The 57,671-nt window shown below is 47.5% G+C and carries 48 protein-coding genes and 2 pseudogenes (2 of these 50 only partly in view); 8 read left to right on the top strand and 42 right to left on the bottom strand.

The genetic code is table 11. From position 1 onward, the window contains the following. From HP435_RS06175 to HP435_RS06070, 22 genes are all read right to left on the bottom strand, one after another. Positions 1 to 760 carry the 5' portion of an ADP-ribosylglycohydrolase family protein gene (locus HP435_RS06175; RefSeq protein ID WP_173598473.1) on the bottom strand. 167 nt of this gene lie to the left of the window's left edge, so only the first 760 of its 927 coding nucleotides appear in the window; it begins with the start codon at positions 758 to 760; its stop codon lies off the left edge, out of view. A 78-nt stretch (positions 761 to 838) separates the two neighbouring features. Continuing rightward, positions 839 to 1,036 (bottom strand): hypothetical protein, encoded by a 198-nt coding sequence (locus HP435_RS06170; RefSeq protein WP_122962783.1) that lies wholly within the window; start codon positions 1,034 to 1,036, stop codon positions 839 to 841. Positions 1,037 to 1,150: 114 nt separating this feature from the next. Further along, positions 1,151 to 1,441 (bottom strand): DUF3817 domain-containing protein, encoded by a 291-nt coding sequence (locus HP435_RS06165; protein ID WP_122962782.1) that lies wholly within the window; start codon positions 1,439 to 1,441, stop codon positions 1,151 to 1,153. Between the two features lie 94 nt (positions 1,442 to 1,535). After that, positions 1,536 to 2,057 (bottom strand): PadR family transcriptional regulator, encoded by a 522-nt coding sequence (locus HP435_RS06160; RefSeq protein ID WP_063228400.1) that lies wholly within the window; start codon positions 2,055 to 2,057, stop codon positions 1,536 to 1,538. A 13-nt stretch (positions 2,058 to 2,070) separates the two neighbouring features. Continuing rightward, on the bottom strand, positions 2,071 to 3,594 hold the full coding sequence (locus tag HP435_RS06155; protein WP_122962781.1) for an MDR family MFS transporter: 1,524 nt from the start codon (positions 3,592 to 3,594) through the stop codon (positions 2,071 to 2,073). 167 nt (positions 3,595 to 3,761) lie between these two features. Further along, entirely contained in the window at positions 3,762 to 4,331 is a 570-nt protein-coding gene (locus HP435_RS06150; RefSeq protein WP_173598474.1) for an FAD-dependent oxidoreductase, read from the bottom strand. 160 nt (positions 4,332 to 4,491) lie between these two features. Then, the gene (locus HP435_RS06145; RefSeq protein ID WP_122962779.1) at positions 4,492 to 5,016 is read right to left on the bottom strand and encodes a GNAT family N-acetyltransferase; all 525 of its coding nucleotides are present in this window, start codon (positions 5,014 to 5,016) and stop codon (positions 4,492 to 4,494) included. Positions 5,017 to 5,153: 137 nt separating this feature from the next. Beyond that, positions 5,154 to 5,471, bottom strand: coding sequence for a cytochrome o ubiquinol oxidase subunit IV (cyoD, locus tag HP435_RS06140; protein WP_063228404.1), 318 nt, complete (start codon positions 5,469 to 5,471; stop codon positions 5,154 to 5,156). A gap of 1 nt (position 5,472) precedes the next feature. Further along, positions 5,473 to 6,075 carry a cytochrome o ubiquinol oxidase subunit III gene (cyoC, locus tag HP435_RS06135; protein ID WP_173596270.1) on the bottom strand — a complete coding sequence of 201 codons (603 nt, stop codon included), beginning with the start codon at positions 6,073 to 6,075 and terminating at the stop codon, positions 5,473 to 5,475. Between the two features lie 2 nt (positions 6,076 to 6,077). Then, a complete protein-coding gene (locus tag HP435_RS06130) occupies positions 6,078 to 8,048 on the bottom strand; it encodes a cbb3-type cytochrome c oxidase subunit I (protein ID WP_063228406.1) in 1,971 nt (656 codons plus the stop codon). Between the two features lie 21 nt (positions 8,049 to 8,069). Further along, positions 8,070 to 9,047 (bottom strand): cytochrome aa3 quinol oxidase subunit II, encoded by a 978-nt coding sequence (qoxA, locus tag HP435_RS06125; protein ID WP_122962776.1) that lies wholly within the window; start codon positions 9,045 to 9,047, stop codon positions 8,070 to 8,072. 540 nt (positions 9,048 to 9,587) lie between these two features. Next, positions 9,588 to 9,800 carry a hypothetical protein gene (locus HP435_RS06120; RefSeq protein WP_122962775.1) on the bottom strand — a complete coding sequence of 71 codons (213 nt, stop codon included), beginning with the start codon at positions 9,798 to 9,800 and terminating at the stop codon, positions 9,588 to 9,590. Positions 9,801 to 10,079: 279 nt separating this feature from the next. Next, on the bottom strand, positions 10,080 to 11,159 hold the full coding sequence (locus HP435_RS06115) for an AbrB family transcriptional regulator (RefSeq protein WP_122962774.1): 1,080 nt from the start codon (positions 11,157 to 11,159) through the stop codon (positions 10,080 to 10,082). 179 nt (positions 11,160 to 11,338) lie between these two features. After that, positions 11,339 to 12,211 carry a LysR family transcriptional regulator gene (locus HP435_RS06110; RefSeq protein WP_122962773.1) on the bottom strand — a complete coding sequence of 291 codons (873 nt, stop codon included), beginning with the start codon at positions 12,209 to 12,211 and terminating at the stop codon, positions 11,339 to 11,341. 2 nt (positions 12,212 to 12,213) lie between these two features. Continuing rightward, the gene (locus tag HP435_RS06105) at positions 12,214 to 12,915 is read right to left on the bottom strand and encodes a TerC family protein (protein WP_122962772.1); all 702 of its coding nucleotides are present in this window, start codon (positions 12,913 to 12,915) and stop codon (positions 12,214 to 12,216) included. Positions 12,916 to 13,111: 196 nt separating this feature from the next. Next, positions 13,112 to 13,444 (bottom strand): hypothetical protein, encoded by a 333-nt coding sequence (locus HP435_RS06100; protein WP_122962771.1) that lies wholly within the window; start codon positions 13,442 to 13,444, stop codon positions 13,112 to 13,114. A gap of 106 nt (positions 13,445 to 13,550) precedes the next feature. Continuing rightward, positions 13,551 to 14,225: an AroM family protein gene (locus HP435_RS06095; protein WP_122962770.1), complete on the bottom strand. Its 675-nt coding sequence runs from the start codon at positions 14,223 to 14,225 to the stop codon at positions 13,551 to 13,553. A 76-nt stretch (positions 14,226 to 14,301) separates the two neighbouring features. Beyond that, the gene (locus HP435_RS06090) at positions 14,302 to 15,246 is read right to left on the bottom strand and encodes a DUF1177 domain-containing protein (protein ID WP_122962769.1); all 945 of its coding nucleotides are present in this window, start codon (positions 15,244 to 15,246) and stop codon (positions 14,302 to 14,304) included. A 63-nt stretch (positions 15,247 to 15,309) separates the two neighbouring features. Continuing rightward, on the bottom strand, positions 15,310 to 16,371 hold the full coding sequence (locus HP435_RS06085; RefSeq protein ID WP_173598475.1) for an S-methyl thiohydantoin desulfurase family protein: 1,062 nt from the start codon (positions 16,369 to 16,371) through the stop codon (positions 15,310 to 15,312). Between the two features lie 21 nt (positions 16,372 to 16,392). Next, positions 16,393 to 18,003: an OPT/YSL family transporter gene (locus tag HP435_RS06080; protein ID WP_173598476.1), complete on the bottom strand. Its 1,611-nt coding sequence runs from the start codon at positions 18,001 to 18,003 to the stop codon at positions 16,393 to 16,395. Between the two features lie 288 nt (positions 18,004 to 18,291). Continuing rightward, complete coding sequence (locus tag HP435_RS06075) at positions 18,292 to 19,857, bottom strand: PucR family transcriptional regulator (RefSeq protein WP_173598477.1); 1,566 nt, start codon at positions 19,855 to 19,857, stop codon at positions 18,292 to 18,294. 36 nt (positions 19,858 to 19,893) lie between these two features. Then, on the bottom strand, positions 19,894 to 20,118 hold the full coding sequence (locus HP435_RS06070; RefSeq protein ID WP_122962765.1) for a hypothetical protein: 225 nt from the start codon (positions 20,116 to 20,118) through the stop codon (positions 19,894 to 19,896). 181 nt (positions 20,119 to 20,299) lie between these two features. On the opposite strand from HP435_RS06070, the gene HP435_RS06065 reads away from it, so the two are divergent. After that, positions 20,300 to 20,560 (top strand): hypothetical protein, encoded by a 261-nt coding sequence (locus HP435_RS06065; protein WP_122962764.1) that lies wholly within the window; start codon positions 20,300 to 20,302, stop codon positions 20,558 to 20,560. 267 nt (positions 20,561 to 20,827) lie between these two features. Further along, positions 20,828 to 21,262, top strand: a complete 435-nt coding sequence (locus HP435_RS06060) for a hypothetical protein (RefSeq protein ID WP_173598478.1) — start codon at positions 20,828 to 20,830, stop codon at positions 21,260 to 21,262. Between the two features lie 114 nt (positions 21,263 to 21,376). Here HP435_RS06060 and HP435_RS06055 read toward each other — a convergent pair whose 3' ends face one another. The 3 genes from HP435_RS06055 to HP435_RS06045 all read right to left on the bottom strand — a co-directional run bounded on the left by HP435_RS06055 (position 21,377) and on the right by HP435_RS06045 (position 26,096). Further along, positions 21,377 to 23,359, bottom strand: coding sequence for a methyl-accepting chemotaxis protein (locus tag HP435_RS06055; RefSeq protein WP_173598479.1), 1,983 nt, complete (start codon positions 23,357 to 23,359; stop codon positions 21,377 to 21,379). Positions 23,360 to 23,599: 240 nt separating this feature from the next. Next, on the bottom strand, positions 23,600 to 24,535 hold the full coding sequence (locus HP435_RS06050) for a 3-hydroxyacyl-CoA dehydrogenase family protein (RefSeq protein WP_173598480.1): 936 nt from the start codon (positions 24,533 to 24,535) through the stop codon (positions 23,600 to 23,602). Positions 24,536 to 24,674: 139 nt separating this feature from the next. Further along, positions 24,675 to 26,096: a SpoVR family protein gene (locus HP435_RS06045; RefSeq protein WP_063228418.1), complete on the bottom strand. Its 1,422-nt coding sequence runs from the start codon at positions 26,094 to 26,096 to the stop codon at positions 24,675 to 24,677. 287 nt (positions 26,097 to 26,383) lie between these two features. Here HP435_RS06045 and HP435_RS06040 point away from each other — a divergent pair. The 3 genes and pseudogenes from HP435_RS06040 to istB all read left to right on the top strand — a co-directional run. Then, positions 26,384 to 27,261: pseudogene (locus HP435_RS06040) on the top strand (IS3 family transposase); the annotation flags it as partial. A gap of 123 nt (positions 27,262 to 27,384) precedes the next feature. Next, the gene (gene istA, locus HP435_RS06035; RefSeq protein WP_217365616.1) at positions 27,385 to 28,893 is read left to right on the top strand and encodes an IS21 family transposase; all 1,509 of its coding nucleotides are present in this window, start codon (positions 27,385 to 27,387) and stop codon (positions 28,891 to 28,893) included. Beyond that, positions 28,890 to 29,843, top strand: coding sequence for an IS21-like element helper ATPase IstB (gene istB / locus HP435_RS06030; RefSeq protein ID WP_173598482.1), 954 nt, complete (start codon positions 28,890 to 28,892; stop codon positions 29,841 to 29,843). Before istA ends, istB begins: the two co-directional genes overlap by 4 nt. Here istB and tnpB read toward each other — a convergent pair. From tnpB to HP435_RS05980, 11 genes and pseudogenes are all read right to left on the bottom strand, one after another. Further along, on the bottom strand, positions 29,807 to 30,157 hold the full coding sequence (gene tnpB, locus HP435_RS29235) for an IS66 family insertion sequence element accessory protein TnpB (protein ID WP_173598483.1): 351 nt from the start codon (positions 30,155 to 30,157) through the stop codon (positions 29,807 to 29,809). The genes istB and tnpB overlap by 37 nt on opposite strands. Before the next feature lie 889 nt (positions 30,158 to 31,046). Beyond that, a complete protein-coding gene (locus HP435_RS06025) occupies positions 31,047 to 34,265 on the bottom strand; it encodes a DEAD/DEAH box helicase (RefSeq protein ID WP_173598484.1) in 3,219 nt (1,072 codons plus the stop codon). Positions 34,266 to 34,312: 47 nt separating this feature from the next. After that, on the bottom strand, positions 34,313 to 35,026 hold the full coding sequence (locus HP435_RS06020) for a hypothetical protein (protein WP_173598485.1): 714 nt from the start codon (positions 35,024 to 35,026) through the stop codon (positions 34,313 to 34,315). A gap of 9 nt (positions 35,027 to 35,035) precedes the next feature. Then, a complete protein-coding gene (pglZ, locus tag HP435_RS06015) occupies positions 35,036 to 36,979 on the bottom strand; it encodes a BREX-3 system phosphatase PglZ (protein ID WP_173598486.1) in 1,944 nt (647 codons plus the stop codon). 16 nt (positions 36,980 to 36,995) lie between these two features. After that, the gene (locus HP435_RS06010) at positions 36,996 to 39,773 is read right to left on the bottom strand and encodes a DNA methyltransferase (protein ID WP_217365617.1); all 2,778 of its coding nucleotides are present in this window, start codon (positions 39,771 to 39,773) and stop codon (positions 36,996 to 36,998) included. A gap of 11 nt (positions 39,774 to 39,784) precedes the next feature. Then, complete coding sequence (locus HP435_RS06005; RefSeq protein ID WP_173598487.1) at positions 39,785 to 43,471, bottom strand: DUF6079 family protein; 3,687 nt, start codon at positions 43,469 to 43,471, stop codon at positions 39,785 to 39,787. Positions 43,472 to 43,482: 11 nt separating this feature from the next. Then, positions 43,483 to 43,935, bottom strand: a complete 453-nt coding sequence (brxF, locus tag HP435_RS06000) for a BREX-3 system P-loop-containing protein BrxF (RefSeq protein ID WP_173598488.1) — start codon at positions 43,933 to 43,935, stop codon at positions 43,483 to 43,485. A 737-nt stretch (positions 43,936 to 44,672) separates the two neighbouring features. After that, a pseudogene (locus tag HP435_RS05995) lies at positions 44,673 to 45,476 on the bottom strand (SpoVR family protein); the annotation flags it as partial. A gap of 176 nt (positions 45,477 to 45,652) precedes the next feature. Further along, positions 45,653 to 46,779, bottom strand: a protein-coding gene (locus HP435_RS05990; RefSeq protein WP_370641091.1) for an IS3 family transposase whose coding sequence is annotated in 2 segments (ribosomal slippage) — positions 45,653 to 46,533 and positions 46,533 to 46,779 — 1,128 coding nt in all. Because the reading frame shifts where the segments join, the coding sequence is not laid out codon by codon here. A 292-nt stretch (positions 46,780 to 47,071) separates the two neighbouring features. Beyond that, the gene (locus tag HP435_RS05985; RefSeq protein WP_173596021.1) at positions 47,072 to 47,299 is read right to left on the bottom strand and encodes a hypothetical protein; all 228 of its coding nucleotides are present in this window, start codon (positions 47,297 to 47,299) and stop codon (positions 47,072 to 47,074) included. 279 nt (positions 47,300 to 47,578) lie between these two features. Then, a complete protein-coding gene (locus tag HP435_RS05980; RefSeq protein WP_173600004.1) occupies positions 47,579 to 47,728 on the bottom strand; it encodes a hypothetical protein in 150 nt (49 codons plus the stop codon). A gap of 74 nt (positions 47,729 to 47,802) precedes the next feature. Here HP435_RS05980 and HP435_RS05975 point away from each other — a divergent pair, with 74 nt between their 5' ends. The 3 genes from HP435_RS05975 (at position 47,803) to helD (ending at position 51,569) form a co-directional block, all read left to right on the top strand. Continuing rightward, entirely contained in the window at positions 47,803 to 48,177 is a 375-nt protein-coding gene (locus tag HP435_RS05975; RefSeq protein ID WP_122962755.1) for a DUF423 domain-containing protein, read from the top strand. 145 nt (positions 48,178 to 48,322) lie between these two features. Continuing rightward, on the top strand, positions 48,323 to 48,922 hold the full coding sequence (locus tag HP435_RS05970) for a DUF6143 family protein (RefSeq protein ID WP_173600005.1): 600 nt from the start codon (positions 48,323 to 48,325) through the stop codon (positions 48,920 to 48,922). A 280-nt stretch (positions 48,923 to 49,202) separates the two neighbouring features. Further along, positions 49,203 to 51,569, top strand: coding sequence for an RNA polymerase recycling motor HelD (gene helD / locus HP435_RS05965; protein ID WP_173600006.1), 2,367 nt, complete (start codon positions 49,203 to 49,205; stop codon positions 51,567 to 51,569). Between the two features lie 30 nt (positions 51,570 to 51,599). Here the strand turns inward: helD and HP435_RS05960 are convergent, their stop codons facing one another. From HP435_RS05960 to HP435_RS05935, 6 genes are all read right to left on the bottom strand, one after another. Continuing rightward, the gene (locus HP435_RS05960; RefSeq protein ID WP_122962752.1) at positions 51,600 to 51,956 is read right to left on the bottom strand and encodes a DoxX family protein; all 357 of its coding nucleotides are present in this window, start codon (positions 51,954 to 51,956) and stop codon (positions 51,600 to 51,602) included. Positions 51,957 to 52,074: 118 nt separating this feature from the next. Further along, positions 52,075 to 53,262 carry a bis-aminopropyl spermidine synthase family protein gene (locus tag HP435_RS05955; protein ID WP_173600015.1) on the bottom strand — a complete coding sequence of 396 codons (1,188 nt, stop codon included), beginning with the start codon at positions 53,260 to 53,262 and terminating at the stop codon, positions 52,075 to 52,077. A gap of 454 nt (positions 53,263 to 53,716) precedes the next feature. Beyond that, positions 53,717 to 54,958: an MDR family MFS transporter gene (locus tag HP435_RS05950; RefSeq protein WP_173596018.1), complete on the bottom strand. Its 1,242-nt coding sequence runs from the start codon at positions 54,956 to 54,958 to the stop codon at positions 53,717 to 53,719. Then, a complete protein-coding gene (locus tag HP435_RS05945) occupies positions 54,951 to 55,883 on the bottom strand; it encodes an ArsR/SmtB family transcription factor (protein WP_229049838.1) in 933 nt (310 codons plus the stop codon). The genes HP435_RS05950 and HP435_RS05945 overlap by 8 nt, the downstream gene beginning before the upstream one ends. A gap of 213 nt (positions 55,884 to 56,096) precedes the next feature. Then, the gene (locus tag HP435_RS05940) at positions 56,097 to 57,059 is read right to left on the bottom strand and encodes a metal-dependent hydrolase (RefSeq protein ID WP_173600008.1); all 963 of its coding nucleotides are present in this window, start codon (positions 57,057 to 57,059) and stop codon (positions 56,097 to 56,099) included. 221 nt (positions 57,060 to 57,280) lie between these two features. Beyond that, a protein-coding gene (locus HP435_RS05935) for a M3 family oligoendopeptidase (protein WP_122962748.1) crosses the window boundary here: on the bottom strand, positions 57,281 to 57,671 show its end. Its footprint extends 1,391 nt past the window's final position; the window shows 391 of its 1,782 coding nt (coding positions 1,392-1,782); the start codon falls outside the window, past its right edge; it ends in the stop codon at positions 57,281 to 57,283.

The raw sequence follows: 57,671 nt of genomic DNA, 5'->3' as shown, positions 1-57,671 counted from the left end.
CGCGCAACAAGCCCGCCTCAAATGTGTCTGTCGTGCAAAAAGCCCACAGCGCTGCTTCCAGCGACTCTACCACGTACCCTGATCCTTTGATTTCCGTCTCTGCTTTGCCTTTGTACGAACCAAGAGCGACGCGGGCAATGCCGGGATCAAGCGGTTCCTCTGCCCACAAATTCTCGACAGGCGAATAGGCTCCCGCCAGCAATTGATCTTTTGGCACGCCCTGCAAAGCTCCCAGCAACAGCGCACCCAAAAACCGGCAGCCATCTACCGCTTGGGCTGCCGCATGCGTCGTGCGCGAGCTTTGGGCGCACATGTCGATGGCTTGCCTCGGCTCGCCTGCGAAAAAGAGCGCTACAGGAGCCAGCCGCATGATCGAACCGTTTCCAGCCGTCCTCGGGTCTGTCGATCCGCTGTATGGCTGTCCTGTCTGTTCATACCGCCACAGCGCTTCCTTTGTCGCATTGCCGATGTCAAAACAGTGATCCTTGCAGCTCATGTACCCTTTGCGATACCAGGCCAAGTAACGGTTCATTTGATCCTCTGGATCGAACCTCCCCGTCTCGCTCAGGCTCTCCGCCAGGCACAGTGCCATGGAAGTATCATCCGTCCATTGACCCGGCTGCAAATCAAACGGCCCTCCGCCGATCATTTCCGTAAGCGGCTCAAACGTGCCTGGCTTGCGAAATTCCAGCGTCGCTCCAAGCGCATCCCCTATTGCCAAACCGAGCAAACTGCCTGCATAACGCTCACGCAGTTCCATAGCCAACACCACCTTTTAACAGAATTATCAATCTATTTATCAGCAGGTCAGAATAGGCTCTTGCCTACCCTACCTCCTTCAGACAAAACATCTGGCAATCACACTCTTGCCGACATGCTGCTCGTCCAGCTCGTCAGACGCCACCTTCTCGTCGCTTTGCGTGAAGGTAATAATCTGCGGCATTACCAGCTTGTACCGATTCTCCATCACGGTTTCCAGCACATACTGCCCTTCGTTATCCCACAAAAGAACACCTGCCAAAATCCTGGTCTCCACACAGATCCTCCCCCGTCGTGGTAAATATAGACAACCCACCTACGATTGAACTTATCTGCTGGTGCAGCAAAGACGGGTACGATGACCCGCCTTTCCTCTGCGCTCTTTGTTGTTTTATTGCTCTTTTTTCAATCGTGCATCCAGAACAAAATTGCCGAACGGCAACAGAGACGCGATAAACGCCACGATTACCTTCAAAATGGACCATCTGTCCTTAAATGTAACATGAGCCAAGGCCAAAATATAGAGGACAAAAAACAAGCCATGCAATGAGCCTGCGACTTTTACTGCGTCCGGAAAATCGAGGTAGTACTTGAGCGGCATCGCAATCAACAGCAACACCAGATACGAAATTCCTTCAATAATGCCGATAACGCGAAAACGTCCGAGTGCGGTATTCATCATGGGCGGATACCATCCTTGCTTGTAATTATCATCATTATAAACGAAAAACTATCTAAATGATGAGAATTGTCCATTGTTCATAATAAATTCAAAATCAGCGGCCCCATGATTGTTCGCGAATGCGTTCCATCCAGCGCACCTCGGCATGCAAATGCTCGATCGCCCCAATCAGGATCGTCTTCGCCCCCCAATTCAGCTGCTGCTGCTCCATGATCGATTCGAGCAAGGCAGCGAGCCGTTGCACCTCCTGGATGTTCACGGCCAAAGCTTCCCCCATTTTTGCGGGATCGCCATGAGAGGCGAAGGTCAGAGCTGTATAAATCGGATTGGTGAGTTGCATCGGCTTGCGCATTTCCTGCAAAAGCAGCTCCTGAAACTCCGCCTCCCCTGTTTTGGTGATGCGATACATTGTCTTATCCGGGCGGTTAGACTCGCGAATGACTTGCGTAATCTCGATCATCCCACCCTTTTCAAGCTGATTGATGGCGTAGTAGAGTGAGCCTTTGGCGTATTTGACGTAGCAATCGATTCCTCGCGTCTTCACCTGCTGCTGGATTTCATACGGGTGCTTTTCCCCTTCCATCAGCAGCCCTAAAATAAGCAATTTCAAACTCATGGCTACTCCCCTCTTACCCGCGTTCAGGCTTGGCTTGCGGAGCCTTTTTTCCCGACGTTACCACTCGCTCATTGCCCATCAGCAAAATACAGACGACCGCGAGTAGAGCGGGAACAAGCGCCCACAAAAACGTGTGAGCGATGGAAGAAGCAAGAATGTCCGTCATTTTTTCCAGCACGGGAGCCGGAATCGCAGCTCTTGCTTCCGGCGTCAAAATCGCGCGCGGATCGGTGATCGCACCAGCTGCACCTTGACCGGAGAAAGCAGAAGCCATGCCATTTTCAAACTGGTTGCGCTGCAAAATGCCAAACACCGTAATCCCCAGCGTCATGCCGAGCGAACGGGAAAAAGAGTTCGTCGAGCTGGCCGATCCACGTTGACGCATGTCGAAGCCATGAATCGCGGATATCCCGAGAACCGAGAAATTGAACCCGACGCCAAATCCGGTAATCGTCATGAAGATCGTCACCGTAGAGCGAGCCATGTCAGGCGACAAGGTGCTGAGCAGGAACAATCCCGGTACGAAAAAGACCGCTGACAGCAGCATGATGTTGCGGAAGCTCGTTTTCGTCGTGAGAAAACCGCCGACCTGGCTGCCGACAACCGAACCGAGCATCATCGGCGTCAGGAGCAAGCCGGAATTGGATGCAGACCCGCCATATACCCCTTGGATGAAGATCGGCAAATAGACCGTCGTGATGATAAAAGCGGCTCCGTACAGCAGAGCGACTGCATTCGTCGTAGCGAACAATCTGCGTTTAAACATCGCAAACGAAATAATCGGTTCCGAAGCTTTCTTTTCCACAAACAGAAAAATCACGAACAGCAGGAAAAACGCAGTGAACAGTCCGATGATTTGCACGGAGTTCCATGCGTACTGATTGCCGCCAAGCTCCAGGGCAAACATGAGACTGACGACAGCGCCGACAAGCGTGATCGCTCCCCACCAGTCGATGCTTTGCTTGCGGTGCTCAAGCGACTCTCTGTAGTACCTCGCGATAAACCAGAGAGACAGCGCCCCGATTGGCACGTTGATGAAAAAGATCCAGTGCCAGCTGACGTACTCCGTGATGTACGCTCCGAGCAACGGCCCGAACACGCTGGAAGTACCGAAAACCGCACCGAACAGCCCCGTCATTTTCCCGCGCTTTTCCGGCGGGAACACGTCAAAAATGATCGTGAAGGCAATCGGCATCAAAGCGCCTCCGCCGATCCCCTGAATGGCGCGGTAAATGCTCAATTCGATGATGCTGTTTGCCGTTCCGCACAAAATCGAACCCAATAAGAAAACGATCAGGCCAAATATGTAGAAACGCTTGCGCCCGTACATGTCGGAAAGCTTGCCGAAGATCGGCATACCCGCCATCGTCGCGACCATGTAAGCGGATGTTACCCAGACGAATTTGTCCATGCCGCCCATCTCGCCCACAATCGTCGCCATGGCAGTCGCCACGATCGTGTTGTCCATAGACGCGATCAAGAGCCCTAACAAGAGGCCCGCGACGACAAAATTCACTTTGCTTTCTTTGGCGATCATTGCCGTTGTCCTCCCTGATAGTCAAATCAAACTAATATTCCTTATTATATTCAAATTTGACCATTTGTCTGTAAAAAAATATTGAAGAACTCCAACTGGCTTCTCCTTCTCTTCGCGCGATACAAAAACACCTTCTCTCCCAAAAGAGAAGGTGCCTTACTTTTCGCTTAGTTCGTTTTCAACACGTCGTGATCGACATAACGCTCGCCATTCAGCTCGCTGATGACGTTGATCGCAACTTTGGCGCCATCGCCAGAAGTAATGATCGTATGTACGCTCACGCCTGCGCACGTGCCCGCTGCCCAAATGCCGTCGATGTTCGTTTTTCCTTGCGCGTCTACATCTACTATTGTTTTGATTCTTGGCTCCGTGCCATCTTTCGTATTCAAGCCGATTGTTTCCGCGAGAGCTGTGACTGCTCCCGTCGCCAAAATGACGTTCTTCGCTTCGAACGAGCCTTTTTCCGCCGTTTCGACTACCAGTCCTTGCTCGGTTTTCGTCACGTTGGTTACTTGGTCTTCCACCAGCTCTGCTCCGAATTTCGCAGCCTGTTTTTTCCCCGTTTCAATCAGGTCAGGGCCAGAGATTTCCATGATGCCATAGTGGTTTTCCATCCAAGCGCGTTTGGTCATGCTTTTGTCATTGTCAATCAACAGCGTCTTTTTGCCTGCTTTTGCAGCGAAAATCGCTGCGCTGCCTCCCGCTGGACCTGCTCCAATAATCACGATATCAAACAAAGAAATCTCCCCTTTCCAAAATGTGTTACAAGACATAATTATATACTTTGTTTGTGAAAAGAAAAGCCTTCCCTTCTCTGAAAATCTCGCGAAGACGTTCTGCACCCTTCAATAGTATGAAATCTTCGCAGAAAACGATGCACGGCTTTGGCGCAAAACCTTACAGACGAATCCAAAACCGCCGCACGACATTGCCATCCTCTTCGATCACCTCGGATTCAAACACCCCGCCGTTGCCGAGAATCGTTTTTTCCGAACCGATATTGTGACTGTCGCACACGACCAGCACCCGCTCCAGGCCAAGCTCCCTCGTCTTGTCCAGCGCTTGGGCAAGAATTGCCGTCGCGTAGCCTTTGCGTCTTTCGCTGGGCCGGATGCCGTAGCCAATATGTCCCCCGACGTTCAGCAACCGTTCGTTCAGGCGATGGCGAATGTTGACCGCCCCGACGATCTGCTCTTTTCCATCGACCAGCCAGTAAGTAGAGTGCGGCACCCAACCTGCTTGCAAGTTTTCTTCCTTTCCCTCTCGCTCCATGAATGCCAGATAAGTCTCAAAATCATGCGGATCGTGCCCGATCACCCATGGAACGAACGGTTCCCCGCTTTGCTTCCATTCCTCGTAAAAAGCCAAATACTCCTGTTTGCGCTCGACTGACGGCTTGACCAAATACGGCGTCTCCGACATGCTTGTTCTCTCCTTTTTGTCAATAAATTCCGTCTATCTTAGCATGGACATCGCCGCTGGACAAGAAAAAAAGCGTGACACGAGCAGCCAATCGCTCGCATCACGCCTTGTTTGTTTTTGAAAATTACCCTTGCTTCTTAGTACTTGTTGAACATCATGATCCAGATGGAACCTGCGATAATCGTGAACACGATCACAAGTCCGAGAATCAGTGTCTGTACATTGTAGCGCGGCTTTTCTCCCTCACGGATGTGCATGAAGAAGAACAGCTGAACAACGAATTGCAAGATGGCCATCACCAGAATCGTGATTACGAGAGCCGTTTTTTCGAGCATCTGATTCATGACCAGCACCAGCGGGATGATGGTGAGCACAATCGAGAGAACGAAACCGATCACGTAAGACTTCAGCGATCCGTGATCTTGATGACCGCCATGGTTTTGATGTTGTGTCATCTTACATCACCCCCATCAGATAGACGACTGTGAAGAGGAAGATCCACACAACGTCCAGGAAGTGCCAGTACAAGCTCAGGTTGGTAACTTTGCGGCGAGTTACCGCATTAATTCCACGGCGCTTCAGCTGCATCATCAGCGCTACCATCCAGAACAGACCAACGGAAACGTGCAAACCGTGCGTACCGACCAGTGTGAAGAACGCGGACCAGAAGCCGCTAGTAGCCATGGTCGCACCTTCGTGCATCAAATGCGTAAACTCGTTAACCTCCAGCACGACGAACGCAAGACCGAGAACAGCAGTTACAGCGAGCCAGGCGATCAGCTCTTTTACTTTCCCTTTGTTCATCGCCAGTACAGCAAGTCCGCTGGTAAAGCTACTGGTCAACAAGATAAAGGTTGAAGCGATGATCCCAGGCAGTTCAAACAATTCTTTTCCAGTCGGTCCGCCTGCAAAGCTATGCATCATTACCGCATAGGTAGCAAACAGCGTACCGAACAAAATGCAGTCCGTTACAACGAAAATCCAGAAGCCAAGAACCTTGAGTTGCTCATGCTCTTCATGATGGTCATGGCCATGACTATGGTCGTGATGATTAGCCATCATTACAACACCCTCCCCAGTGAAGCCTCCGTGCGACGCACTTCATCCACCGGTACGTAATAATCCGTATCGTATTGGAAGGAGCGTACCCACATGCACACGGCAACTCCAATGAATCCAACTACGGCCATCCATACCCATCCAAAGGTGAATCCAAATCCAATCAGGAACCAGAAGGTCGACATGATAATCGGAATACCCGAGTTTTTCGGCATATGAATTGGTTCCAGATGCACCGGCTCTTCTTTATACGTGCCGTTTGCTTTCGCTTGTTTTGTTGCCCACCAGTCATCCGATTCTTTTACATTCGGAACGACAGCAAAGTTGTAGAACGGTGCTGGAGATGGAATCGACCATTCCAGTGTACGCGCATCCCATGGGTCGCCTGTTGTATCCCGTTCCCCATGCTTGATGCTGTACGTAATTTGCCATACTTGGAAGATGAAACCGATCCCCATCATGAAGGCACCGACAGTCGATACGAGGTTGAGGTCTTCCCAACCGCGATCCCAGCCGTATGTGTAGTAACGGCGTGTCATACCCATGAAGCCAAGCGCGTATTGCGGCATAAAGCAAATATAGAAACCGATATTCCAGAACCAGAAGCCCCAACGTCCGAGCTTTTCATCGAGCTTGAAGCCGAACAGTTTTGGCCACCAGTAGTAAATACCTGCCAGGTAACCGAACACAACCCCACCGATCAACACTTGGTGGAAGTGGGCAATCAGGAAGTAGCTGTTGTGGTACTGGTAGTCTGCCGGAGCCACCGCCAGCATGACACCTGTCGCTCCCCCTACGAGGAAGCAAGGAATGAACGCAATGGTCCACAGCATTGGTTGTTTAAAGGATATCCGACCACGGAACATCGTAAACAGCCAGTTAAATACCTTAACCCCGGTCGGGATCGCAATGACCATCGTCGATATCGCAAAGAACGCGATAACGCTGGCGCTTGTACCCATTGTGAAAAAGTGGTGAGCCCATGTGAAGAAGGACGCGATCGCAATCGCCATCAAAGCCCACACCATGGATTTGTAACCGAAAATGCGTTTGCGCGAGAATGTCGCAACTACTTCAGAGAAAATACCGAATGCTGGTACAACTACGATGTATACCTCTGGGTGACCCCACATCCAGATGAGGTTCAGGTACATCATCGGGTTACCGCCGCCGTCCATCGTGAAGAAGTGAGCACCTGCGAAACGGTCAAGGAACAAAAGTGCGATTGTAATAGTCAAGATTGGGAAAGCAAAGATAATCATGATGCTGGAAGACAATACCGACCAGCTGAACAGCGGCATTTTGGAAAGAGTCATTCCTGGTGCACGCATTTTGAGAATCGTAACGATAAAGTTGATACCTGTTGCCAAACTACCGATACCGGAAATTTGAATACCCCAGATCCAGAAGTTTTGACCAGGTCCCGGACTGAAATCATTTTGTGACAATGGCGGATAAGACAACCAACCAGCGTCCGGGGAGCCCCCGATAACGAACGACAGGTTGAACAGCATCGCGCCAAGGAAGAACAGCCAGAAGCTGAGCGCGTTCAGGAACGGATACGCAACGTCGCGCGCACCGATTTGCAGCGGAACAACCATGTTGAACAAACCAAACATCATCGGCATCGCCATGAACAAAATCATGATCGTACCGTGAGTCGTAAAGATCGCGTTATAGTGATCGGCATGCAGGAATTCCAAATTCGGGAATGCCAGCTGCAAACGCATCAGCAGGGCGTCAACCCCACCGCGGAACAGCATGAGGAGCGATGCAATCAGGTACATGATCCCGATACGTTTATGGTCAACGGTAGTCAGCCATTCGCGCCAGAGCCAACCCCATTTTTTATATTTGGTCAAGACAAACACGATCGCGAGCATTGTCAAAACAATCGATACGTCCGCACCGTAAATCAGTGGGTCACCAGTTACAAAGAACGTGGATGCAAAATCCTTAATGTCCTCCCACACGTGGTATTCCTCCTCCCTCTCCTAATGTTTCATGCTGGAATGATCCATTCCAGGCATGTTGCTCATGTCAGTTGGTGGCAATTGCGAGGTTTCTTTTGACTTATCGCCTGTCGGAGCAGGCTGCTTTTGCATTACATGGTCCATATCATGGCCATGACCGTATTTTTGAACAATCTCTTCAAACAAGCCTTCCGGGAATGCAGAGTACAGTTTTTCCTCAGCCAATCCTGGTTTTTTCAGCTCGTTGTAATCTTCTTTTGTCATAGCAGGGGAAGTGCCTTTTACTTCACTGACCCATTTATTGAACTCTTCTTGCGGTTTCGCTACTACTTTAAACTGCATGTGCGCAAATTTTTCACCAGAGAAGTTGGAACTGAATCCAGCAAATTCGCCTGGTTCATCTGCTTGCAAATACAGCTCAGTCGCCATACCTGCCATCGCGTAAACCTGACCGCCCAACGATGGCACCCAGAAAGAGTTCATCGGAGCTTCTGCGGAAATTTGGAAATGAACAGGTACACCAACCGGAATTTCCAGGTAGTTGACCGTCGCAATGTTTTGTTCTGGATAAGTGAACATCCATTTCCAATCCAATGCGGTAACCTGAACGGTCATCGGTGCTACTTCTTTATTCGGAGATTCCTTCAGCACATACGTATCGCGAACGGTAAAGTAACCCAAGATCGCAATGATGACTACCGGAATGCCCCACCAGATTGCTTCAAGGACCGAGTTATGTGCCCACTCAGGTTTGTAAGGCGCCTTGTTATCCGGTTTATCCCGATATCGATACACGATAAAAGCGGTAAGCGCAAGAACCGGAACGATGATGACGGCGCACAATATCGTGGAAATAATAATGAGATTGTACTGCGTCTCTGCTACAGGCCCTTTCGGATTCAAGACAAGATACTCACTACCACAGCCTGAAAGCAGGACGGTGGTTAACGCTGCCAAGATCCAAAAGTGGATTTGCCTCAGCATTTTTCCTCCACTCATTCTCCTAATCCCTCCTCTTTCACAAAACAACAAGCCTCTAACTGATGATGTGTCCGCTATTCGCGTCCGCTTCCCCTCCGAGTCTTTCACGACAGAGGATGGAATCCATCTTCGAGCAGGACTCAGCAGAGAATTTTAACGTAAGTGAACATATCAACTAACCGCATATACATACTATCAGAGACGGAGAACTTTTGTACTTCTTTTTTCGGACGTTCAATAATTCGTAGCTTTTCTGTGACAAAGTGTTCACGAACCAGTCACGAGTTGATCAAATTCTTGTTAACAATCCCCTGCGATGCACATCTCCATCCAAAATTGGTCGCGATATCCAGCCGTTTTGCCGCCTTTGCGTTGTTTCATTTAAAATAAACAGCCCCTTCCTTCGGACATCGCCAGAAGAAGGGGCTGGATCAAGGCAAACAAAACGGTCACATCCCATTTCATGAAAAACGTCGAGACATTTTTCACAGAAAAAAACCTCTCATTTTAAAAAGGAAGCTTCATGAGAGGTTTTGTCTATGAATTTGTCATCGCTCTTTACACTTCTTGCTTACGCAGATTCAACAGGCGGAAAACGGTGCTCATAATGAAAATGTTCATTCCTGCAATCAAGAAACCAATCGATACCATCAACGGGAAGTTCTCTGCTCTGAAATCGCTTGCAGTAAACGCCATCAGCAGGCCACCAATTGCAATTGCGGTCCAGGCAATCCATCTCAGCACATCTGCGGCTCTTTTATCTGTATTCATGATTTAAAACCCCTGTCGTTTTGGATTTTCGTCTTTGCTCGTTTTCTTTGTTGAACTTATTGTAACATAAAATTCACTTTTTGTTCATGTTTTGTTCAAATTTTGATTGAAAATTTGTCAAAAGTTTTTTCACAAACCTCTTGTCGTCTATGTTGTTACATTTTTCCTTTGTGTCTTAATTGTGAAACAGGGAAAAAAACGGACAAAAAAAGCCTGCCGCCTCGCTTTTGCGAAAAACGGCAGACTCTTTTGTTCCCTTTTGCCTTGCCCATCAACCAATCAAGCTGTCTTTTCCAAAGTGGCAGCCGCCTCATTCCTGTGCCTTTTGCCCCAACTGCGCCCGCCAACAGAGAACAACGTCAGGACAAACAGGACGCGGAACAACTGGAAGGCGGTCACAAGCAACGGATCGGCTCCGATCGTCATCGCAGTCAGGCTCATTTCCGCGATTCCGCCGGGCGCAGTCGCCAGGATGCCTGTCGCAAGCTCCATGTCAGCCAAATAAGTCATGCCGGCAGCCATCGCTGTTACGATCGCGAACAGCAGCAGAGCGTGCATGACGGCGAAGAGAAAGAAGCGTTTTTGCTGCCGGACTTCCTCTTTGCGAAAGCCCAAGCCGATACTCACCCCGATCATCACTTGCGCCGCCTTGACCAACTCTCCCGCCAGCAGCGGATTTGCATTGCCCGACGGGTTGTTCAGCGACACAATCGCGGCAATCAGCAATGGTCCGAGAAGGTATGGCGCTGGCACGCGACAGCGCGCTGCGAGCAAGGCAGCAAGCGAGCTGGCGATGACCAGAAGCACAGTCGGGAGCCATGCCAGCTGCTGGACGCTCGCCAACACCCCCGTAGTCGAGCTGTGGTTCCCGGATATCCAGGAAATCAAAAAGGGGATGCACAGCACAATCATGACGGCGCGGATCGAATGAAAGATGGAGATAATCTGCTGATTGCCGCCGATGGACTGTCCAATCGACACCATTTCCGACAGCCCGCCCGGTATGTTGCTGAAGATAGCAGTAATTCGATCCACCTTGCCGATTTTGTAAAAAAGCCACGCGTTGAACAGGCTGAGCAACACGGTGAACAAGGTGGCGATCAGCATCAAACCGATATGATCTGTCATGGTCTGCCAAATACTCGGCGTCATGCGCAGGCCAAGCGATATGCCGATCACGATCAGTCCCGCCTGACGGAACCAACCGGGAATCCACAAGTTTTTGCTGCCCAACATCGTAGCAGCGACGGTGGCGACGAGCGAACCGATCATCCATGGAAGCGGGCTGTGAACGAGAGCAAACAGCCAGCCTCCAGCCGCTCCGAGCGACAGTGCAAGCCCTATTCGAAGCAAGTTCATGCTGATTCCTTCTCTCCCTGTCTGACGTTGCGATCTTTTGTACAGTTCCAGTGTACGCCAGAAGAAAACAGCTGAAAAATACCGAATCGTTATCGCGATCGATTCGTTTCGCGAATGGCACAAAAGAAAAAGCTGCCCGCGTGGAGCTTGCACTCCTTGCTCGGGCAGCGACGAACGCGTTAATAGGAATGAGGAAAATCCATCTGTTGCATAAAGCGGACGAACGCTTTTACATTTTGCAGCTCCATGGATTCCTCATGGTAAAACATCCATGTACTTCGCCTGATCGGCTGGTTTGCCGCATCCCGAAGCTCGATCAGATGCAGCCCTTCCTTGCCCTCTGCCACCAGACGGGGCAAAATGGCGTAGCCAAGCCCGCTCGCGACCATCTCGCCGCACGTGTCAGCCTTGTCTACTTCCATGTCGATTCGCGGCGGCGAGGAGTAATTTTGTGTCCACCAGCTATCCACCAATGTCTGCAAAAGCGGATCAGTCTCGTAATCAATTCGCGGCAAGTCAGGAAGGCTTTTTAAATCGAGCGGAGTTTGCGAGACAATGCACACGCTTTCCTCAAACAAAAGCTGTTTGCCCCCCGGCCAATTGTAATCACCGCGCACGAAGCCAAGGTGCACATCCTGGTTGTAAACGGCCTGGTACACGTCTTTGCTCCAGCCTGTCTCCACCTTAAATTCCACCAGCGGATACTTTTGCTTGAACAGCTTCAAAAGCCCTGGCAGCTTGTAACGGGCAAAGTAGTTGGAGACGCCGAGGCGCAAGGTGCCGCTAACCTCTTCTCCCATATTCGCCACATGTTCCTTGATCTTGCGCAGTCGGACGAGCATTTCGTCTGCACAGTTCGCCAAATACTCGCCCTCCGGTGTAAAGTGAACGCCCCTTCTGCCGCGCTGCACGATTTGCACGCCAAATTCTTTTTCGATTTGCCGCAGACGCTTGGTCAAAGCAGGTTGGGACAAGTACAGGCTTTTCGCCGTTTTGGTAATGTTTTGTTCCTGATACAGCGTTCGCAAAATTGACCAGTCGCGGTATTCCATGGCTACAATGTCTCCGCGTGATCTTGCGCGGCGCTGCCTTCCTCTGACTTTTCACCCTTGCGCTTCAGGTACGTGCCCACAGCAATGACCACGAGCGCCAAAGCCACCGGCAAAATGACATGCAAAGCAGGCAACAGTTGTTCCAGAAAAGCTCCGACTACCTTGTCGCCGACGATCATCTCGCCTGCTGTGTACCCAAGCAATGCCGCTCCCAGCAGGACGATGATCGGAAACCGATTCATCAGCTTCATCAAAAGCTGGCTGCCCCACACAATCAAAGGAATGCTGACCGCAAGCCCGATGACGACCAGCAGCATGTTCCCATTTGCCGCACCTGCAACGGCGATGACGTTGTCCAGGCTCATGATCAAATCGGCAAAAATAATCGTTTTCAAAGCCTCCATCATGTTCGAACCGCTACCAATGCGGGCATCCTCTTCCTCGCCTTTGAGCAGTTTGACCGCGATCACGATCAAAAGCAGTCCGCCCAAAACTTGGACAAACGGGATTTGCAGCAGCCAAATGGCAATGAAAGTCAGGATGATTCTCAGTCCGATTGCCCCGAATCCGCCCCAGAAAACAGCTTTCTTTTGCACTTCTGGACGCAAGTTACGACAAGCCAGCGCAATAACGACGGCATTGTCCCCACTCAAGACCAGATTGACGATGATGATTTGTAGTAAGCTAAGTAACAATTCTGTCATGATGGCTCCCTCCGTAGGCGATGATAGTGACAATAATAGACCTTTTCGTTTTCATCTGCAGTATTTTTTTCGCTTTTGCCTGCACTTTTTAGCTGGAAACAGTTCAGGTTCAGGCACAGAAAAAGTCTGCCCATCGCGACAGACTCTGTTTTCGTTCGATTGCGACTGGCTGAGGGATTCATCTAACACGATTGCATTAGTTGTTGCCCTCTCCCTTGTAGCCGTATACGGAGTAGTCGGCCTTTACTTTGCGGATCGCATGCCAGACAGGCAAGCCCCGCGCTACCCAACGCAAAGCCGACATGATATTTTGCTCATTCTCAAACTGCTCGACGATAATGACCGTCTTTTCATTTATATAGGACTGAAGCTCTTCCCAGCCCATTGCCGAATAACGGTCATTGCCGTAAGTGCGCAAGGCCAGAAAATCTTCTCGCTTCGGTTCTTTCATCTGGAGCAGTTGCCGAATTGCTCTCGCACAATCGGGATGAACATCGGAACTGGCCGCATTCGCCAAACGGTCATTCATAAACAAATGCCTCGTTTCTTCTATATATAGTTGCCCTTCTAGCATAAGCAATCCCCATGCTTTCAACAACCATAACATGCGCAAAAAGCATGACCGCACGGCGAGCCTAACTGCACCACTCCGCTATCAGCTTCGCCATAAAAGCGCTGGACAATACAACAGGCAATCCGGTCAGTTCGCTCACAAGCTCTCTCGCTTCCTCCGTATACCCCATGCAATCCATGAGCAGGACATCGACCTTGTCTTTGAGCGGTTCGATTGCCGCCTGGTATGCCGCCCGGTCCAGCGCGAACGGGGAGACGACGGCGAATATCGGCTCCAAGCCATGCGGCGCGTATTTTTCCCGCAGCGCTTCCACCTGCTCGGCCAAAGGCACAAGCACGCCGAGTCTGCGGCCTTTTGCCATAATTGCTGCCATGGGCGGAATGATCCGATCCGGCTCCAGCAAAAAAGCCTGCTCTGCGCGCAGTCCGGGAAAGACTCCCGTGCACAAAAGCAAAATGTTGCGGATTCCTGACCGCTCCATGTCCGCTATTTTTTGCTGCAAAATCGGCTGAATCCGTTCCCTGGACAAGACGACAGACTCGCCGCTTGTCAGGCGCGAAGTCAACACGTAATCGCCCGCAGTCGGAGCCAGCTTGTTTGCAATCTCCGCTTTCGTCATCTGATCCAGCACCCCGGCCTGGACCAGCTCCGCCCGGCCCGCCAAATGCTTTTCTACAATCGGCGCAATGTCTTGCCGCGGTGCTTGTCCAATCGTAATCATTCCTACTTTTCTCATCGGCTGCTTGCCTCCTTTTTCCACATCGCTTGTTTGTAAAAAAACGGGGAGAATCCAGCTCTCCCCGTTCGCTTGTTTAGTTGTGCGCTTCCACGCCCATCGTTTGAAAAATTTTCATGGAGCCGTAGCGGCGATTCATATGAGCAAATTCTTGTTCGTCGTAAAAGCTGGTTGTGCCGTTCGTGTATTCTTTTGCCACTTCAACCGCAAACTTGACCGCGAGCGCAATATCCGTCTCATGACTTGCGCCTGTGCCGCATCCGGGAACAGCCGTCTGGGCCGTAATCGCTACTCCGACTACCGGAGCATCGGTGGCGACAGCAGGCTGCAAAATGCTGTTGATATGAAAAAGATCGTTGCCGTACGGCGTGATGTCTTGCTGCGTAATCGGGAACGTCACAGGCAGCTGCCCTGTCGTCATTTCCATGATCCGCAACAAATCTTCGCTGATGCGCAAAATGTAGCCTTCCTTGACGGTTGGCGAGATGGCGATTCCTTTATGGTTCACGATGCGGTTGCCTTTTGTCGTGTCAATCGAGAGAATCGCTTCCATCTCGTCGCTGACTTCATAGCGATTCATCGTCAAAATATCGACAGGCGATCCCATGAAATCGACCGGCTCATGCGGCTGTGTCGGCGCATTCGGGCATATGTGCGTGCTGATGATCACATCGCCATCGAGAACGTCGCCATTTTTTTGCATCTCGGCAAGCTTCAAGGCGCAAGCGATTGCAGCTACAGCGCCGTCGGCATCAGATACCATCCCGATCCGGCTCGGACGCGCTCCGATTCCGCCAAGTCGGCCGATAATCCCGAATGTTCGCGCGCTGCCGCCAGTGGACTTGCCGTTTTTCCCCGGTACGACGATTTTTACGAAATCGGTGCTGCCTTCTGCTCCTGCGACCGTTTGCACGGCAACCGAAACGCCGGGGTAGGCGGTAAACAGCTCCTTGATCGTTTCGCCATTCACATAGGCGCTGTCCATCGTTTCAAAAACAGTCATCGTTTGCTTCAAAGACATGGTTGCTCCTCCTCGATCCGAACATAGATGTTGTCTCGTGATGTGATGTGGAATCAATCGTTTCTAGCCGAAAAGATAAGGCAGGATTTGTTTGCCCACGGCACCTTCCACAGCGGCAAGCAGTTGTTTGTTTCGCATCGTCGCGCTGAGAAGCAAGTTCTCTTTCGGGACGTGAATAACGGTAATTTGCTGTCCTTTTTCGATTTCCGCCGAAACAATCGGCTTCGCTGTATTGGCGTCGAGTGTCATGATCAGGTCCGGGAACGTGCCGAGCCGCTCTCCTTTGTGCTCCAATGTCATGTACTCGTTCCAGAAAGTCATCTCGTGCCCGCTAATCACTACGCGCCCGACGTCAAAACCGCCCGCTGTCGTCAATTCGCATTCATCTACGGAGCCTGCCGTCACAATGCGCCCGCCCAATTTTCGGCACACAGCTTCGATCGCAGCCTCGCCTTTTGCCCCGAGCAGTGCCTGCCCCACTTCAATCGCTTGGCTGATCGCTCCTGGCGCTCCATGCTCGCGGGCATAGCCTACGCTGATCGGATTGCGGGCCACGACTACCAGACCGCCCGTCTCGACCGACACTTTGCGCACCAGACCTGCCGCCTGCTGCAACTGTCCGCTCACACATACTTCATGGTAAAGCTCATCCTTGCCGCCGACTGCCGCCTGATGGGAAATGTAGCCCTCTACCTCATGCAGATTCATCGCTCCCATCGAACCAGTCGGATGGGCACGGCCGTTGCAAGGCAGGTCGATTACGGGCAATCCCGTCACTGCGGCCTGGAACCAGCCGTTTACGGTCGTTCCGGCGCCATTTTCATTGGTGATGATTCCTTTGATCGGTTGTCCGATCGTCTTTTCCAGCAGTTGCAGAGCGCGTACGTAGTGCATCGGCTTGACGTACTGATTTTCCGCAGCAGGCGCTCCGACCAGCGCAACGGTTGCCAACAAGTCATCGTCATTCATTTCATCTGCTGTCACCAGGACAGGAGAGCCGACTTCAAGGGCGAGACGTCCTGTCTCCATGCCATCCTCGATCCAGCCGCCCCCGCCGCCGCCAAGGACTGCTCCGCCGTAGACGGCCGCTTCCATCATTGCTTGATCCAGTATGATTTTCGCCATTTCGTTTCTCCTCCAGTTGCTTTATTTTTTCGCGAATTTGATCAGGGAGTTACAGAAACTGTAGAGCGCGTCACCTGCGATAAAACCTGCTGCGAGAATGCTCAGTGTGCTTTCCGCCTGTTTGCCCTTCACTTTCAGGACGACAAAGCGGATCAAAATTCCCGCCAGTACGGCCCAGCCCGCATTCGGGTTGAGAATCAGCAAACCTGTGGCAAACATGACGCCGAGCTGACGGTTGGAGCCGCCAATCAATTGCAGGAGCGCACCCGGAATCGCCCACAGGAACAACTGCTTGGCCACTTCCGGGGAAGTGCCTGCTGCGATTGTACTGGCGTAAACTTTGTCTACTGGCGGAATCAAGCCTTGCGAGAAAAAGCTTTGATAGGAAAAAGCAACGGTAATGAGCGCAACCCCGAAGGCAATCAATCCGGTAATGTACTGTTGCTTGCGACCGTCTACCTCCAGAGCCGCGTCTGCGCCCTGGCCGCGCAAAATGTAGCCGGTTTTCAAATCGTAGCCCATGTCGGCAAAAGCAGGCCCGGTCGCTGCGCTAAAGCCGACCAGAAGAGCGAGCGCGACAGGCGGGAAGCCAATCATCATCCCGATAATCAGCGTGATCAGTGCAATCGCAAACGCGGGGAACCAGCCGGAATGCATCGCCGCAATCCCCACAATCAGCTCGTGAACATAGGCAGCAAAAGCGGCGAACAACAGAAAGCCGATCAGCATGCCAAACGACATGTCCGTCATCAATCCGCCTGCAAGCGCAACAATCAGCGCTACGACGAGATATGCGACGAAGCCAAGCCCCAAGATGCGGGATGTCGTCTTTTCATTTTGGGTGTAGCTGTCCTCGGGATTGTTCGCGTTTCCTGCGGTGGCCGCAGCAGGCTTTTTCTTTTTCAAAATGATAAAAGCTACCTGGAACAGCGCGACGATCCCGGCCCCGATCATGAAGCCATGCGGAATGTACAGCGCGTTCAAGTCTTGATTGAACAACGGAACGGAATATTGCCGCAGCAAAAGACCGATTCCGAACATCGTGAGCGCCCAGATGTTCCCGATGAACGCCACCCCGAACGCCGACATCGAAATGCCGAGGTACGAGCCTAACAATCCAGCGCCTGTACCGACTCCCAGCAACACGCCGCGCTTGCCGCCTTTGTCTCCGGCGATAATCGCCTCGGCCGTTGCTACGCCAGGTGCCCATGTCCCGGAAGCGGGAAAAATTTTCGAATCAAACAGCTTGTACAACAGGGCCGTGTCCACAAACATCGCCAGTCCAGCCCCGATCAGCATCGGAATAATCAGCTCCGGCATGTTCATCGCAAACGGAATCCCGATCGGAATCAACAAACTGTTGGCAGCCCCGAACGTCGCAGAGGAGATCGACGTTTGCACCAGATTTTGCCGATGAGTCGAGCGGTATTTGGAGAAAATCTCCATCGGAATGCGCGCAATCAGCATCGCGGCAATCGCCCCGATAATCGATGTGCTCGGTGTGACCCCGAGTGAAGTAATCAGTTGCATCCCGATCATCGCCCCGAATACGGACAAGGCGATATTGAGAATAAGCGTCATTGGCTCAAATGCGGAGGGATGTTTTTCTCGTGGTGTCTTGTCTTTTTGCATAAGTAGCGCCTCCTTTGTTGAATGAATCATGATGAAAAGAAAAAATGGAAAATAGCCTTTTTGCAATCCAACTTATTTGTTGGCTAGTATTGCCAATCCGCTTCGCCTTTTGCCATGAAAGCGCCTCCACGTTCGCTGGCCAAAAGCTTTGTTGCTTTCCCCCCTTTTGCGCCACGTTTCTTTCTATTCTGTGTTTTTCCACTTTAACAAAAAAAAGACGCTTTCCCCTATGGGAAGCGTCCCAAAAGTTCGCACCCTTTTTTGGGCACGATCACAAACGGCCTGTCGTTATTCGAACGAATGAATGTCGACTCCCTGCGTTTTCCAGACTCGCATGGCGACATCCAAACGAAACCGCACCTCGGGATCATTCAAATCGGTTTGCAGAATCTCGCCAATTCGCTCCAGCCGATACAAGACCGAGTTGCGATGAATGAACATTTCCTCTGCGACCCGCTTTGTATTTCCCCCCGATTGAAGAAAAGCGCCCAATGTCGCCAGCAACTCTGTCCCGTACTCTTCGTCGTAGCGGACGAGCGGCTCGATCAGCATGGAGGTGAGCGCCGCCAGCACCGGATGACCTGTGTTGTCCAGCAGCAAGTCTTCGACGAGAATCTCGTGATAATGCACCATTTCCTGTTTCGGTCGCGTCTTGGCTCCGACAGCAATCGCTTTGTATGCTTCGCGGGAACTGGCCGGAACGTCTGCCAAATGCTCGCGCGCTCCCCCGATTCCTACAGCAAGCTGCCACTGTGCCGAAAACTCCTCTTGCAGAAGCGCCAGCTCCCTCATAAGTGCTTCCGCGTCCGCTTTTTGCTTGTCCGCTTCGGCAAAAGCCGATGAACAGAGCACGAGCAGCGAATCGTTGATGACGACTCCTTTGCGTGCATGCACCCCTGGCTTGTTCAGCTTTTGCAACAGCAGATGGTACACCTGCGCAAGCTGTTCATCCCGTTCCTTTTGCGCCATCTCAACCTTGCTTTGCACACGCATGACGATTACGTAATGATATTGCCTGAGCGAAATTCCCAGTTGCTTGGCCCGGTAGCGCAGCAAGTCTTCCTGGTGGGCAGAACCGGAAAACAGCTCGACCAAAAACGACTCCTGCTCTCGTTCCCGTTGCAGCTGCTGCGACTGGCGGATCGTAAAGTCAATCGCCAGCACGGTCACCGCATGATCCAGGCACATTCGCTCGAAGCGCTCCTGTTCTTTCAGTTCGCGCGAAATGGCAAGATAGCCCATCACCCTGCTGCCCACCTGGATCGGCCGCTTTTGTTGAATCTGCCTAACATCAAACTGCGACGTAGCACTCTCGATTTCCCCGTCCTCTTTCAGCACAGCCGCCTCGCAAGCGAGCATGTTCCCGATCAATACGACAAGCTCGGTCGTCCGCCGATTCAGGACGAGATTGGTAAACTGCTGGTTCACTTCCCGCACCTCGCGCAACAAAAACGCCTGGCGCTGAAGCACCTGGTCAATCACGGCATGCGTCATGTCGATAAACGAATTTTCCAGCGGGATATCAAACAGCGGGATACCGTACAAATTGCTTTTGTACAACGCCTCCGCAGGCACTTCCTGAATGACTCTCCTCGTCTTGATGCCGATAGCCGAACTGCCAATCCGATGCATTTCATCCAGCAAGCGGCAGAGCAGCATCGGCTCATGCCGAAACGCGTAACCTGTCGTAATAATCAGTTCGTTCGGCCGCAAAAAGCCTGTCAAATCAGGCATTTCCACGGAGCTTATGTAATAAATTTCTTTGGCGATTCCTGCGTGTCCGGCCATGATTTCCGATCCGCGAAACACAGGCAATTGCAACAGCCGCTCGACGGTAAAAGGAGAGTTTTCCATGACTTCACCTCTTCGCTTTTGACTCTTGGCTACATGCTACCACAAAATGCGGAGGGCAGAAAAACGGCAATAAAAAAGACCGTCATCACTTTGATAGGACAACGATCTCTTGTGCTTGTGCTGATTCAGTTTCTCCGCTTTTGTCTTCGTCGCTCGCTGTCTCATGTCAGCAAACACGAAAATGCTCCTGTTCAACTCCGGGTTGCGCTTGCCTTCCCGCGCCAATTTTTCCCGATGCTTGCGCGCGCTGCTTTTTGCCATTTTCACTCACTCCTTTGTGGCGGCCCGTTCGCTTTGGTACCGTCTGCGACTGCCATCCTTGTTGTTATCATAGTACGCCTGGTGCTGGTTTGCAACGAAAATAGGCGACGTCTACCAACACTTGTCCAAACCAATTGTTCGCTTGTGAATAAAGTAAAAGGGACAGGAGGTGTTCATCAAGATGAAAAAAACGGCAACACGCGTAGAAAACCAAGTGTACTCCACTCGCGTTCTGCGCTCGGAATTTGACAGAAACTGGCGCACATTCGTGTCCAGAAGCGGATACGTCGTTTATACGGCAACAGCTAACCAGGCCAAAATCATCGTCCTGTTGGCGGACGGTTCCAGAAAACTGCTGATTTTCGGCAAAGGCGGCAGAGTCCTCGTTGGCGGTGGGGGCACCAGTCATTATAGCAAACCCCACGTCGCACGCGATTTGTAAATGTCACCAAAACAGCCCCCCTGTGCGTTTAGGCGAGCAGGGGGGGTTGGCTTTATTCGTATGTAAACTTGTTGATTAACAATTTCAATTCCTCGGCATTTCTTCTCGCGATCTGCGCCAAATCAAATGCACTGCGGTTAAAAATCGTTTTTCCTACTCACGATACGCTAAAGGAGGGCTTTCCATTTAGGTAAAAAGGGGTATTCTCATAATAACTACAAGATGATACCATAATTTTACAGCTGGTAATATCAAGGAGGTACATTAATGTTAGCCTATTTTAGAGGTGCAGGCTGTTCATTATTCGTTGCAAGTATTCTACTTTATTTTTATGTAGTAAGTAGAGAAGGAGTAGTACCGGTAGATGATAGCGGTACATACTATATACTTCAAGGCTACATTATTGTATTAAATTTTGTCGGAGCACTTTTTGGATTGGCACTATATTTGAATTTATCAAGAAAAAAGTCACACAACGTATTGCTTAATATCGTTTTATTCGCACTACTTGGATTGGCGTATTCCATCGTTCTTTCGTTTTTATTGCCGTTCAAAATGATTACATTTGGAATTACGATTTGCGGTTCAATATTTTTTTATCTTGCTCAGCTTTCTACTAAACGCACTGCTTCTTACACAACTGCGATAGGTGGCCTGGTCGTATCCATTTCGATATTTTTGTTGTTGTATTTTGTTTATTAGTTTTGAGCTGTCATTTTTCGAACCATACACAAAAAGAAACAGGCAGCTTTTAAAAAGGGCCTGTTTCTTTTCGTATATTTTGAGCTTCTATCTCCCTACCTGGAAATTTTGCCTTTACTCATACGTAAACTTGTTAATCAACACTTTCAATTCCTCGGACAACACCGACAGCGCTTGCGCCGACGAGGAAATTTCCTCCATGGAGGCGAGCTGTTCTTCGGAGGAAGCCGCTACTTCCTCGGCAGTTTCGGCATTGCCTCTCGCGATCTGCGCCAGATCGTTCGCAGCTGTCGTCACTTCATGCACCGCGTTTGCGATTTGTCCCGCAATGGCTGATACTTCGTCGATGAGCGGATTCGTTTGGCGGGTACTCTGGACGATTTCCTCAAACTTGTGGATCGTTTCCGTAGAGAGAGCCAAGCCTTCAGCCACATCCTGTCTGACTTTCTCCATGTTATCGACCGAGGCTCTCGTCTCTTTTTGAATTTCTGCAATCAGTTCGACGATTTGCTTGGCTGACTCCTGGGATTGCTCTGCCAGCAAGCGCACTTCGGTCGCGACGACGGCGAAGCCTTTTCCGTGTTCGCCAGCGCGGGCTGCTTCGATCGCGGCATTGAGCGCCAGCAAATTGGTCTGCTGGGAGATGCCGCTGATGACTTCCGAGATCGAGCCGATTTCTTTGGAACGGTCGTACAGCGATTTTATCATTTGATCGGATTTCTCCACGGAAGCATGAATCGAGTTCATTTGCCCTACGACTTGCTGCACCGAGCTTCCGCCTTCATCCGCCTGCTCCGTCGTTTTCGTAGCGATATCCGCGAGAACCTGGACACTTTGCGTGATTTGGACGATTCCTTCCGACACCTCTTGGAGAGAGTGCACATTGCGCTCCGTGACTGCGGTCTGCTTTTCCGCCCCTCCTGCCACTTCCAGAACCGCATTCGTCACTTGCTCCGTAGCAATGCTTGTCTGCTGGGCACTTGCCGTCAACTGCTCGGACGAAGCGGCAACTTGCTCGGCTCGCGCTTCCACATCGGAAATGAGCGTGCGCAAATGCTCCTGCATCATGTTGAACGCGCGGCCAAGCTCGCCAAGCTCATCGCTCGTGCGCACTTCGATGGAATCGGTCAAAATGCCTTGGCTGACCCGGACCGCATGCTCTTTCACCTCGCGAATGCTTGCAATAATCGAACGCAAAATCACGAAAATGATCATCCCGCCCACGATCAAGCAAACCGCAATCGTCCAAAGCGTATGCGTATAGATCGGGCGGGCAGCCTCATCCACTTCCGAGCGGAGCATCGAACCAGCTACTTTCCAGCCCGTAGTCGGATTGGTCATAAAGTACATTTCTTTTGGCTGATCCTGAAACGAATACGAGAACTGGCCCGTCTCCGCCTGGTACAAGTTGTCATAGAAAGCTTCTTTTGCTTCCTCTCCCGCAGTCTCTTCCGGGTGCACAACGTACTTCTTGGTTCCATCCAACACCATCACGTAACCGTTCGTGCCGATATTCACGCTGCTGGCCACTTTTTTGATTTGCTCAATGCCGAGCGTAATGCCAATGACGCCCGATCCGTCATCCGTCGCTTTCGCAATCGTTACGATGACTTCACCCGTAACGGCAGAAATGTACGGCGCGGTAATAATCGCCTTGCCTTTTTTCGCCATCGCGTTTTTGTACCAGTCGCGGGTACGCGGGTCAAAGCCTGCCTTTACTTCCTGTCTGGGCGAGCGCATGTAACTCCCGTCTTCCGTTCCCAAACTGATACTCGCTACCTCCGGGTTCATCCCCATGTAAATATCGAGGAATTTCACAGCCTCCGAGTCGTTTGTTCCTGCATACATGCTCTTGTTGATCACTTTCGCCAAGTAGTCAGCGTCTTTCAGTTTCGGCTCAAACGTATTGGAGATGATCGAATTTACGAGAGAAACATTTTCATTCGCGCTTTTCATGATCTGCTTCTCAATTTCCTGCTTGGCCTCCTGGAAAGACAAGGCTCCAACGACGAGGGAAGGGATAATCAGGATCAACAGAAACGTCACAATCAACTTGGTTTTGAAGCTTTTGATCCATTCTAGCTGTCTTACGTTCAAGTCTGTTCATCTTCTTTCCGTGTTGAATTTGGAGAAAAAAGGACAATCGTTATAAGTCCTAATGACTAATATCGGTAACTAGCTAACGTTTGTTTAGCAAAAAGACGATAAAGTTAATCGGCTATGATACCCGGGATCGCCTGCAAAAGGGCAGTAGCATGCGTTTCCGGGCGAAAAAATGGATGTAAAAAAGGCCGGGATATCCCCCGACCTTTTTCCTAGTGGCTTTTGTCCTATTCGTCATCGCTCATTTTTCAGCTTGGTCAGTCGGATAAACTGCTCGTCTCTTGCGTGCAGCCTGTCCGCGACTGAGACGTGCTCGTACGAGTAGATGCCTGCTCCTGATTTGGTGCCCAGCTCGCCTTTGTTCACGTGCTCGCTAATAATCTGTGGAGCCGCAGTAGATTGATCCAGTTCCGGCGCCAAATTGTCCATGACGCGCTGCCACGTATCCAGCCCGCCAAAATCAGCCGTCTCGATCGGCCCGACGAACGCCCAGCGAAAGCCGATGCCTGCTTTCATTACCGTATCGATGTCTTCCGCACTCGCCACGCCTTCCTCCAGCAAATGAAACGCCTCTCTCATCAACGCCGTTTGCAGGCGGTTGGCGATAAAGCCAGGCACATCTTTTTTCAGCAGCACGGGAGCTTTGCCGATTCGTTCCATCAGCTTGACTGTCGCTGTGACAACTTCCTCTGCCGTTTGCTCGTGGCGCACAATCTCGACAAGCGGAACGAGCTGCGCCGGATTGAAAAAGTGAGTGATGATAAAACGGTGCGGCGACTGTGCCTTTTCGATCAGCCGCGCGATAGAGAAAGTAGACGTATTGGAAGCGATAATCGCCTCCGGCTTGGCAAACTGCTCCAACTGGGCGAACAGCTGCCATTTCAGCTCGATCACTTCCGGCACAGCTTCCGTAATCACATCAGCCTCAGCCACTGCTTGCTGCAAATCGGTAGTCAGCACAATCCGCTCCAGTGCAGAGGACTTGTCCTGCTCCGTAATGACTCCCTCTTTTTCCAGCAAGTCCAGACTTTGTTCCACGCTCGCTTTTGCTTTGTGCAATAGTTCCTCCTGCAAATCGTAGAGCGAAACAGAGAACCCCGCCAACGCATATAGCTGGGCGATGCCATGCCCCATTACACCTGATCCGATTACTGCTACGTGCTTTATCATGTGGAGAACCTCCCGGGAAGTAGGTAGATCGCTTTTGCTTTGCGAAAATTTCCACAACGGGCGGACCAAATCCTGCTGGCAGCAAGCAGAAAAGCCGCACCCCCGGCTGGATCATCCCCGGACGTACGGCTTGCCTTTTTTACAAAAACCTGCGATGCACCTTTTTGCCGTCATAGGTGAACATGACTTGCCGATCTTCCACGACTGTCTCCAGGTGGATATTTTTTCCCCACAAGGTGTAGACGTAAGGCAGCGTCTTCTCGACGTACTTCACGTCCAGCTCCAAGCCTTCGAAGTGGTGCTTGAGCAATAGCTCTCCTGAGCGCAAATAGTCGCCGTCATGCACCAGCACATATGGGAAGCCGCCGTTTACCCGCGTCCCGGCCAGACCGTCGCGCACCTGCTCCCACTGTTTTTCCGTTACGACCCAGTCGTTGCCCTGCTTGCCGAACATGTACAGGTCGAGGTCGCTCACCAAGTCTTTTGTCAGGAAGTTGCGGATAAAGCTGATGTCGGATTCCAGCTCGCGCACCTCAAACAGCTTGGCGCGTCCTTCGCCCGGCTTGCGGCCAAAGCGCTCCTGCTCTTCCTGCGTCGGATTGTCCCAGCGTCTTTCAATGTCCTCAAAAATTTTCAAGCCGAGATGGTACGGGTTAATGCTTGTCGTCGACGGCTGGATGACTGAGGAATGCAGCTTGGCAAATTCAATCGTCTCCGCCTCCGTCAGCTCCATCTCCCGCAGAATGCGCATATGCCAGTAGGTCGCCCAGCCTTCGTTCATGATCTTCGTCTCCATCTGCGGCCAGAAGTAGAGCATCTCGTCGCGGATGATCGTCAGCACATCGCGTTGCCAATCGTCCAGCACATTGCTGTACTCCATGATGAACAGCAGCAAGTCTTTTTCCGGAGCCGGCGGGAATTTGCGCACTTGCTTGGCGGGATCAGCCTCCACTTTTTCTTTGCGATCCAGTCCCCACAGGTCATCGTAGGGCGATGTGCGCTCATACTTCGCTTTTTTCTGCGGCTCTTCCCCTTCCCGCTTCCATCTCAGCTTGGGACGCAGCAAGCTCGGATCAATATGCTCCTGTATCGCCAGGCTCGCATCCAGCAAGTTCTCGACCGCTTCCTTGCCGTACTCGATCTCGTACTGGCGAATCCGCTCGCCGCTCGCCGCCATGCTCTCGACCATATCGCGGTTCGTATTGGAGAAGCGCATGTTGTTTTTGAAAAAGTCGCAGTGAGCCAGCACGTGGGCAACGATCAGCTTGTTTTGGATCAGCGAGTTGCCGTCCAGAAGAAATGCATAGCACGGGTTGGAGTTGATGACCAGCTCGTAAATTTTGCTCAGGTTCAGGTCGTATTGCAGTTTCATCCTGTAAAAGCTCTTTCCAAAACTCCAGTGCGAGAACCTGGTCGGCATGCCGTACGCGCCAAACGTGTAAATGATGTCTGCCGGGCATATTTCGTATCGCATCGGATAAAAATCAAGGTTGAACCCCTTGGCTATCTCCGTGATCTCGTCAATGGATCGCTCCAGTTCTTTGCGCTCGTCGCCTGTCATTGCCTTTCCCCCTCCATTCGCCAAAGCCTACTTTATGTATATGGGGCAACTGGAGAAAAGACGCCACGGTTCTTCGAAAAAACGGTTGGAGTGGCAGGGAAGTGTTTTGACAACAAAAAAGCGTCTCCTTATGAGGAAACGCCTTCATCGAGTTTGGTTATTCTGGATCGTCTACACTTAGTTGGACAATAAAAATGAGGGCTTGTAGAATAAACCTATCATCCTAAGGAGCGGATCTCTACATGCCAAAGCAGCGAAGAACGTTTACAGCGGAATTCAAGAAATAAATGGTGGGACTCTATGAAAATGGGAAGTCCAGATCAGCGATTGTGGAGGAATATGACCTCACAGCTTCGGCTTTAGACCGCTGGATCAAACAAGCCCAAACGACGGGTTCCTTCAAAGAGAAGGACAATCGTTCCCCTGAAGAAAATGAGCTGCACGCTCTACAGAAGGAAGTCCAGCGTCTGAGGATGGAGAATGATATTTTAAAGCAAGCCGCGCTGATCATGGGACGAAAGTAGCGATTATCCAGAGCAATCGGGATAAATACTCGGTATCAGCCATGTGCGACGTCCTGCAAATCGCAAGAAGTACGTTTTATTACGAAGCGAAAGAACCAGCCAATGAAGATGTCATCACCGAAGCGATTGTGGACATCTTCCACAAGAATCGAAAAGCCTATGGCACTCGAAAAATCAAAGTCAAGCTTCAGGAACGCGGAACGGTTGTCTCCAGGCGCCGAATCGGTCGAATCATGAAGGAGCAGGGACTCGTATCCACGTACACCGTAGCACAGTATAAGCCTCATAAAGCTACTTGTAATGAAGCTGCTACGGCGAATGTCCTGGATCGTGAGTTTGATCAGGCGGAAGCCAAGCGCTTCGTTGTTAGCGATCTGACGTATGTAAAGGTTCAGAATCGATGGCATTACATTGGTGTGCTGGTCGATTTGTTTAATCGAGAGATTATCGGCCATAGTGCAGGTCCAAATAAGGACGCTGCTCTGATTTCCCGTGCTTTTGCGACGGTACAGGGCGACTTACGCCAAATTCAGTGGTTTCATACCGACCGTGGCAGCGAATGTAAAAATCAAAAGATGGACGAGCTTTTGGAGACGTTTGAGATCGGCCGATCTCTGAGTATGAAAGGCTGTCCTTACGACTGTGAATGCTAATCTAATTCTTGACCACCCAGTGGTACATCGCTCATAAAAAAGTTGACCACCTGAGCACCTATTTCCTGTATCTTGAAGTTGCTGAGACATCAAGGTATAGGAGGAAAGGACATGCTTCAGATGGCTAATTATGAGTTTATCAGGAAACAACACATTCTGCTAGGGAAGCCGATTCGCCAAATTTCTCGAGAAACTGGCTATTCCCGTCAAGTCATACGAAAAGCCTTGAAATCAACGGAGATCCCTGTGTACCAGCTTTCGCAACCGAAACCGAAACCAGTCATTGATTCCGTGCAGCCCATCATCCTAGAATGGCTGCACCAAGATGAACAGGCTCCTCCCAAGCAGCGTCATACTGCCACCCGTATCTATCAGAGACTTGTCGACGAATACGGATTCACCGGCGGTGAATCTACAGTTCGACGTTACGTCAGACAACTACGCGTTTCTCCTCCAAAAGCGTTTGTCCCCCTCGACTTCCCGCCAGGGAAATTTGCCCAATTTGACTGGGGCGAGGTTACTGTTCTTTTACAGGGTAAGCAAGTAAAAGTTCAAGTCTTTTGTATGCGTTGCACCTATAGCAGAAAGATTTTTGTCAAAACTTTCTTTCATCAAAAGCAAGAAGCTCTTCTTCAAGGGCATGTCGATGCCTTTGGTTTTTTCGGCGCTGTTCCTCAGGTCGTTACATATGACAATCTGACAACAGCTGTAAAGAAGGTGTTGGAAGGCAAAAACCGCGAGGAGCAAGAGCGATTTGTCCAGCTTCGTGCCCATTACCTCTTCGAAAGCTATTTTTGTGATCGGGGAAAAGGGCATCAAAAAGGCCAAGTAGAAAATCTCGTAAAGTTCGTCCAAAAGCAGTTCTTTACCCCGGTTCCAAGTGTCTCTTCACTAGAGGAATTAAATCATTTCCTTCTTGAGAAATGTATCTCTTACGAGACAACTACCGTTCCAAGGTCATCCTTAACCGTTGGAGAAGCCTTTGTACAAGAGCAGCACGTCATGCTCCCCTTACCTCCACAACCACTGGATTGTTGCCGTATCGTGTCTGTGAAAAGCAATACCTTGTCTATGATTCACTTTGAGAAAAATGCCTATTCTGTTCCGGTTTCACACGCATCTACCGAGCTTACTTGTAAGGTGTTTGCCGAACGGATTGAAGTGTACCATGGTAACAAATTGATTGCTCAGCATGAGAGATGCTTAGAAAGCGGCAAAGAGCTTTTGCAATACGATCACTACCTGGATTTGCTTCTTACTCGACCAGGTGCAGTTTTGTATGCCAGACCTTTGCATCAGGCGGGGCTACCTCCAATTTACCAACAGTTCTTGGACAAGTGCCGCCATCGACCAGGCGGAATGAAGGAATTCGTTCGACTCCTGTTATTACATCATGAATTCGATACTATTCTTGTGGAGGAATCATTAGAGGAAGCTTGTCAAAAGGGGATGTTTCAGTATGATGCCGTAAGGCAATTATTGTTTCATCGTACGTTACCGGAGCATCGTCTTCCTCAACTCTCGTTGGCTGAAGATAGTTCTGTTCCGCGTATTCAAGTAAAAACTCCCGATCTTAACCAATACAATCGTCTGTTACAAAAGAGGTGTGTGGTGCATTGAGTACAACTTTCTTGCTTGAAACCTATGCCAAACGGCTTCGATTACCGGCTATTAAACGTTTCTATAAGGAAATGGCCAATGATGCTGCCGAACGACAAGTCCCTTATGAGGAATTCCTTCTCGCTCTTTTGGAACAAGAAGTGCAGCAAAGGGACGCAAATCAAATCGCCAGTCGGATCAAGCATGCCAAATTCCCTTCAACGAAAACACTCGATCAATATGAATTCTCTGTGATTCCGTCTCTTAATAAACCGAAATTGTTACAACTAGCTCGTTGTGATTACATCGAGAAGGCAGAAAACATCATGTTTATCGGAAACTCTGGTACGGGTAAGACACATCTCTCGATTGCTCTGGGTAAGGAGGCTTGTCACCATGGTTATTCCGTACAGTTTTGGACAGCCGCGAAAATATGCAACGAGCTCATGGAAGCTCAGTCCCAAAAGCGAATCCTTCAGTTGGAGAAACAATGGCTCAAAACTGATTTGATCATTCTAGATGAAGTCGGTTTTGTTCCCCTAAGCAAAACAGGGGCGGAGTTATTATTTCAATTTTGTGCAGCACGTTATGAGAAAGGCAGCATGATCATCACCAGTAACCTTGAATTTGCGGATTGGACACAAATTTTTAAAGATGAACAAATGACAGCAGCTTTAGTTGATAGGCTTACACATCGTGCCCATATTTTTGCCATGGTGGTCAATTTTTTGATGAGCACGGTGGTCAACTTTTTGATTGACATTCACACTTACGACAACGCTGTGGCCGAAGCCACCTACAAAATCATGAAAACAGAGTTCGTGAACCAGGTGAAATTTCATAATCTTCGTCATCTGGAATTGGAATTATACGATTACGTCAACTGGTTTAACAAACATCGCATTCATGGAACATTAGGCTATATGACGCCTGTTCAGTATCGCCATACAGCCCTTAAAAAAGTTGTCTGATTTACTGTTGACAATCCATCTAGAAGCCATCGAAATTCCTGGTAGGTGATGGAGCGAACGGCTTCGGCATTCATTGGCCATTGAAAACTTCCGTTTTCCAATCGCTTGTAAAGGAGAACAAATCCATCTCCTTCCCAACAGAGTGCTTTCAACCGATCACGTCGCCTACCACAAAAGAGAAACAGACTGTTCTGGAAGGGGTTCAACTGATAGTTCTGCTGGACAATGGCGGCGAGTCCATCAATGGACTTTCGCATGTCGGTATAACCACAAGCAATATAGATTTTATCCGCTTTCGAGACATCACCGAACATTTTGCAGTGCCCTCAGGGTGTTTTCGATCAACGCTGCTGATGCATGGTTGCGAATCTCCAGTGTTACAGCGCCAAAACGCAATACAATATCCGATGATTCTTGATCCGAAGAGCAAGTTTCAACTGCGTGGTTTGGAATATTTACTGGAACGATAGGATTGTTTCCACTAAGTGATGGGAGCGCTTATGTTTAGCAATCTAAGAGTGCCGAATATTGCTGTAAATTCATGCGTGATATGCGATTTTTATACAGCGGCTTGACATGGAACCTCTACGGGTATGATGCAGGCAGAAAGGGCGATAACAATAAGGTTTCGCTTGGCGATCTAGCCTATCATACCCGCCTCTCCATGTAAAGCCACGATTGTATAAATGCATTGTAAAACTAAGCATTTTTAAATTGCAATTTACAAGCGCTTCGCAGGCAGCTTTACGGATCCTTCTTAACCAATAGTAATAACTTGCTGGTTTGATGTTATTCTCAGCACACCACACAGCGACTGTCTGACCACTACTGCGGCATTGACGACGATCTCCGTCCACTGGTTGAAACGATATTGGCTTGTGACTTCCCGAGTATCCAACTCTAACCCTCCCACTATAAAGTTTTTCAACTTTACTTTAAAAACTTTAATTGAGAGGATTGTCCCATAGTTTTAGGGAGGATTCTATCCACTGTCTTATTGGACGCTTACGGTTGACGATATCCACCTTAGTTTCGTGTATAGTCGATAGTGTTAAGGTATAGAAAACTGTAAATGTACCTATCCCAGAACTGGCATTCGCAGAAGCGAAATTTGAAGTAACCATTAAAACAAATCGATTCGTGTGCCTTTACAGGATAACGGTTGGAATGGAACCATTTGTAATAACCCTAAAGCAAATAAACCTACTTCAACACAATGATCTCCTCAGCTATTGATCTTTCTTGAACGACTTGACCATTCTGGACGACGTATATATACACCTTGTCCAAGATATCCCGCAAATCCTCTAGATGATCTTCTGAAGGGAAATAATCCAGCTGCTCAGTCATAAGTATATATCTTGGCTCACCGTTAAACCGTTCACTGTAAAAATCCACCAAGGCCAAAGAATAAAAACTCTTCACATGCTGCCGACCATTTTGATGTTCGTACTTTTCCACGATTTCTTTAAAATCAACAGAGAATACTCGATTGCCTTTTCCGTTTGGCATGATTTCAATTTGAAATAATCTTTTTGGAGGCTTCATGCCAATGTTGATTTGGCGTTCGACTAATGTCAATCTTTCATCTCTACGAGCTTCAATATCAATTAAGGTTGCATTCGTTTGATTGATCAAGGCAGTATTTCGGTTTTCGATATTCTCCTGCTCATACTTATCTCTTTTTTCAATGACATCATCAATTTGCTTGGAGAAAGTTTTTGTGAGGTACTTGGAGACTTTATCCAGTTGCTTTTCCCGCTTTTGTCTAATTTCATTTCTGAGTTGAATCGCAACTTTCACTGCTTCCGAGCGAATCTCTTGATCCAGCTTCTCATTGAGCTGCATCCATTCTCCCTCAAACACAGATTGAAACAGCCAATAAGCATCTATACGAATTACTTCTCCATTTTCCCGCTTCGCTAAGAAGACTAGTTCTTTTCTCAAATCCTGCCCTGTTCCATCTGCAACTGAAACGAGAATAGCTTCAATTGAAAGTGGTTCTTTAACCGGATATGACATCATGAAACGATTTAACGCCCACTTTTCCGTCTCTTTCTTACTTAATTTTAGAGCCAATTGAAACAAAGGATGATTATTAGTCATAACTTCAACATCAAGTTCTTTGTATTGTTGATATCCCGTAAACTTGATGGATTCCATATCAACAAGCTGGATTAATTGATTATTCCTAGCAAAATCACGAATGAATTTGGGCAGTCGATCGATTCGGATCACTTTGTCATCGATAATCTTGTGAATACGAACATTGTTTTGCTTAAAAATATGTTCAGCAAATGATGAGTAGCATCGTACAGGTAACCGGTTTACAGCTAAGTCATTCTGTTCTTTTTTGAGTGTCGGTAAATCAAATATGTCTTTCTCCAATCGTTCTTGCTCAACCAGTTTAATCAGTTTTTTATGTTCTTCCGATAGGGTTTTATCCATAGCGGCAATGATATCATCTAAATTCTCACGTTTTAGTACAGCCGCTTCCATTAAAGAAGCCAAGTCACCGTACTCATTTTCTATCACTTCACCAATAAAATCATAAACCAAATCGATGCCTAAATCTCCTCTCATCTGCTCCATCTTCTCGAGAAGTCGTATCATTACATCCCCTTCACGAGTATTGGAGGCAACTAAGTTAAAAATGACAACTTCATTTTTTTGACCAATCCGATGAATACGCCCCATTCTCTGTTCCAAGCGGTTGGGGTTCCATGGGATATCGTAATTGATCATCTGATTACAGAATTGCAAGTTGATTGATTCTCCACCTGCATCCGTTGCGAGCATAATCTGACATTCATTTCTAAACATTTCAACTTGTCTTCTACGCTCATCGATGGAATATTGTCCAACGATTTTTGCTACTTTCGGCACTCTTTCAGATAGTTCCCGCTCCAGAAAGTTCAGTGTATCGACGGATTCAGTAAATATTAGGATCTTTTCTCCTTGGTTTATTAGTCCATTAACTCCAAACAGCGTTAGCTCTAATTCTTCGTATTTCCTTTCCACGCTGTTCATTTTTATGTATGTAGTTTGGTCAATCAATTTACTGATTTCGTCAATTTCTAATTGCAATTCTTCAACATCAATATAATAGACGGAATATTCAAGATCTTTTTCTATCTGATCCTGCATGTCAAACGATTCTTCATGATAATCTTCTGTATCAATTGTCTTCAGCTTTTTGAGAAATTTTTTTCTTTCTAGTTCCGATTGTTCCATAAGCTTTTTCAATCTTTTTTTCCGCCGCTGTAAAGAGAGGTGAATGGCTTCCAACGAGGAAGTTAATCTTCGCTGCAAGAGCATCATTGCAAAAGCGGTACTGTTATTACCGGAATTTATGGCTCTATTGAAATGATATCGTACATAGTTGGTAACAAGATCGTATAATTTTAATTCCTCCGGTGAGAGTTGATACTGTATTGTCTTCGTTATTCTTTTGGGAAACAATGGTGTGCCTTCAAATGTGGTCATGCTCTCTTTTAATCTTCGTATCAAGAAGGGATTTGTCTTTTCCCGAAGACTTTCATTAACAGATGTATTGGAAAAAATGTCATAGTCAATTAACCGCATTAGATGGCGGAAATTCTCCATATCCCCTTTATGTGGTGTAGCAGTCAGTAAGAGAACATGCTGTGTTGGGCGAAGAATGAGCTCACCTAACTGATACATTTTCGTTTTTGCTGTCTTTTTATTTACTTTTCCGTGTGTATAAGCCGCCATTTTATGTGCTTCATCGATAATAATAAAATCAAATTCAGCCGCACTTATATAACCCTTTACATCATCACGAGCAGCCCAATATATACTGGCAAGGCATAAATCATTCTCTATGAATGGATTTTTACCGCCATATTCATTTAATGTTAATCGATTAATAATCCGAAAATTTTCCCCAAACTTTTCCTCCAACTCTTCCTGCCATTGCTTGAGTACGAGTGGAGGAACCAAGATCAGAATACGGCTTGCACTTGCTCTAGCTTTCAATTCTTTGATGACCATACCCGACATGATGGTTTTACCCGCCCCTGGATCGTCCGCTAACAAAAACCGAACTTGAGGCACTTGCAACATTCGATTATAAACTGCCTCTACTTGATGAGGAAGAGGAATCAGGCGAGTGTTGCCGAGCGGTCTTCCTTTTGAAAATCGTTCGTCTACTTCGAAAGCATAGTATTGGAGCATATGTTGAATGTCTTCGCTTGTAGCACTGATCTTCGCTTCTGTTTGATGAGTTAAACAAACTAATGCTGTCATGTCATTGTGTTCAAGCAACAGTTCATAGTATTGGTTCGTCTCACGGCCTATGGCAGCAATAGAATAAAACTCTCCATCGATATTCTCCACTTTCTTTATTTCTACCGTTTCAGGAAATTGAGCCCCTTTCACAATATCTCCCGGCTTTATCAATCTCTACACCGCCTTCCTAGCTTTAAAAATATCAGTTATGTCTGGCATCAAACTTTTTTATTTAAACCAATCATGACCATATCAATACCTTGTCTGGTCACCATAAATCGTTCCGTTTTCAAATCGCTTTGTGCTATTGAATATTCAAAAGGAAACAGCAAGGGATGATCATTAATAAATTGCATCGTCATCGCACCTGATTCTGTAGCAGTCAAGAGAACCTCAACGAGCCATGATTTAACATCAGAATTCTCAATTCTGCACTTTTGAGCGATTCGGTTAGTATTCTTTTGAGAATCAATGATATTCCAAGAACGTAAAGATGTTAAAACAGCACTGGTTGCCACTTCAATTCTTCGGCGATCTCCATACAGATTCTTCATCTTTCGATTTATTTGCTCGCTGGATAGTTCATCCTGCAATTTAAATAGTTTCCCCATTTCATGAACTGCATCTCTAAAAAACGAATAGGCTAAAATTGTTAATCCCCAATGAATCAGCAATTTCTCAACCTGAGTACAATCTGGATACATTTGAACAGCTTGTTGTTGAATATATTGATGTGATTCCGGAACCAAATACCATATTTTAAATATTATCGTTCTGGCATTTAATCTCGATTTATTTCCTGCAATATCAGATTTCAGGTAATCATCCATTAGATTATAAAGATCGTCTTTTTCATTTCGCCCAATTTCTTTTGCCATGTAATCTAACTGGTGTAACAATATTTTCTGATCAAAACCAACTGCTTTTTTCATATATATACCTCACTGAATGTTTTCTTTTCTCGTGATGTGAACAAAAGGAACAATCACTTCTTCAAGGCTGATGCCACCATGACTGACCACTTGCTCTCCTTTCTTGATGAATGCTTCTCCACTTTTTGCTAACAACATGAACCGATCATTAGGCAATCCAGTATTTGGCCAAACAATTGAGGAATGATATTTTGCAGCTTGGTCCCTTAAAAGCTCATTCTTATATATTCTAACACGTTCTCCTCTGGTCTCAGCAAGAACCCCTTCCTGGATTCGGCCAATCCCTATGCTCTCTTGGTTTCCATGATCAGAAGTAATGTAAATGTCGAAACCAACGTCTAACAAATCCCTTAGCAGCTGTTTTAAATATCCTTTTTGCAACCATACATCCAATGCGGCAATCATGCCTTTATGCCCAAGAATGGCACCATGCATTAATTTATCAATCGTATCTATAACCATCCCCGTTATCTTAATATTACTCTTTTGTAAGGCATGAATCTGACTCGGTTCATATGTTTCTAAACCCAGTCCCTTTTGATAACTTATATGTAATTTAGATATGGATTCTTTTTCCCAATACAACTGCCAAGCAGCAGGTTCTTTGTATGTTGAATGTATTGTTTCTGCAAAATAAAATGGAATCTCTCCAGTGAATATTGCTTGACGTGATATAGACGTAATTGTAGGAACCCAAGCAAAGCTCCCTTGAACATCACAGTGAAAGTCATCACACAAATATTCTTCGATTTGTTTCCACTGGATAAAACTCATCCCATCTAATACAATTAGAGCTTTTTTCTTACTCTTTTTAAGTCGTAGGAAATGGGGGATATGATGTACCATAACAGGATGACTAACATACGGCAAGTTGGATAACGTTTGGAATTCTGTTAGCATCCATAATTCAAAAATACTCTCTAGTTTCTGTTCAATACTTTGCAGATCAATATGATTAATGATGTTGTTTTTATTTACAATGTATTTCACTTCACAGAACCATCTGGCTACTTCAATCCACTGTTTATAAGTCAATGAAGCATCTAACTGTTTCTCGATTTTTCGAATCAACGTTTCTACTTTTTGTCTATAATTCCTGTGTGAATCAATTTGGATGCCAACATGCGTCCATTTTGGCATCCGTTCAGCAGCCATATGGACAATCGGTTTAAGCTTGCCTTCTAAGAATAATTGGTTGAAAACATACTTCATCGATTCAGAATTCGCAAGCAAAGGCTGATGATAGTAACTTTCTGTACCTTGCTCTTTACCTTGATACTGAGACTCTTGCAAATAATTGATGTATTTTTCCCAATCATTTTGTAAGTATTGGTAGAAGAATGTTCTTGATGTCACTAGTCGATAAATAGGCAAACTTTTTAGCATGTCATCCTTTGAGAAATGATCTATTAAAAATTCTTCCAGTACCGGTGGTATAAAGTATGTATTATCATGTTTCTGAAGCAGTAACTTAATCAATTCTTCCTTCGTTTCTACGATATCATAGGCAAGCTTATAAACTTTACGAAGTAAGAAATCACAAGTCGCATGACTAGAAAGAGAGCCTTGAAGCTGCTCTTTGGAAGCAACATACAAGGCGTCTAAGGCACGTCCATCTAATTGTTGAATAATGTGGTGCGAAAAATCCGGAAAAACCTGTGAGATCTTTAATTCAATAATCTGACCTGATTGCATTACATCATAAGGAAGCATATCCACTGCATCATGATTTAAGTAAATGAGGACATGCTTCTCCTTTTTCCCTCGAAAATATTTTTCGAAAAGGAAGCGAAATGTAGCCCTATCCTGAAATTCCAAAATTTCAATGCCTTCATCCTTAAGTACATTGATGATTTTTTCATCCTTAAGCAAGCCATCAGGATCAGTGACAATCTTCAAATGGGAAAAATGATTATTAAAATGATTCAATACTGCATCTCGCCAAGTTGGCACATTTCTCACTTCTTTCTTACATGCCTAATCGAATTTGGGCGTTATCGAAATACATCAACAGTTTGTCATCTTCTTGAATCACTGATTCGGGAAGTCGTTCTCCAATATTAACTATGGTTGCGAAGTCTTTCTCTCCCCATGCTTTCTTAAAACCTGCACGAATTGCTTCTGTACGGAATTGCTTCAACTTCTTTTTGCTCTTCTCTATTTCTTCCTTATAGTTGGCAAATTCACGAAGCAAGGACTTTTCACGGAGTTTTTCCAAGTCAGCCTGTTTGTTTGGATCTGGAATATACCAACGATTTTTTGCTTTTTCCTTTAATCTTGGATCATTTTTATCCAGACCACGTAAGTCCTTATAATTTGAGCTGAGGTAAGTATGGATTTGGCTTGGTACGGATTCATTTCCTTCGTACATCAAGAAGTTTTGTTCCAATAATTGATCTAGTTCAGGGAGCAACTCGTGCTTCGCAATGTGCTGAATTTCCTTCGTATAGTTTGGATGTAAATCTTGTCTTGTTTGTGGCTTAGTCATTAATTGCTGTCGTATCCATTCTATTGCACTGTTTTCATCAGAAACGAACAAGCTCATTTGTGAAAACTCTTTTACTAGAATTCTCTTTTTGTCATACTCAGCTACTTGACTTTCTAAGAATGCCATCCCATCACGCATTGGATAACGTTGAGTAATTCCTTCCTGAAACTCTGCTGAGGAGATTGGCACCGGAAGACCCTTTTGAACATGGTAAGCAATCATACGGTCAAATAGAATTCGGGGTGTTCTCTCAACTATCATCTGTGCTTCCCCTTTTTCACCGATAAAAACGGGAAGTTGCTCCAAATGTTGATTTACAAATGTCCAGGCAGATTCTTCTGTATTTTGCTCCTTAAACATTTTGTTTATATTTTCTTCCCTAGGTTTGTAAGCAGATATTACTAAATCCTGTTTTACAGCGGTGGCGGTTGTAACCGCCTTAAAACTCCCTTGTTTTTTATCCAATACAGCTACATTTGCTACAATAAATCCTGCCCTTTGTAATGCTTCTTGGATTGAATTCCAGACAATCGCTTTTGAGTTGCTAAAAACCACGGTCATCCATCTTCCTGGTTTTAGTATTCTGTAATTCTCTTTAAAACATTTAACCATTAACTCTTTGTATTCATTATTAGTTTTATTTTGATTACTATTTATAATGGCCTCTGGTTCATTTCTTGTAGCAACCTTTATCCACGATTCCCATAAAAAGTTCAATTCAGAATACATTAGATTTGAACCGAAAGGAGGGTCAGTAAATATATAATCTATTGAATTATCATGTATGGAATTGTTGGTTGAAGACATTGTGCTTATTGCTGTGTTATTCATCCCACTGTTAATGCTAATAACGTTCATTATATCTGTTAACTTACGTCTTATTTGATTAAAGGGATTATTTTCTTGAGGAGTTGAACATATATAATACGTGCCAGAAGTTGATCCCCCTTTTTTATTAATTCTCCATCTATACATCCAAGTTAGGTTTGGAAGAGAAGCAGTTAGTAGAAATATCCCAGGGTTTTTATATTTTGATTTTATAAACTTCTCATATAATGAACCTATTATGATATTATTCCGAACTGACATTAATTGAAATGAATAGTCAAAACCTAAATTCGAAAGCCTGCCAATTTCATCGCCCTGAATTATTTTATTTGTTGGATAAAATACATTCACATCTAATTCTTCTATTTTTTTTAGCAAATCTAAATCCCTTTGATCGGGAACTTTATCAAATCTTTTGCCACCGACAGAATAGTTAATTAAAGTTGGTATATATTTATTCTGTCTATATGTTTTTTCTATCTTCGAACTAAATTTATGTTCAAGTACCCTTTCTAAATTCCGTTTAGATAATTCAACATTGCAATGATTACAATTAAAATTCTCTTTAATCTCATTATTTTTGATGTCAACAGCAACATCCCAAAACGAAATCTCCGAGGCACAATTAGGGCATATAAACACTTCGCTCCAGACAACATAATTAATCCTTCCAATAGTGTCACTCTTTGTATGTTGTGTCTCGTATAACCATGAGTATTTCTTTTCAATTTCATCTATCTGAGAGTTAACAAATTGCTCAAAGTCATCTTGTCTTTCAGTTGTAAGGTTTTTTGCAATGTGTGCCGCAATAGGTGATAAATCCTGTAATATCGCCTTTCTAGCCCCAACTTTTGAAAAAGTATGACCGCTATCATTGAATATCTCTTCACCAGAAACTCTATATCCCAAATCCTCAATAATAGATTTACTTGCACAATAATTAGCAGCTACTCCAGTCATTCCTGTACCCGAAAATCCATCATAAATTATGTCGCCTGGATTCGTGTAATGTAATATATATCTAATTATTGCCCTATACGGAACTTTTGTATGGTAGCTATGTGCAAGATACATTGGATCATTCTTTCCCTCTGAAACATCAAAGGCAAATAGTTCCCTATGGTAGTCGTTTTCATGTTCTGCATACTGTTGTTGTTTTTCATTTTTCCATTCATCAATTAAATCGTTTATCCATGGGTTAGGACAGGCTGTATAATATGGAGGGTCAGAAAGGGCAAGGATGTCTTCATCCTCACCTATTGGGAATCCCTCCATTTTTTTTAGCTCCGGCAATTTCTTACGAAGTTGTTCTGTAAAATAAGCTCTTCGCTCTTCATCATTGTTAAACGTCATGCCTAAGCATGTAACAGGTCCATCTTGATGATCTTCCATTTCATCAAACATCGTTACTTGTTCTTTATGTGATTCCAAGGTTAGTCCTCCTACTTATGGTTTAGCATGATACGAATATTGTTTCCTGTTGAGTTTCCGACCCGCTCCTTAATCATCTTTTCAAACCGCATTCTAAGGTCTTCCACTGTTAACGGATCTCCGTTCCCCATCATTTGTATTACATCTGTCACGTTTAATTCAATCTTCTCTATTCCTTGTAGAAGCTCTTTAATGGCTTGAATCAGCTTCACATCAATAGGTAATGAAAATTGTTCGCTTGAAATAAATTGTTCAATTAGGCTTTGTTGCTCAGGTTTCAATAAAGAGACATTTTGTTTAATTTGTGGATCGTTAAAGTTATTTAATAATGTTGTTGTCCAAGAATCCATTAGATCTTGAAGTTGATCTTCAACTTCTTCCAAGCTAGGATACTTAATAAAAGTTTGATCTTTCGGCCTTAACTTACAATGTGGGCAGATCGGTGAATGTTCTAATTCCTCTTTCGTTAATCGCCAACACGGTTGTAACTCGTTCATCCTTACCTGCCATTGCTCCAATTGCTGAGAAGACAATATTTCTATGCTTGTAAGCTGACGTAACGCAGTATACCTTGGATCATTGAATAGCTTTTGCTTTTTGTTATCATCTGTAGCATTCAAACGTGCTGATGCATGGATCTTCATATAAATCGATACGTACTCTGTTTTCAACCGCTGTACTTCTTTTAACTCCGCTTGGATTTCTTCCCCCTGCTTTAAGGCATCGATTAAATTATCAATGGCTGCTTCCGCTTGAATCTGCCAATCATGACTTGAAGGTAAATGATACTGTGCATTCACAATGTAGTTTGCAGCTTTGGTTACTTCCTCAGAACGTTTTTTAAGCTTATTAAGCTGAGCAACCAGTTCTAATGATTCTGCATAACTTTTCACTTCATCTACAGAGTATTTGAAGTTTTTAAGTTTAGCGGATGTATTGTAAATCTGAAGATGCTGCAGAAAATCTTTTGCTTTATTTAATTGGTCCCTTTTCTCAGCAACTTCGGCTTTAGATAGGATTGTTGTGTCCAATATTGGAAATCCGTCTTTCATTTCGTGTGTTATGGTCACAACTTCCTGTAACGCTTGCTGAGATTTTAAATTCAATTGGCCGATTCCAGCCTTCTCAAGAGCGTCAGGATTTAACATACCTTGACTAATATCAAATAACTGGAACAACTCTCTTAGAGCAGGCAATGGCAAGTCACTTGGCTTTTTGATATGGCTAAAGTCCATTAATTCGTCCAATGGCAGCTTTATGAGTTGTTCATACTTCATGGCATCATAACTCTCACTATTAATTGTAAGAACGATGTCGCCGTTAAAAACCATAGAGGCTAGTACCACAGTAAATAGTTCCGGCTCTAACTGGAACATTTTCGTCTTTTTCAACTCAAGATTGCCTTGATATATTTGAACGACTTCAAGCAATTCTGAGGCATTCAATACCTGACCATGCCCCTTTTGTTCCAATAAATTTAATACCCATTTTACATATCCCGATTGATGCAAGTTGAGTTTATCATTTTCAAGTAATACAAGGCCTTCCAAAATAGCTTTTCCGTTTTTCGTACTAGGCTGTGGAATATTCCTCAATGCTTCTGGTATATAAGTCGTTCTCAGACTTTCCTCCGTAATTGGCGTATTCACTTTGGTAAAAGACGGATAATCCGGATATTTCTCATTAAACCAGGATGACAAGCAATCGTCAGCGGCAGCATCAATAATGTCGCGAACAGCACTATGTGCATGGGCAAACGTACTCCATTCCGCTAACTTTTTCGTAACACCTTTGTAGGTCATCTTAAATGTGGTTGGCATATTTTCATTAAGCCATTTTACGACTTGTTTTCGGTACGTATCCGCTTTTTGTTCATACAGCTGTTTCGTACCGCTGGTTGCCGATCCAGCCATTTCCTTAGCACCTGCATAAAACTTCAACGGTACAACAAACTTCTCATCCTTCACATCAAGCTTGAAAAAGACCTCATCAGGCTTTTCCTCGTCCTTATATTTAGGAGGATCAAAAGGTTGAATCATATAAAGATAAAAGTCTCTTTCTGGCTGAGCTGTTGACCGTTCATTTGGTGCACCAAAGAAAATATAACCAGGACGGGTTACTCTTTTTTGATGCCATTTTAATTCATGTTTCCATATTTTATAACCTGGTACGTAGGTGTGTTCTGTTGCTGTATCTGTAACTTGAGCCAGAATTTGAAAATAATATTCGTCTAATTGATTATCGCTTAAGGTTTCAGCTTTATTTTCAATTAAACTATCCACATCAATATCCTTGTCGATGTCCAGATAATATTGACCATTTTCTTTGTTAACCGATATATATTGATAACTAACAGTTTTTAGGATTTCCTTTAGCACGGATTCAATGGTCGTACGCAGGAACTCCGAGTCTTGCTCCGGTAATTCTGCATACAAAAATAATTGGTCACGTAATTCGTCTGGTGTTACTCCGAGTTGAGAATATATATTATCCGTAGTTAAACGAAAAACAGACAACGCCTGAACGATACGTTTAGCCATTGGTCGATAAGCTGGACGAGTAAATGCATTTTCGATGCGATCCAATAATATATTTGCTTTGGACATGACCGCTTTTACATCAGGATTTGTTTTTAATCCTTTGTCTCCTTCAATGTAAGGCCAGTAGCTGTCATAAGAAATTAATCCAGATTGTTCAACAGGAACCTCATCGTCCAATATCTTTTTCATTTCTCTACTTATTGTCTTAAGAATAACCCGCTTTTCCGCAACAGAAACCTTCTCAAATGTGGCTAAATATGCAGGATGAATCGGGAAGAGGTCAACATACTTCTCGATATTTTCATTCAGCTTCTCATATAGTGAAGTGAATTTTTGTAAATGCTCACGAATCAGTGCTTTTTGCTTAGCGTCCTTTTTTAATAGACGCCGAGAGACGACATATTCGATATCTTCTCTTGAAATAAACGCTTGCTCTGTTCGTTCTTTAACACGGTTTAATTCGCTTGCAACAAATTGAAATTTCGGATTATCGAACAACATTTCTTGAATCCCCGCCATGAAACGAAAGCGGCTATTTCGGCAGATTTCACCCATAGCTCGGATAAAGTTTAAGTCTAAAATTAATTCCTGTACTTTTCTTGAACGTAGATAGTCTAATAATTCGTCAATAATAATTAAGAAACCATGATCAGGGTATTCATCATGGAAAGCTGCCATCATTTTCAGTAATTCGTCTTTATTGCTTTTTACCGATTCAAAATTGGGGATTTCAAAGTCTACACCTAGCTCTTCCATGTATTCAACAATATATTGAAATAGAACTTCTCGCAAAGGCATAGTGATTCCATCAAGCTCAACCCGCAACACTTTAAATTTGCCTTCAATTTCCTTGGATTTTCCTGCTACACGTTCATTCTGAATTCGTGAACTGATCCCTTGCGTTTCAGCTATTGTAGATATCACGCTCATTAAATGGGATTTACCTGTACCATAATTACCAACAATAAAAAGACCTTTATTATCCGCAGGACGTTGGAATTGTAGTTGTTCAATAATCACTTCATCTATAGTTTCAGCCATATGCTCTGATATGACATAAGTATCTATAAGTTTGTTTGCATAGTCACTTTTTGCTGCACCCTTAAGTTCTACTACCGATTCGACTGGTTCGAATTGAATTAACTCACTGTATTTCACTTTCCATCCTCCTACAATTTGATAATATTTTCTTCTTGTACATGTAAGGTAGTATGTTCGGGATGGCCTGGTACTGCATATGTCATTGTTGAGCCTTCCACATTTCCCGGCCAGACCACAATAACGACTACATTCCCACTTATACTTTCGAATAATCTTAACGGATCTTGTTTCAATTCAGGATCGAATATGTATTCGATTTTTTCGAAACAAACAATTTCACTTTCACTCGTATTCACTAATTGACGTAAATGCGTACTGACTTCACGTTGCCTTTTTTGTACAGTAAATTCTTTCAAATGTCGTGATAATTCAAGACTTAGATTATATATCGGAATCTGTAGACTTTGAATATGTTCCAGTAAAGACTTTTCATCCAATGTATTACAGGATATGAACAACAACTGATGTCTTTGTCCTCTGATCTGCTCACTTTCTCTTTCTATTCTTTCGGTTAATGACATTCTGTCACCTCTACCGTATAAAAATGTAACATCTCATACTATGTTACTATATTTTGGTACTAAAGTGTCAGCGAACGTTTGTTTTATGAGAGGATTGGCTTTACATCCAAAACCTACATATTGGTTTCTACGAATTTTCATTTGAATCTTTCTCCAAACAATATTCCCAGAAGTTTCTTCAAGATTAATGAAGATAATAAATTGGTGATGAGCTGAGCTATAGTCTCGCAAAAGGCCGGCCATTTGTATGTTTTTACACACAACGGAATCGTCGATGATTCGAAAATCTCGCTTTCATTTTAAAGGCATTGAGCATAAGCAAATACGTTGAATCAACTCCATAAAGACATGCTAGAGCAGTTGCGTGTTTATTTGTTGATGTTTGAGGAAAAATGCGAATCAATGTTGAATGTAAATCCCAATCAACGTTGGAACGCATCGTTAGCCATCGCCCGTAATCCTTCCCACTGTTGCAATTGAACGTGGAGAAATAACTGGGGACAGGCTGGAGTGGTCAGCTCTTTCAAATACCTGTCCCGATCACTTGAAGCTAAGTCTTGATAAAACCTTTATGAAACAATAGTCGAAACCCATTTACCAAATGGACAAAATTAGGTACCTTGTCCATGCCTATATCCTTTCGGTAAACACGGAATTTTCTGTAAATATAACTACAAAGGCAAGGAGATATCATAAAGGTTATCGCCTCGCCTTTTTTTGTTATAAGCACCTTTACAATACGAAGCCCAGCCTTCGTTCATGATCTTCGTCTCCATCTGCGGCCAGAAGTAGAGCATCTCGTCGCGGATGATCGTCAGCACATCGCGTTGCCAATCGTCCAACACGTTGCTGTACTCCATGATGAACAGCAGCAAGTCTTTTTCCGGAACTGGCGGGAATTTGCGCACTTGCTTGGCGGGATCAGCTTCCACTTTTTCTTTGCGGTCCAGTCCCCACAGGTCATCGTAAGGCGATGTCCGCTCATACTTCGCTTTTTTCTGCGGCTCTTCCCCTTCCCGCTTCCATCTCAGCTTGGGACGCAGCAAGCTCGGATCAATATGCTCCTGTATCGCCAGGCTCGCATCCAACAAGTTCTCGACCGCTTCCTTGCCGTGCTCGATCTCGTACTGGCGAATCCGCTCGCCGCTCGCCGCCATGCTCTCGACCATATCGCGGTTCGTATTGGAGAAGCGCATGTTGTTTTTGAAAAAGTCGCAGTGAGCCAGCACGTGGGCAACGATCAGCTTGTTTTGGATCAGCGAGTTGCCGTCCAGAAGAAATGCATAGCACGGGTTGGAGTTGATGACCAGCTCGTAAATTTTGCTCAGGTTCAGGTCGTATTGCAGTTTCATCCTGTAAAAGCTCTTTCCAAAACTCCAGTGCGAGAACCTGGTCGGCATGCCGTACGCGCCAAACGTGTAAATGATGTCTGCCGGGCATATTTCGTATCGCATCGGATAAAAATCAAGGTTGAACCCCTTGGCTATCTCCGTGATCTCGTCAATGGATCGCTCCAGTTCTTTGCGCTCGTCGCCTGTCATTGCCTTTCCCCCTCCATTCGCCAAAGCCTACTTTATGTATATGGGGCAAGTGGAGAAAAGACGCCACGGTTCTTGGAAAAAACGGTTGGAGTGGCAGGGAAGTGTTTTGACAACAAAAAAGCGTCTCCTTATGAGGAAACGCCTTCATCAGTTTGGTTATTCTGGATTGTCAACACCTAACTGGACAGTCTTTTTAAGGGCATACTCCTAGCTTCTACAGGAGTACGGTAACCAAGTGTTCCGTGAATACGGTGTTGATTGAACCAGTGGACATAATCATGAAGTTCAAGATCGAGTTGCTCTTCTGTTTGAAAATGAGATTGGTTTGCGAATTCCGTTTTGAAGATTTTGAAAGTAGATTCGGCAACGGCGTTATCATATGGGCAGCCTTTTCGACTGAGTGATCGCGTGATGCCGAATGTCGTCAATGCATCGGAAATGAGTTTATTGTCAAACTCTTTCCCACGGTCAGTGTGGAACATTTGAATACGATCCAGCCGTACCTGGATGCTTGCAATAGCTTTGTAGACCAGCTCAGCTGTCTTGCGAGGGCCGCTGCTATAACCAATAATCTCTCGATTAAAGAGGTCAACAAATAGACATACGTAGTGCCACTTGTTGGCTGCCCGCACGTACGTCAGATCACTGACGACTACAGCGTATGCTTCGTCTTGAGCAAATTTGCGCTGTAATTCATTCTTCACCTGTGATTCATTCGAATCCCTTTTGAGAGGCTTGTACTGCGCCACTGTGTAGGCGGACACCAGTCCATGTTTTTTCATAATCCGACCGATCTTACGCCGGGAGGCGGTGAGTGATTTCTTTCGTAGCTCGACTTTGATCTTGCGCGTTCCGTAGTTGTTACGACTCGCCACGAAAATGTCGATGACCGCCTCCTCCAATTGCTGTTCTTCCTCGTTCTCGATGGAATCGGGCTTGTAGTAATAGGTGCTTCGTGGGAGTTGTAGGACGTTGCACATTGCTGATACCGAGTATTTGTGAGCGTTATTACGAATCACATTTACTTTCGTCCCATGATCAGCGCGGCTTGCTTTAAAATATCGTTTTCCATCTTCAGTCGCTGATTTTCTTTCCGTAACGCGATAAGCTCATTTTCTTCAGGTGTTCGATTCGCTTTCTCCGTAAAGGAACCTGTGTTTTGGCTTTGAGAAATCCACCGATCTAGCGCTGATGCGGTGAGACCATACTCTTGGACGATGCTCGTCCTTGATTTTCCATTCTCGTATAGCTTCACCATTTGTTGCTTAAACTCCGCTGTAAACGTACGTCTTTGTTTTGGCATAATAGATCCGCTCCTTCATTTCTCTCTATTCTACTAGCCCTTATTTTTTCTGTCTAATTTAGTGTAGCCGATCCAATTCTTTATTCTTTGATACTTAAAAGCCCTCATATCCCTCATATGTTATGCTCTCTCACACTCTTTGCATTTTTGTCTCATTAATTGTTCAAGTACGCTCTCAATCTTAGCCATCTCTTTTTCTTTTGAGTGAGTGTCATTCATTTGAGGCTTTTGCTACTCGTTGTCAGATCAGTCAAACGTTCCCGATAAGTTTTCAATAAGTCCTTCAATGCCTTTAGCCGACGGAAATATCAATATTTTGAACAGTATTGTCGATTGAATCAACATCTAATTTTATAGTATGGACATTATCGTCTATGCTTTCTGTAATATTCTTAATCGACTCAACAGCAACTGTCATATCAATAAGATAGTCCTCGATCTTATCCACGCGCTCATTTAAAACCTTGATCTCACCTAGTATTTCCACCAAAACGCTTACTACATCTTCAAGAGTTGCCATTTTTTGCTCCTCCTAATTCGGTCAAATGAACATAATTCAAGCGATCCTCATTTCCAGAATATATTAATTCAAAATTTCCAATATGTCTATTTCTCTAGCCCTATATCACAAATATGTAATGCACGCAGCGATGTTAGATAAGGCAACTAGCTTACTTGCTTTGCCCACGCTTGAATCAATATGCTTCTAAATCGCCAGGCTGGCAAGAACTTGTTCCCCCATAAAAAAGCGCCCCCATCCAGTAGACGCCTTCGCTTTGTTCACGCTTGCGTGTCGTCCTTATTTTTGGAACCAGTCACGTACGCCCGAATAAATAAGCGCGCCGGAGAAAACAAGCATAGCGATCAGGCCAATGCCGTCCACCACCAGATTCAGCCCGTTCAAAAACGTGCCGTCCAACACACTGTTCATCAAATTGCAATTGGGCATAGCTCATCCTTGTGCGGTACAATAATAATGGATATTTGTGCCTGATTTCGATCATCTGAAGGAGTGAATGACGCATGAAGCTGTTTTTGCTGCTCGGCAGTGTCAGCGGTTTTCTTTCGGTTGCGCTTGGAGCATTCGGTGCCCACGCCCTGAAAGAAAAGCTGGATGAATATTCGCTTGGCATTTTTCATACGGGAGTGACGTACCAGACGACTCACGCTCTGGCACTCGTGCTCGTCGCTTTGCTGCTCAAATGGTATCCGGACTCTTCCGGGCTTGTCTGGGCGGGATGGTGCTTCGCAGCCGGAACTGTGATCTTTTCCGGCAGTCTCTACACATTGGCCATGACCGGGATCAAAGTGCTCGGGGCGATTACCCCGATCGGCGGCGTCCTGTTTCTCGCTGGCTGGGCACTGCTTGCCTTCCACGCCTGGAAAGCCGTATCATAACCGCTCCATACCTCAGACGTCATCGTACGCCCAACGCTCGCTGTTTGGGCGTTTTTCTCTGTAAAAGAAGCAGCGCCGCACCCCGGATAGACGAATGCCATATGCTGTAGGGCTGGCACTACTGAATCGGTAAGGAGAAAAGAACATGACCAACTCCTCCTACTATTACGGCCTGCCTGATATTTACATGCAGATGGGCTACTTTCCCTTTCCCACACCTCCGCCCACTGCACCGCTGAACCGCAACATGCCCGTCCCATACACGATGCCAATCTCCGATCCATGCAAGCACTTCCTCGGGCAATCGGAAAAAATAGTCGCTCAAGACGGCGAGCACGGCTTCGCTTCTCTGGTCAATCCGCTTCGCTCTGGCGTGCTTTTATACGTAAACCAGTGGCTGATCACGAATCCGCAAGCATGCCCTCTCGAAGCGCACATCTGGTTTGGCAAAGCAGCTGGCATCGGCAAAGCCAAAGCATCGGCGCAAGTGACGTCCGGCTACATCCAGCTTGCTGCCTGTCCCGCGGCTCAAGGACAGATCATGTACGGATCAGACCATCCACCCGGCCATCCAGACGGAGTCTTCGCCTCGATCCGCATCGTCCCGCCCATGGCGACAGCGGGCGAGCAACCAAACGGCCAGTGGATCATCGGCCCGGGAATGGCCTTGACGATTCGCGTCCCGGATACAGGCGAGCAACCGGCTTTTTATGTTTACATGAACTGGTGGGAGCACCCGTTATAGGAGGGAAAAAGCCATTCGCTTTTTCCCCGCCCTCTTTTCCATAACCATAACTGCCCCTGAAAGCAAAAAAACGAAGACACAGGCATCGCCCCGTCTTCGTCGTATCGGCTACTATTTTTTTACATGTTGAAAACCTATAGACCCTCTGCTACAATGGGAATTGGTCTGTAGGTGACTTTTCGAAACAACTATCATTCTATCTCCAATTTAATCTTACCACATTGCAACATCCTTGTCAAACCTTCAGATCAAAAAAGGGGAACGAAAAAGGAGCGGTACCATGAGCGCTACTGATCAAGAAAGGCAAAACGAGCAGCAACGGGTTGAGACAGTCATCACTGAAATCAGCAACCGGATCACCGACCTCGAACAGCAAGTACAAGTCGTAAGTGAAGATATCGTCGGAATCCGCAAGCATTTTTGGGACGATGTGACCGTCAACTTCGAGGATGCCACCGAGGCGATCGAGACGTACGTCAGCATCAAGCAGCAAGCTGAAGTATTGTCGGAGCGGGAGCGCAGCCAGCGTCATGCCCAGAATCAGTTGCGTACCATGCAGCGATTGATGCACTCTCCCTATTTTGGCCGGATTGATTTTCACGAAGAAACCGAGCCTGGTTCAGAACGCATTTATCTCGGAATCGCCTCTTTGCTGGACAAAAACGACGAGCATTTTCTCATTTATGACTGGCGGGCACCGATCTCCAGCCTGTACTACGACTATTCCCCCGGCCCGGCTCACTATGACACGCCAAGCGGGGTCGTCTCAGGAGAGATTACGTGCAAGCGGCAATATATCATCCGCGATGGACAACTGCTTCACATGTTCGATACTGGCGTGACCATCGGCGACGAGCTGCTTCAGGAAGTGTTGGGCAAGCAAGCCGATTCGCAAATGAAAAGCATCGTCGCCACGATCCAGCGTGACCAGAACCGGATTATTCGCAACGAAAAAAGCCGCTTGCTGATCGTCTCCGGGGCAGCCGGCAGCGGCAAGACTTCGGCCGCCCTGCAACGGGTCGCCTATTTGCTCTACCGCTATCGCAAGACTTTGACCGCAGAGCAGATCGTCCTGTTTTCCCCCAACTCGCTGTTCAACAGCTACATCTCGACGGTTCTTCCCGAGCTGGGCGAGGAAAACATGCAGCAAACGACTTTTCAAGAGTACGCCCAGCATCGGCTTGGCGATTCCTTTTCCCTGGAAAATTCGCTGGAGCAAATGGAATACGTGCTTACCGCCCATGACGAACCTGACTACGAGGCAAGGCTTGCGGCGATTCGCTGCAAATCGTCCGCGCCTTTCCTGCGCGTGATGAATCAGTACGCGGATCGCCTCATGCGAGGAGGCATCGTGTTCCGTCCGATTTCGTTTCGCCAGGGCACGCTTATTTCCGCCGCGCACATACAGGAGCTGTTTTATTCCCATGACACCTCTCTGCCGATCCCGAACCGGATGGCTCTGGTGGCACGAGCTTTGCTCGCGGAAGTCAAACAGCTGGAACGGCGCGAGCGCAGTAAACCGTGGGTCGAGGACGAGGTGCAATTGCTCGATAAAGATGCTTATGTAGCCGCCTATCAGCAGCTTCGCCGCAAAAAGCAGTTTCGCGACGATTCTTTCGACGACTTCGACCGCGAGCAGGAGCTGCTGGCAAAGCGGGTGGTCAAACAGCATTTTCAGCCGGTTCGCGACTCGATTGCTTCGCTGCAATTTATTGATATACAGGCCACTTATCGCCAAATGTATGCCGACCAGGCGCTGCTCGACCAGTTGCTGTCAGCTGAGCCGTCCCTGAGTTCAGCTGCATGGCCCGCGATCTGTTCGCTGACCCTGGAGTGCTTGGATCAAGGCAAGCTGACACAGGAAGACATTCCGCCTTATTTGTACTTGCAGGAGCGCCTGGAAGGCAAGCAGACGAACAATCTCGTCCGCCATGTATTTCTCGACGAAGCCCAGGATTACTCGGCGTTTCAGTTTGCGCTGATCAAAAACTTGTTTCCGCGCGCCAAAATGACCGTGCTCGGCGACTGGAATCAGGCGATTTACGCGCATGCTGCGCACGACGAAAGCTTCGGCACAGTCTCCTCGCTCTTTGAACCAGAAGAGACAGAAACATTCGTGCTGACGAAAAGCTACCGCTCTACCTTGCCGATTGTCCGGTTCACGAAGCAGCTGGTCGCAGGCGGCGAGCAGATCGAGCCTTTCAACCGGGATGGCCGGATGCCGACCGTGACGAAGGTACACAGCGACGCCGAGCTTACACAGCAGATTGTCGAGCGGGTGAAAAAGCTGTCGGCAAACGGCCACAAGACGATTGCCGTCATTACGAAAACAGCTGCGGAAGCCGAGAAAGCGCATCAGAGTCTCGCTGCGCTTTTGCCGATTCGTCTGATTACCACCTCTACCTTGTCCTACGATACAGGCAATCTCGTCATCCCGTCGTACTTGGCAAAAGGGGTCGAGTTCGATGCCGTCATCCTATACGACGCTTCTGCCAAGAGCTACAGCCGGGAAAGCGAACGCAAGCTGTTTTATACCGCTTGCACACGCGCCATGCACGAGCTGCATCTTTACTACCGCGATGCAAAAACGTTCTTGCTCGACCACGTATCCGCGAGCAGCTACGAGCATCTGGAAACGGACAACTGATCACAAAAGACCCGGCTGCGCCACTCTGGCTTAACCGGGTCTTGCTTTTGTCGGTTTAAGGCCGACATAGATCGCGACCAAAAGCAAAATCAGATCCAGTTCATACCCGCCGATAAACCCTTTCTCCCACTTCACCGTCACAATCGCTCCTGCCATAACCCCTGCCAGTCCCCACGCCGCATAGCTCGCTCCGATCCCCAGCAAAAAGGCCAGTCCGCCAATCAGCTCGATGGCAAGCACCAGAAAAGCAAGCCACCCCGGCAAGCCGAGATCGCCAAACATTTCGCTGACCGCCCCCATCCCCCGCTGCAGCTTCGCCAGACCATGGAGCAAAAACAGCACGCCAGTCGCCATCCGCAAAACAACGAACGCTCTCTCGTAAGCCATAGCTCGCCCCTCCTCACCACTACCATATGCCAGTCGCGGGACAATCAGTCGTGCTCGGCATGACGTTCGGTCAGCGCACCTATGGGCAGCTCTGCGGTCGAACCGAGCCACAGGGCAATCAATCATGATCAGCATGACGTGCGGCGCTACAGCGAGAGATCAGTTCAAACCTCGTCTGTCGGCAGCGCGGGCAGCCTTTGCTTTTCAACGCTTCAATCGTCTTCACCCGCTCGTTGGCCCCAACCTTGGCCACCTGAGCGCAGCGCTTGCAGCGATACAGTCGCTGTGAACGCACTTCTTCTCCGGTGTACAGCGGCTTTCTGTACGCTTCCTTCACGATTGGAGCCGTCTGCTCGGTAGTGACGAGCACGATCATCTGGCCTTTTCCGCCCAGCAGTTGTGCCCCCTCGTACTCGTTAAAATGACTGAGAACTTCCCGGACGCTCAATCCCGCCTGCACGAACTGCTGCTGCATCTGCAACGTAAAATCGGGCGACTTGTGCGCAAAAGACAAGAAAACAGGCAGTCCTTTGCGCGGCTGCAAACCGCTGATTCCCCGTGACAAAAACAGGGACATCCCTTGCAGCGTATACGGCGGATCGGTAAAAAAGCAATCGAACTGACGATGCAACCGCGCAGGCAGCGGCTCGCGCAAATCGGCGTGATGGCATTGGATCGCCAAGTTCCGCTGCTGCGCTACATCCCTGATATATTGCAAAAAGCGTTCATCAATATCGACAACCTCAATCTTGCCTGCGCCCCCCGCTTTTCCTGGAAACAACCGTTTGAGCAAAAGGGCGAGCGACACGCTGACCAAGTCGTCGTCGCCCACGCACAATACTTTCTTGCCGACAAGCGCATGGTTCCGCAGACAAAGCAGCGCCCGGCGCAAACTCGTCTCTGCCGTGCATTTTGCCTGATCGAGCTGCACATTCACTTGCGGCCGCTCGGACAAGATGCTCTCCAACTCGTTGTACACGTCCGCCAGCTCGTTTTTCCAGGCCGACTCGTCTTGCATCAGCTTATTGTACAAAGTCCGGTCCAGCCCGCCGAACCCAAGTCCATTTTCCACGTAGGCCAAGCCGTCTTCCGTGCAAGCCAAGCCGTTTCTCGCTTGCAACGCCCCGGCCTTGATCAGTTCTTTTTTGATTGCAGTCGCCACCGGAACAGGCAGCATGACTTTTCGCGCCAACTCTTTGCCAGGCAAGCCCGGCTGAAAATAACAATGCAGCAGGAACTGCTCAATCACTTGCGGCCCTTCCTGCAATTGAACTTGACGATACGTTTCTTCTATATAGTTGCGCATGTGTACGCCTCTTTTCATTAGGGATATGCCTCCCTCTCCCTGCGCCGAAGCGGTCATAGTGCTTCCCCTTTATCTGAGGAGCAAAGTGATGACCGCAAGCGGACACACCCACTTGCATGAAAAAAAGGCAGCGAAGAACACATGGTTCCCCTCTGCCTTGGGTGCGCAGAAAAAATCGTAGCCGCTGATACAAAAAAACCGTGCAAAAAGAGCACGGTTCCGGCGACTGATCGGATTGGGCAGGTCGATGACCGTTGTTCTTAACCAATGAAGCTCTCCCTGTTCCCATCACAAACAAACCACTTGCTAGATGGCTTTTTGCGAAAAAATGGGAGAACTTTATCCAATTGGATTAGTTAAGCACAAACGCCGACATCAACATTTCCCCTAGTGAAAAGATTTGAGTTCCAGTATATACCTTTTTACAAATACAGGCAATACTCTTTTTGTTTGACTAGCTGACGGTTTTCACTTGTACACTCTCTTGCATGCTTCGCTGCTCATGAAGGCGGCGGCCTAACCAGTAAAAGACCAGGCTGACCATGGCAATCGCGCCCATCATGACAAACATCGTCGGCCCGCCGTATGCGTGCAGCACGATTCCGCCCGCCCACGGCCCGAGAAAGCTGCCGAGCATGCTGACGCTCTGCGCTCCGTAATAGGTGCCGCGCATATTCGCCGGGCTGATTTGGTCGATCTGCGCGTACTCGGCTGGCACGATCAAAATTTCTCCCAACGTAAAGACGATCATCGCAGCTACGAACCAGCTCCACGTAGCCGAAAAGGCGAAGCCCAGCTCTCCGACCGCCATTAGCGCCGCTCCCGCTGCAATCCGCGAAAACAAGGAATAACGCTCAACCAGTCGCGTCAGAGGCACTTGCAACAGCAGCACGGTAAAGCCGTTGGCACTCATCAACACGCCAAACAAGGCGACGCCTTCCGTTATGTTTTCACGCAAATACTGGGACAACGTAACAGACATCTGCCCATGAACCGTCACCAGCAAAATTCCGCCCACGACAAAAGACAGCAGAGCCACGTCTTTTTTCAAGATGCTCCAGATTTGCTGCAAGCTCGCTTTCTCTGTTGTCGCCTGCCCGCCAGCAGCGCCATCTGAGACGCGATACTTTTGGCACACGATCCAAAGCACAGCCGCAAAACAAAGCGTGGAGAACGCCGTAAGCATAAAAGCAATCCCGCTGCCCGCAATGCCTAAAAACGCTCCCAGCATCGGCCCGATAGCCACTCCGAGGTTTATCGCCAAATAGCGGTTGGAAAACACCCGAAACCGTTTCCCTTCCTCCGTCAAATCGCCCATCATCGCTTTCGACACCGTTCCGTAAAAAGACGCCGACAAACCCATCAACAAACTGATCAGCAAAAGCACCAGCGGATTGCCGAAAAAGACGAAACCGACGAAAGCTGCTGCCATCAATACCATGGAAAAAATCATCAGCTTTTGCCTGCCGAACAAGTCCGACAAAATCCCGCCGAGGAAGCCGCCAACTGTGCCCGCCAAAGGCCCCGCGCCGATAATCAACCCGATGTAGGCAGGCGTCAGCGTCGTCGTCTCGCTCAAGTAAATCGCCAGAAACGGCATGCTCATCGATTGCGTCAGGCTGACGAACACCGTGCCCGCCATCAGCAGATGCACAATCGGGTGATACGCCTCCCAAACTTTTTTCCACTTATTCATCGGTCATTCTCCTTGCTTCCTCCCTGTGCAAAAAGGAACGCAACAGCACAGGCAGACGATCGACGAATGACTCGCGCAAGCTGTAGGCTGCAATCGTTGTGCTGCCGTTATAGTGCGCGCGAATCAGTCCAGCCCGGCGAAGCGCTGTCACGTGGTGGTGGACCGTGCTTTTGGCGAGCGACACCTGCTCTTGCAGCTCTCCCAGCGTACTCTTTTTTTCAGCGAGGCACCGCAAAATGTGCAGCCTTTTTTCATCCGCCAGACACTGGGCAAGCGGCAGAAGCTCAAGCAATGGCTGCGGCTCGGTTTGTCCGGCATCTCTGACCGGATACAAGCACGTGGCAAGTCCGCGGTAAAAATCGAGAACGGACGTAGGCGCACAGTGATATTGCGGGATGAGCACGACCTCTTGCAAATCGGGCATAGGCTCGATCCAGATGCCGTTTGACGCATGGTCGATCAGCTCGATCGCGGTCATTTTTCCCGCCAACTCCGTCATTTCCGCCGCGCTTCGCTCCAGACTCGTGACAATGGCTGGCGAGATCCGGGAAAAATAATGCTCATTCCATCGCGCCAAAAGCGACACGCTATGATCGCGGATTTCACCGAGATTGAGCGGGATCGTCTCCACCCATGGAGCGAGCAGCTCGTAAATTTCTCCAGGAGGCAGCTTTTCCAGCCAGCCGAGAAAGTCCGCCACCGACTTTTTCTCCAGGGCTTGCGCGACCAATAGCACCAGTCTGTGCAGCACCTCCCAGCGCTCATCCTCCAGCTCTTGGGCGAACGCTGTGGGAAGCTGTTGCTTCGTTTCTTCCTTCCAGGAGACGCCAAGCTGCAAATGCTTCCGTTCCTTTTCGTAAATGTACGCATACAAGCTGATGATGCATTCATAGGCAGCAGACCATTCGATTCTAATAGAATACATGTTATTCATTCGATCACCATCGAACATCAGATTTTTTATTAGTGTAGCATCTCCGCTCGTTTTTGAAAAGGCCCGTCTCCCGCGAGCTTTTTCCGAAATACAGATTAAACCTGACACCCGCTATTTTCCCCAACAAAAAACCCCGCCAGAATCTCCGGCGGAGTAGATGACAAACCTGACTTTAGCCTGGTTACGTTAAACAAGTTAGACGGCTTAGACAAACGGCGGGTCCCACGCTTTTTTGCGCCAGCCCAGGCGATGATCGACCACATTCAGCTCGCGATCCAGCACGACATCTACTCCAAACGGCAGTTTCCGGTTGTACCAGAAGCGGACGTCGCTCCAGGTGACTTCATATCCGTCCTGCGATTCTTTCCAGGTGACGTGGATGCGCTGGGCAAATCCGAGAAAAGCGCGCACGCCGTCCACACCGACCGTAGCCTGAATGATCTCGTCGCGGCACTGCTTGGAGTATACGTCTTCGAGCAGCACATGGTCATACTCGATTCTCCCCGTATAAAACCGTTGCTCGGCTTCGATGACAAACCGCCAGTGAAACGGATGCAGACTCGGCAATACGTGGCATACGCCCGCTGTATTCAAGGCGCTTTTCACACGCTTGACTTGCCGCTGATGCTGCCAGCACCGCAAAGCAATGTAAGCAAAAGTCAAGACGTACGCAACCGGGAACAACACCGTCGCGTCTCCTTGGAAACCGAGCCACCAGATGGCAGCCGCCAAATGAATGGCGAACAGAAACGGTTCAAAAATCGCCAGCACATCCAGGTGAACCCATTTGCGGCTGAACGGTCGGACACACTGCACACCGTACGCGTTCAGCATATCCAAAAAGACGTGCAGCACGACAGCCGCAAGCGTGCAGCCGTACAATATTCCGACGTGCTGCATTTGCCCAAAGCCCCACGCCACAGGGAGCGAAATGAGCAGCGGCCAGATGAACAGGGCGGGGATGGAATGAGTGATCCCCCGATGAAAACGGATGTAAAAAGAGATCCCGCGAAGCCTGGCCACTGTGTCAAAATCGGGCGCGTGTGACCCGACTACCGTCGCGACCATTACCGCTTGCGCCAACCCAGGATCGTGCGCAACGGCAGGAGTGAGCTGGGCGAGGCCCGCAAGCGTGACCCCAAGCAAAAGATGACTGGCAGTGTCCATGATGATACCTCCCTTTGCATGGCTATCCCTTCCCTCTCACTGTACAAAATGAACGCGACGATTCCATAAATCCCAGGTAAAAGTTATCCGAAGTTTTGCCGGCGCATCTTTACAAGATCTCTACGAATCGGCAGCAGGCATAAAAAAACAGCACCGCGATTGTCGTGTACATCCAACAATCGCGGTGCTGTTCATAATCGGACAGACAGCTTGCCCGCTGTTTAGGTCAGGCGCAGAAATTCGTCGATATCGGCCACAGCCAGATCGACCGCTTTTTGCCAAAACTCGACGGTCGTCATGTCTTCGCCCAGATGCTTTTTCGCCAAATCTTCGACCATCAGACGTCCCGTATCCTGGAGAAGCGCATCGTACTTCGCCGCGAAGCTTTCGCCTTCCTCCAGAGCACGCGCATACACGCTCAGGCTGAACAAATAGCCGAAGGTGTACGGGAAGTTGTAAAACGGGTACGAAGTGATGTAAAAGTGCAGCTTGGAAGCCCAGAAGTGCGGCTCGTATTCCGCCAGTGCGCCTTTGAACGCCTGCTTTTGCGCTTCTTCCATGATCCGATCCAGCTCGGCTGCGCTGACCAGACCTTTTTTGCGCTGCTCGTAG

This window comes from Brevibacillus sp. HD3.3A (assembly GCF_013284375.2).
Classification (GTDB): domain Bacteria; phylum Bacillota; class Bacilli; order Brevibacillales; family Brevibacillaceae; genus Brevibacillus; species Brevibacillus parabrevis.
The sequence above is the reverse complement of the archived record's forward strand: the minus strand, read 5'-3'. Positions and strand labels throughout refer to the sequence as shown.

What these genes read in the sequence shown, in the direction of transcription:
- HP435_RS06165 (WP_122962782.1), bottom strand. Translation starts at nt 1,441, where the DNA reads ATGATGAATACCGCACTCGGACGTTTTCGCGTTATCGGCATTATTGAA.
- HP435_RS06160 (WP_063228400.1), bottom strand. Translation starts at nt 2,057, where the DNA reads ATGAGTTTGAAATTGCTTATTTTAGGGCTGCTGATGGAAGGGGAAAAG.
- HP435_RS06155 (WP_122962781.1), bottom strand. Translation starts at nt 3,594, where the DNA reads ATGATCGCCAAAGAAAGCAAAGTGAATTTTGTCGTCGCGGGCCTCTTG.
- HP435_RS06145 (WP_122962779.1), bottom strand. Translation starts at nt 5,016, where the DNA reads ATGTCGGAGACGCCGTATTTGGTCAAGCCGTCAGTCGAGCGCAAACAG.
- cyoD (WP_063228404.1), bottom strand. Translation starts at nt 5,471, where the DNA reads ATGACACAACATCAAAACCATGGCGGTCATCAAGATCACGGATCGCTG.
- cyoC (WP_173596270.1), bottom strand. Translation starts at nt 6,075, where the DNA reads ATGGCTAATCATCACGACCATAGTCATGGCCATGACCATCATGAAGAG.
- qoxA (WP_122962776.1), bottom strand. Translation starts at nt 9,047, where the DNA reads ATGAGTGGAGGAAAAATGCTGAGGCAAATCCACTTTTGGATCTTGGCA.
- HP435_RS06120 (WP_122962775.1), bottom strand. Translation starts at nt 9,800, where the DNA reads ATGAATACAGATAAAAGAGCCGCAGATGTGCTGAGATGGATTGCCTGG.
- HP435_RS06115 (WP_122962774.1), bottom strand. Translation starts at nt 11,159, where the DNA reads ATGAACTTGCTTCGAATAGGGCTTGCACTGTCGCTCGGAGCGGCTGGA.
- HP435_RS06110 (WP_122962773.1), bottom strand. Translation starts at nt 12,211, where the DNA reads ATGGAATACCGCGACTGGTCAATTTTGCGAACGCTGTATCAGGAACAA.
- HP435_RS06105 (WP_122962772.1), bottom strand. Translation starts at nt 12,915, where the DNA reads ATGACAGAATTGTTACTTAGCTTACTACAAATCATCATCGTCAATCTG.
- HP435_RS06100 (WP_122962771.1), bottom strand. Translation starts at nt 13,444, where the DNA reads ATGAATGACCGTTTGGCGAATGCGGCCAGTTCCGATGTTCATCCCGAT.
- HP435_RS06095 (WP_122962770.1), bottom strand. Translation starts at nt 14,225, where the DNA reads ATGAGAAAAGTAGGAATGATTACGATTGGACAAGCACCGCGGCAAGAC.
- HP435_RS06090 (WP_122962769.1), bottom strand. Translation starts at nt 15,246, where the DNA reads ATGTCTTTGAAGCAAACGATGACTGTTTTTGAAACGATGGACAGCGCC.
- HP435_RS06085 (WP_173598475.1), bottom strand. Translation starts at nt 16,371, where the DNA reads ATGGCGAAAATCATACTGGATCAAGCAATGATGGAAGCGGCCGTCTAC.
- HP435_RS06080 (WP_173598476.1), bottom strand. Translation starts at nt 18,003, where the DNA reads ATGCAAAAAGACAAGACACCACGAGAAAAACATCCCTCCGCATTTGAG.
- HP435_RS06075 (WP_173598477.1), bottom strand. Translation starts at nt 19,857, where the DNA reads ATGGAAAACTCTCCTTTTACCGTCGAGCGGCTGTTGCAATTGCCTGTG.
- HP435_RS06070 (WP_122962765.1), bottom strand. Translation starts at nt 20,118, where the DNA reads ATGGCAAAAAGCAGCGCGCGCAAGCATCGGGAAAAATTGGCGCGGGAA.
- HP435_RS06065 (WP_122962764.1), top strand. Translation starts at nt 20,300, where the DNA reads ATGAAAAAAACGGCAACACGCGTAGAAAACCAAGTGTACTCCACTCGC.
- HP435_RS06060 (WP_173598478.1), top strand. Translation starts at nt 20,828, where the DNA reads ATGTTAGCCTATTTTAGAGGTGCAGGCTGTTCATTATTCGTTGCAAGT.
- HP435_RS06050 (WP_173598480.1), bottom strand. Translation starts at nt 24,535, where the DNA reads ATGATAAAGCACGTAGCAGTAATCGGATCAGGTGTAATGGGGCATGGC.
- HP435_RS06045 (WP_063228418.1), bottom strand. Translation starts at nt 26,096, where the DNA reads ATGACAGGCGACGAGCGCAAAGAACTGGAGCGATCCATTGACGAGATC.
- istA (WP_217365616.1), top strand. Translation starts at nt 27,385, where the DNA reads ATGCTTCAGATGGCTAATTATGAGTTTATCAGGAAACAACACATTCTG.
- tnpB (WP_173598483.1), bottom strand. Translation starts at nt 30,157, where the DNA reads ATGTTCGGTGATGTCTCGAAAGCGGATAAAATCTATATTGCTTGTGGT.
- HP435_RS06020 (WP_173598485.1), bottom strand. Translation starts at nt 35,026, where the DNA reads ATGAAAAAAGCAGTTGGTTTTGATCAGAAAATATTGTTACACCAGTTA.
- brxF (WP_173598488.1), bottom strand. Translation starts at nt 43,935, where the DNA reads ATGTCATTAACCGAAAGAATAGAAAGAGAAAGTGAGCAGATCAGAGGA.
- HP435_RS05985 (WP_173596021.1), bottom strand. Translation starts at nt 47,299, where the DNA reads ATGGCAACTCTTGAAGATGTAGTAAGCGTTTTGGTGGAAATACTAGGT.
- HP435_RS05980 (WP_173600004.1), bottom strand. Translation starts at nt 47,728, where the DNA reads ATGCCCAATTGCAATTTGATGAACAGTGTGTTGGACGGCACGTTTTTG.
- HP435_RS05975 (WP_122962755.1), top strand. Translation starts at nt 47,803, where the DNA reads ATGAAGCTGTTTTTGCTGCTCGGCAGTGTCAGCGGTTTTCTTTCGGTT.
- HP435_RS05970 (WP_173600005.1), top strand. Translation starts at nt 48,323, where the DNA reads ATGACCAACTCCTCCTACTATTACGGCCTGCCTGATATTTACATGCAG.
- helD (WP_173600006.1), top strand. Translation starts at nt 49,203, where the DNA reads ATGAGCGCTACTGATCAAGAAAGGCAAAACGAGCAGCAACGGGTTGAG.
- HP435_RS05960 (WP_122962752.1), bottom strand. Translation starts at nt 51,956, where the DNA reads ATGGCTTACGAGAGAGCGTTCGTTGTTTTGCGGATGGCGACTGGCGTG.
- HP435_RS05955 (WP_173600015.1), bottom strand. Translation starts at nt 53,262, where the DNA reads ATGCGCAACTATATAGAAGAAACGTATCGTCAAGTTCAATTGCAGGAA.
- HP435_RS05950 (WP_173596018.1), bottom strand. Translation starts at nt 54,958, where the DNA reads ATGAATAAGTGGAAAAAAGTTTGGGAGGCGTATCACCCGATTGTGCAT.
- HP435_RS05945 (WP_229049838.1), bottom strand. Translation starts at nt 55,883, where the DNA reads ATGTATTCTATTAGAATCGAATGGTCTGCTGCCTATGAATGCATCATC.
- HP435_RS05940 (WP_173600008.1), bottom strand. Translation starts at nt 57,059, where the DNA reads ATGGACACTGCCAGTCATCTTTTGCTTGGGGTCACGCTTGCGGGCCTC.